We start from the raw sequence: 54317 nt of genomic DNA, 5'->3' as shown, positions 1-54317 counted from the left end.
CTGGACGGTGCTCACCAGCGACCTCGAGAGCGGCGACTACCCATGCGATCTCGCGGACCCCGGTGCGCCGGGAGACCTCATCGAACGCGTCCGGCGTGATCACGGGCCGCTGACGGGCCTGGTCCTCAGCCACGCGCACGATGTGGAGACGGGGATCCTCGACACGACCGCGGAGAGCTTCGACAGACACGTCGCGGTCAACGCCCGGGCGTCTCTCCTGCTCATCGCCGCGTTCGCGCGTCAGACGGATGCCGCGGGCGGCGCGGTCGTCGCGTTCACCAGCGACCACACGACGGGGAACCTGCCCTACGGCGCCTCGAAGGGCGCGCTGGACCGCATCGTCATCTCCGCCGCCCGGGAGCTCGGGCCGAGGTCGATCTCGGCGAACGTCGTCAACCCGGGACCCGTCGACACGGGATGGATGGACGACGACACCCGCCAGACGCTGCTCGCCGCTCAGCCTCTCGGGCGGGCGGGGACGCCCCGCGACATCGCCGGGGTGACGGCGTTCCTCCTCTCCCCTGAGGGTCGCTGGATCAGCGGTCAGCTCCTCCACGCCGACGGCGGGTTCTCCGCCCGCTACTGAGCGGCGGCTGCCTGTGGCGGAATCCTGTCGCCGGAGGGCGATCGGCCAACCTGCGTAGCATGCCGACATGACGACGATCCACGTGCGGGCAATGACCCTCGACGAGTACGAGGAGTGGCAGGAGGCCCTCGCGGCGGACTATGCCGACGAGCAGGTGCGCGCCGGCCGGTGGCGGGCGGAAGGCGCCGTGCCGCGCGCCCGGGAGGAGAATGCGGAGCTCCTCCCCCGCGGGCTCGATACCCCGCGGATGCTCCTGCTCCGCGGTGTCACCGATGCCGGACAGGCCGTCGGCCGCGCCTGGGTCGCCCTCGATCACCCGCGGGGCGCCCCGGACACGGCCTTCCTCTACGACATCGAGGTCGAGGCCCCGCTCCGGGGCGCGGGCTTCGGTCGGGCCCTGCTGGACGCCGTCGAGGCGGCGACCCGGGCGGCCGGAGCGGCGTCACTCGAACTCAATGTCTTCGGGACGAACGGCGCTGCGATCCGGCTCTACGAGACGAACGGGTACACCGTGACCACTCAGCAGATGAGGAAGCGCCTGTGACGGTGTGACGGGTGCCGTTGGTGATGAGCACGGTCACCCTCGCGCGGATTGTGTGCCTGGTGACTGCGAGTCCTGAGGCGAGCGGAGCGCTTGGCGTGAGTGGAAGCTGGTCCGTCGGCACGTTCGCGCCCTAGACTGCGAGCGCGCGGGGTCATGGGGGTCCCGGCACGTTCTGGGGAGAACTCATGCAGACATCTGCATCCATGCGGTCGCGCGTCGGCATCGCGACCGTCGTCGCTGTCGTCGGCCTCAGCCTGATCACAGCGCCCAGCCCGGCTTCGGCTGCCGAGCGGACCGCGATCAGCATCACGAAGATCGCGGCCTCGAGCGGAAAGACCGTCATCGCAGGTGAGACTCTCGTCCTCACGGGAAAGGCGTCGGCCAACCTCAAAGGGAAGAAGCTCACCGTGCAGGCGAAGATCGGGAAAAGCTGGAAGACGCTCGGCGCCACCCCGAAGGTGAGCTCGAAGCGCACCTTCACCGCCAAGGTGAAGACCGTCGGCCTTGGGAAGACGACATACCGTGTCTTGTTCCCGGGGACCACCAAGGGACGGGATCTCGGCAAGTCCAACGACACGAGATCCACGACAGTGTGGAAGTGGTTCCCGCTGGCTGACCAGAGGATCGTTGAGTACAAGGCGTCCTACGGCTGGTACGAGCCCTATCCGACGGCTGCGACAGTGGCCGGTGTCTACTATCCGAATGCGCTGGTGGGTCGGTCCAAGCACGACCGTGTCGCTTGGTCGGATTTCAATCTGTCCTTCCAATGCAAGCAATTCCGATCCCTCGCCGGCACGGATGACACCTCGCCCGCGTCGAGCAGTGGGACCAGCTTCGTCAGCATCGACGGGGTCACGCCCGGAACGGCATCCGTCCCGCTGAAGCTGGGTAAGCCGACACCCCTCACGCTCAACGTCACCGACGCGATGCGCCTCCGGCTGTCTGTTGTCTCGCCGAACAAGGACGTCGTCAAGGCGGTCTGGGCCAACGCGAAGATCCTCTGCAAGCAGAACGTCAACCCGAAGGACTGAGTTCGGCCTCCAGACCACAGAACAGCCCCCGGCCGGCGTCCGAAGACGCCCTTGAGCCACGCGAGCGAGTCTTGACCGCGCAGAACTCGAGGCCGGCTCGGCGCGCCGGTCCGCGATTGTCCAAACGACGACGCGATCGCGTCGCCGCCGGACCAGAACGGACGCCTGCCAGCGGGAGTCGCATACGAAGGCCGCGTCCGGTCCCGGATGGGGAAAAACCCCTTCCGCCCGGATGGTCGCTGCGACCCCAGAAGCCGAAGGAGAAGAGTCGTGCTGGACGTCTGCCATCCTGGGTGGTCGGTTCGAGAGCGCCCGAGCGGGGATCGGGACCTGCCGAAGGACCTTGCCGGGGGCGCTTCGCTGTGCGGCGCAACAACAAACAGCCCCGGCCAGCGTCTGAAGACGCCAGCCGGGGGGCCTGAACCTCGTGCGGTGCGTTCGCGCCGCAACTCAGGTCAGCTCGTCGAAATGCGGCGGCAGACGGCGCGCGTCTAGCGTTGCGGTACCGGGAGTCGATGGCGTCTCGGTTGCGATCGCTACCTGGCTGTTGGGGGTGATCAGGACCCGCACGGAGCGCTCACCAGCCATCGGGAGGGAGACGAAATCTGCGCCGACGCGGTTTGCGGCTACCACCTGGCGAGCGAGCTCTTCGACATCGACATCACCTGCCAGAACGTAGAGCGACCCGTTCACCGAGATCGTCGCGCGCGTCGTTGTCATCCGGGGAGGGTAGGCGCGGAACTTCCGACGAAGAGGGGGCCTTGGCATCCCCGCGACGGGGCGCGCACGCCCAGCTCCTGGCGGTGGTGCCGATCTCCGCGGTCCCCGAAAGGTGGAGACCCCGCCGGTGTCGCACTGGGGGTTACGAGACCTCTGAAAGACGAGGTCCCCACAGCCCCGACACTAGGCTCATCCGCCCCACTTAGCGAGGCCCCCGGAACAGGATCCCCTCACAACCGCTCCCCCCAGAGGAGTCGAGAGAGGACCCACCCATTCCAAGAACGCGATCGAAGATCGTCGGCGCGTGGTGGGGCTCCGGGGCGTAAGCGGTGGGTGCTGATTCCTAGTCCGCCTACATTCGTGAGGATCGCACGGAATCGGGCCGAGCGATAGAGGGACCCCGAAACGCCGAAAGCTCCCCTCCCAGCCGCGAAGGCTGGGAGGGGAGCTTCCTGGGGGGTGTAGCTACGAGCCGCCGATGCACACCGGTCGCCCGCTCACCGGGCGAGGACTCTCGCGGACAGCGGGTCGCAGCTATTGATCGATGAGCGTAGCGGCGTAGGCGGCCGACGCGCCAGGCCAGCCGTCGGGGGACGCGACCGGGGCGTCAAGCTCAATCCGAACTTTGTGTGGGCGAGTGATCAGGGCTTGCCGTCGTCAACCCACCGGGTGTGTGAGCGGAGCGCATGCGACACCGCTGTGCGGATGACTGCGTAGAAGATCAGCAGCGTAACGACAAATGCGAGCAGCCCGCCGACGACGTAAACCAAGCTCCAGAGCGCGAAGGTATCCCCCATGCGGTCACCATACTGGCTTCGGTAGCGCGTCAGCTGTCACGAGCATGCAACACGGGCGGCGTCCTGTCGGCGGATGAGCAGCAAGCACAGGCGCGGGGTCCGGAAGCCAGGAACACTCGCGTGGATCCTCGTCGGCGTTGCCGTTCTCGCGGCCGCAGTGCACATCTATCGGCTGCGCCGGCTCCTCGCCGAGGAGGAGAGCCAAGTCCTCAAAGCCGCTCCGCAAAACGGAGAGTAAACGGCGAATCGCCCCCGCATCTTCGAACAGAGCGGGGGAGATTTCTGCGTCTGACCTCGGGTTGTTGGTGCCGGCTACAGGACTTGAACCTGCAACCCCCGTATTACAAGTACGGTGCGCTACCAATTGCGCCAAGCCGGCAGACCGCCCAGTCTACGGGCAGTCCGGCTCGGTCACCGTTCCGGGGTGGCTGTCGCCGTGGGCGTCGGGCTGACCAGCTCGGCCTGCTCCTTGTAGAACGCGTCGCTCGCGCTCGTCAGCACGAACTGCGAGAACTCCGCGGCATCCGTCAGCGATCCCATGTACGGATTCCCGTTGACGAGGATCATCGGCGTCCCGGTGAGCGTCAGGTCGTCGGTCGCCGGGATGCCGGCGATCGCGCGCTCGGTGGCATCCTTCGCCCAGCCGATGAAGTCGCCGTCCTCGATGCACGCGCGGACCTGCTTCGGATTCTCCGCACCGATGGCCTGCGCGATGTCCGCGAGCTCGACGTCGGAGAAGCCGTCCGAGTCGATCGCCGGCTGCCGGGAGAGCAGTTCGCCGTTGAAGGCGAAGAAGACATCCTCGGCATGCGTCGCGACGCACGCGGATGCCGCTGCTGCGCGCAGGGAGTACTTGGTGCCGTTCGACTTCGCCGTGAGCATCGACACCGGGTGGTACGAGAGCGTCGCCGCGCCGTCCCCGACCCAGGTCATCAGCTGCTGCACGTTGGCGAGGTGCCAGTCGCGGGCGCCCGGGGAGAGGTAGTCGACGTAGACCCGGATGTCGACGGGCGCAGCGGCCACCTCGGACGCGCCGGGCGTCGGCGTGGCCGTCGCGTCGGCCGAGGGAGTCGGGGTCGCATCGACGATCCCCGCCTGGCTCGTCGCGGCACCGGTGATCGATGTGATGGCGAAGCCGTCGGCCGTCACGGTGCGCGGCTCGAGGTCGCTGTCGCCCATCGTGGCGCTGACCGACCACACGACGACGCCGACGACGACGGCGACGACGAGCGCGGCCAGAGCGCTGAGTCCGACGCGGCGCGCGGTGCGGGCGCGCGACTGACGGGCGTGGACGAGCTGAGCCTTCTCACGGACGGCCTCGCGCCGGTCTGGCGCCGCCGGCGTGTTCTCGCCTGAGTCGGTGGACATGGAACCTCGAAGAGAAATCTGTGGTGCGGCCGTCGGGACGGCGGGCCGCCCGGGTATCGGCGACTCTCCCGATGTTAGTCAGAGGTCCTGGGGAAAGGCTGACGAGGGCTCACGCGCAGCGGCGTGCGCGTTCTGCCATACTGAAGACGCACCCGATGAAGGGTGTGCGGGGTGACCCCGCTCGCTTCACAACGGATCGTCCGGCACGTACCTGCCGGTGAAGGAGAAGAAACAATGGCGTCCGTCACATTCGACAACGCGACCCGTCTGTACCCCGGCGGCACTCGCCCCGCGGTCGACAAGCTCAACCTCGAGGTCGCCGACGGCGAATTCCTCGTTCTGGTCGGCCCCTCCGGCTGCGGCAAGTCCACGTCGCTCCGCATGCTCGCCGGCCTCGAAGAGGTCAACTCGGGCAGCATCCGCATCGGCGACCGCGACGTCACCGATGTTCCCCCGAAGGACCGCGACATCGCGATGGTCTTCCAGAACTACGCGCTGTACCCGCACATGACCGTTGCCGAGAACATGGGCTTCGCCCTGAAGATCGCAGGCGTCAACAAGGAGGAGCGCGCCCAGCGCGTCCTCGAGGCGGCGAAGCTCCTCGACCTGGAGGAGTACCTGACCCGCAAGCCGAAGGCGCTCTCGGGCGGTCAGCGTCAGCGCGTCGCCATGGGCCGTGCCATCGTCCGTCAGCCCCAGGTCTTCCTCATGGACGAGCCGCTGTCGAACCTCGACGCCAAGCTCCGCGTTCAGACCCGCACCCAGATCGCGTCGCTCCAGCGCCGCCTGGGCGTCACCACGGTCTACGTCACCCACGACCAGACCGAGGCGCTCACGATGGGCGACCGCATCGCCGTCCTGAAGGACGGTCTCCTGCAGCAGGTCGGCACCCCGCGCGACCTGTACGAGAAGCCGAACAACGTGTTCGTCGCCGGTTTCATCGGCTCGCCCGCCATGAACCTGTTCCCGGCCGACCTGGCCGAGGGCGGCATCCGCTTCGGTTCGGAGGTCGTCCCGCTCGACCGCGACACCGTCGGCCGTGCGCACGGCAGCCAGGTGACGGTCGGCGTCCGCCCCGAGGACATCGAGGTCGGTCCCGCAGACGGCAAGGGCCTGTCGGTCCAGGTCGACCTGGTCGAGGAGCTCGGCGCGGACGGCTACCTGTACGGCCACACCGACATCAACGGCAAGCGCACCGACATCGTCGCGCGCGTCGACGGCCGCAGCCACCCGAACGCGGGCGAGACCGTGACCCTGGCCGCGAAGCCGGGCCACGTCCACGCCTTCGACCTCGAGACGGGCGACCGTCTGAACGACAAGGCGATCGCCTCGATCTGATCGTCATCAGCAGCAGTGTCGCGGCGCGGGCGGGTCTTCGGACCTCCCGCGCCGCGATGCGTTCTCCGGAGGTCCTCGCGTGGTCCATTCGTTGAGCATCACCGCCAGCAGCGTCGATGCCGGGCTCCTCGCCCTGCCCTGGTCGACGCCGCTCGGCGAGTGGCCGAACGAGACGATCGTCTCGCTGCCGAAAGGCCTGTCACGTCACCTCGTCCGCTTCGCGAACCTCTCCGGTCGCGTCGTCGCCGTCAAGGAGACGACCTCGGAGATGGCGCGCCGCGAGTATGAGATGCTCGGCTCCCTCGCCCGCCTGGACGTCCCCTGCGTCGGCCGCGTGGCGGTCATCGACGGGCGCCGCACCCCCAAGGGCGAGGAACTCCCCGCCGCTCTCGTGACGGCGCACCTGCGCTTCTCTCTCCCCTACCGCGCCCTCTTCACGCAGGTGCTCCGCCCCGACACGGCCACGCGTCTGGTCGACGCCCTCGCCGTGCTCCTGGTGCGTCTGCACACGGTCGGCTTCTTCTGGGGCGATGTCTCACTGTCGAACACGCTCTTCCGGCGGGATGCCGGCGCCTTCGCCGCCTACCTCGTCGACGCCGAGACCGGCGAGCTCCACGAGGGCGGTCTCACCCCCGGCCAGCGCGCGCACGACCTCGACGTCGCGCGGACGAACATCGCGGGCGAGATCATGGACCTCGAGGCCGGCGGACGCCTGGAGGGCGGCGTGGACGCCGTCGCCGTCGCCGACGGCATCATGTCGTCCTACCACTCGCTGTGGAGCGCCCTCACCGACACCGAGAGCTTCGCCGCGAACGAGACGTGGCGCATCACCGAGCGGGTCCAGCGGCTCAACGGCCTCGGCTTCGACATCGGCGAGATGTCGATCGACGAGACCGCCGACGGCGCCCGCGTCCTCATCCAGCCGAAGGTGGTGGATGCCGGTCACCACCAGCGTCGTCTGCTGCGGCTCACCGGACTCGACGTCCAGGAGAATCAGGCGCGCCGCCTGCTCAACGACATGGACGAGTTCGCCGCCCGCGTGTCGCGCCTGGGCAGCGACGAGGAGATGGTCGCGCACGAGTGGCTCACCCGCGTCTTCGAACCGATCGTGAAGGCGATCCCGTGGGACCTCCGCAGCAAGCTCGAGCCGGCGGAGGTGTTCCACCAGGTGCTCGAGCACCGGTGGTACATGTCGCAGGCCCGCGGCCGATCCGTCCCGATCGCCGAGGTCCTGTCGTCCTACATCGACGGAGTCCTCCGGCACCGTCGCGACGAGGCGACCGTGATGGGCCCGCCCACCGAGACGACGGCGATCCCCGTCATCACCGGCGCCGTGGTGGCGCCGGGTGACGAGGACGACGACGAGGTCGACTGGCGCGACCTCGTCTAGTAGCCGACGGTGAAGCGCTCGCGGGAGTGCTTGGGCGACTCGATCTCGTCGACGACCGCGACACCGAGGTCGGGACCGGAGATGAAGGACTCGCCGTCCTCGCCCGTCACGAGGACGTCGCCGCCGTCGCGATAGGTGCCGGTGCGCTCCCCCGGCGCCCACACGCCGAACCCGGCGGCGGGATGCACGTAGAACCAGTCCCGGCCGGTGGCGTCGGACTTGAGGTCGCCGAGGATGTCGATGGCTTCGAGCGCCTCGGGCTTGAACTCGTCGGGGAACCCGCTGTCCACCAGTCGGGGGCCTTCCGGTGCGACGAGGCTGCCGCCGGCGCCGCCGATCACCCCGACGCGGACCTCGGCGGGAAGCTGCACGAGGAGTTCGGCGACCGACGGGCGGACCTTGCCGGCCATGTCGCCGCGCGGCGCCACGGAGACGACGACGACCTCCACTCCGTCGAGCTCGGCGGCGAGGGCGGGTGCGTCGAGCAGGGTGCCCTCGACGTAGGTCGCCCCGTCGATCCGATCGGCGGGGAGCGTCCGGGCGACCGACACGACGGTGTGGCCGCGGGTGACGGCTTCTCGGACGATGTGGCTGCCGGCGTAGCCGGTGCCGCCGATCACGGCGATGCGGGTCATGGGGGTCCTCTCGATGGATGCCTGTCAGGATCAAGGCGTCCCGAACGGACCCTATTCCCTCAGCGTCGCCGCGCGGCGACGTGGCTCACTGCTGCGCGGCGCGCAGCGTGGACACCTGGTAGAGCGCGACGGACGCGGCGATGCCGGCGTTCAGCGACTCGGTGGCCGCGTTGATTGGAATGGAAACGATCTGGTCGCACGTCTCGGTCACGAGCCGGGACAGTCCCTTGCCCTCGGAGCCGACCACGATGACGACCGGACGGTCGGCGAGCTCGAGTGCCGGCAGCGAGACGTCGCCGCCGCCGTCGAGTCCCAGGACGAAGACGCCCTGCTTCTTGAACTCCTTGAGCGTCGTCGTGAGGTTCGGCGCGATCGCGACGGGAACGCGGGCCGCGGCGCCGGCACTGGTCTTCCACGCCGCCGAGTTGACGCCCGCGGACCGACGCTGCGGCACGATGACGGCCTGCCCGCCGAAGGCCGCCGTGGAGCGGATGATGGCGCCGAGGTTCCGCGGATCGGTCACGCCGTCGAGTGCCACGAACAGGGGCAGCTCGTCGCGGTCGATGACCTCCTCCAGGAGGTCCTGCGGGTGCGCGTACTCGTACGGCGGCACCTTCAGGGCGACGCCCTGGTGCACGCCGTCGAAGCCGGCCATACGGTCGAGCTCCTGGCGCGTGACCTCGAGCACGGGGATGCCCCGGTGCGTCGTGATCGACAGCATCTCCTTGACGCGGTCGTCCATCTCCACGCGCTGCGCGATGTAGAACGCGGTGGCGGGGATCTTCGCGCGCAGCGCTTCGAGGACGCTGTTGCGGCCCGTGACGGTCTCGGTGTCATCGCCCGCCTTGGACTTCGCCGAGCGGTTGGAGGACTGTCGCTGCTGCGACGTCTTCCCGCCGGCGGCGACATAGCGCTCCTGTGCGGCCTTCCGCTTGCCGGCCGGGTGCCAGGCCCGGTCCTCGGCCTTCGGGGTCGGGCCGCGACCTTCGAGCGAGCGGCGGTTCTTGCCGCCGGTGCCCTTCGTGGGGCCCTTCTTCTTGCCGCGTCCCGCGGACGGGTTTCCGAACTTAGCCATTTTCCAAACTCCAATGGGTCCCTTCGGGACCGTCTTCGAGGACGATGCCGGCCGCCGCGATCGCGTCGCGGATGCGGTCGGCTGCCGCCCAGTCCTTGTTCGCGCGGGCATCCGCGCGCTGATCGATCATGGTGCGCACGAGCGTGTCGAGCGCGTCGCCCGCCGGCGCTCCGGCGCCCTGCTGCCACTGCGCCGCCGTCGGGTCGATGCCGAGCAGTCCCGTCATCTCACGGACCTGCCGGCCGGCCAGCCGGGCGTCGCCTGCGTCGCCGGCGTCGAGTGCGGCATTGCCGCGGCGGACGGTCTCGTGCACCACGGCAAGGGCCTGCGGCACCGCGAGATCGTCGTCGAGCGCAGCGCCGAAGGCGTCCGGCAGCGCGTCGGCGCCCGCGGACTCGTCGTCATCCGCGGGGCGGTCGGCGGGCCACGCGACGGGGCTGTCCATGCGGGAGACGCGGCCGAGGAAGGTGCGGATGCGGTCGAGGGCCGCCGCCGCATCGTCGAACGTGCTCGTGGAGATGTCGAGGTTCGAGCGGTAGTGCGCGGCGGCGAGCGCGTAGCGCACGACCAGCGGGTCGACCTCCGCGAGGACGTCCTCGGCGAGGAGGAAGTTGCCGAGCGACTTCGACATCTTCTGGTCGCCGACGGTGACGAGTCCGTTGTGGACCCAGTAGCGGGCGAAGGCGTCGCCTGCGGCGGTCGACTGCGCGAGCTCGTTCTCGTGGTGCGGGAACCGCAGGTCGAGTCCGCCGCCGTGGATGTCGAACTCGGGCCCGAGGTAGCGGCGGCTCATCGCGGAGCATTCGATGTGCCATCCGGGACGGCCGGTGCCCCACGGCGAGGGCCAGGAGGCATCCGCCGGCTCGCCCCCCTTCGCGCCCTTCCACAGCGCGAAGTCTCGGGGGTCCCGCTTGCCGCGAGGATCGGCGTCGGCGGCCGGCTCCATCGCGTCGAGCGACTGCCGGGTCAGCGAGCCGTAAGAGGCCCACGACCGGACGTCGAAGTAGACGTCGCCGGATGCCGCGTAGGCGTGACCGGCGTCGATGAGGCGGGCGATCAGTTCCTGCATCTGCGGAACGGATGCCGTCGCCCGCGGCTCGTACGTCGGCGGCAGGATCCCCACGGCGCGATAGGCGCCCGTGAACTCCTGCTCCATGCGGTAGGCCAGCGCCCACCAGGTCTCCTCCGACGTCGCGTTCGCGAGGACCTTGTCGTCGATGTCGGTGACGTTCCGGACGAACGTCACGCGACCGAAGCGATGCGCGAGCCAGCGGCGCAGGATGTCGAAGCAGAGCGCGGCGCGCACATGGCCGATGTGGGGGCCGGACTGCACCGTCGGACCGCACACGTACATGGTGACGTTCGACGGGTCCAGGGGCGCGAAATCGCGCAGCGCCTGCGCCTGGGTGTCATAGAGCCGAACCGTCACCGGTCCATGCTACCCGCGGCGGTCTGACGCACCCTCGCCATGACGGTAGAAAGGACGTGTGCTGCACGTTCTCGCCGTCCTCGCCGCGGCTCTGCTGTTCGGGACCACGGGGACCGCGCAGGCCCTCGGGCCGAGCGAGGCGACTCCCCTCGGCATCGGTGTCGGCCGGATGGTCGTCGGCGGCACCGCTCTGGCGATCGTCGCCTTCCTTCTGGCTGCTCGCCATGGCCGCCGCTCGCCGCAGCAGCGTCCCCGGCTGACGCCGAAGCCGCTCGCGCTCATGGCGGCGACCGGCATCGCCCTGGCCGTGTATCAGCCGCTGTTCTTCCTCGGCACCGAGCGCAACGGCGTCGCCGTCAGCACGGTCATCGCGCTGGGATCGGCACCGGTCCTCGCCGGCGTGCTCGAGTGGGCGCTGACGCGGAAGCTCCCCAGCCCGACGTGGGTGGGTGCGACCGCCCTCTCGACCGCCGGCGTCGTCCTCCTCGGCGTCGGCGGCGGCGCGGGAAGCGGTGGGGCGGATGCCGTCGGCGTGCTCGCCGCCGTCGGCGCGGGCGCGTCGTTCGCGGTGATCGCGAACGCGCAGCGGCGGCTGCTCGACGACGGCTGGGACGCGTTCACCGTGGTGGGCTCGATGGGGGCCGGCTCCGCCGTCCTCTGCGCCGCCGCCATCCCGTTCGTCGACCTCGCCTGGATCGGCGATCCCGGCGGGATGGTGCTGACGCTGTGGCTCGGCCTGGCGACGATCGCGGCCGCGTACACGATGTTCACGTGGGGTCTGCAGGGGCTGACCGCGGCGACCGCGGCGACTCTCACGCTCGGCGAGCCGCTCACCGCCGCGCTGCTGGGCGTGACGCTGCTCGGCGAGCAGCTGTCGGTGCTCGCGATCGCCGGTCTGACCGTGCTCGCGGGCGGGCTCGCCGCGCTCGCGTGGGGCTCCCGAGCGGCGCGGGATCCCCAGCCGTTCGCGGTGGAGGGCTGACATGATCCCGCTGGTGATCCGCGCCGACGACGCGACCGGGCCGGCGACCGTCGGCCTCATCCGCACACACCTGGACGGCATGCATGCGCAGACCCCGCCCGAGAGCGTCCATGCCCTCGGCCCGGCCGACCTGCTCGATCCCGAGGTGACGCTCTGGTCGGCGTGGGCCGGCGAGCGGATCGCGGGCATCGCCGCTCTCCGGAGGATCGATCCCCGGTCGGGCGAGGTCAAGTCGATGCGCGTCGACGACGCGTTCCTCGGACTCGGGGTCGGCCGGGCGCTCCTGCGACACGTCGTCGTCGAAGCCCGGCGCGGGGGGTTCTCGCGACTCTGGCTCGAGACGGGATCGAGCGCCGACTTCCTGCCTGCGCGACGCCTGTACGCGAGTGAGGGCTTCGAGGAGTGCGGTCCCTTCGGCTCCTATCGCGCCGATCCGCTCTCGACCTTCATGACCCTCGGACTCTGACCACGGATGCTCACCGCGGGACGATGAGCGCGGTCGCGAACGCCGCGACGCCCTCGCCCCGGCCGGTGAACCCGAGGCCGTCCGTGGTGGTCGCCGACACCGAGACCGGGGCACCGAGCACGGCGCTCAGCACCCGCTCCGCCTCCAGGCGCCGGTCGGCGAATCGTGGCCGGTTGGCCTGCACCTGCACGCTGACGTTCCCGATCGACCAGCCGGCATCCGTCAGCCGCTCGCGGGTGCGCGCGAGGAACACGTCGGCATGGGCGCCCGCCAGGGCCGGGTCGTCGGTGCCGAACAGTCCGCCGATGTCGCCGAGCCCCGCCGCCGCGAGGAGCGCGTCGACGATCGCGTGAGCGACGGCGTCGCCGTCGCTGTGGCCGTGCAGCCCCTGCTCGCCGGGCCACTCCAGGCCGGCGAGCCAGAGCGCACCCTCGCCGCCGAACGCGTGGACGTCGGTCCCCACGCCCACCCGTGGCAGCGCCGGCTGCACCGGGTCGCCCGGCGTCGCTCCGCCGACCGGGGCGATCGGCTCGGCGAGCCCGCGGGCGCGCTCGAGATCCGCGGCAGAGGTGATCTTGAACGCGAGCTCCGCGCCCGCCACCGTGTGAACGGGGATGCCGGCGGCCTGGACGAGGGCCGCATCGTCGGTGTGCTCGGCGGCGGGTCCCCGGTACGCGGCATCCAGCACGGCGCGGCGGAACCCCTGCGGCGTCTGCGCGGCGGCCAGTGCGGACCGATCCACCGCTTCGACGACGGCATCCGCGTCGACCCGCTTGAGGGTGTCGACGACGGGCAGGACGGGGATGACGGCATCCTGCCCCGCCTCCACCGCGTCGATCACCCGCGCGAACACGTCCGCGGGCGTCAGCGCACGAGCGGCGTCGTGGACCAGCACGACCTCGACATCGGGCCACACGGCCTGCAGCCCCGCGGCGACCGAGGCCTGGCGCGTCGCACCGCCCGGCACCACCGAGACCAGATCACGTCGCTCTCCGGCCGCCTCTTCGGCGTCGGTCACGGCGTCGCCCACGCGGCCGGGTGGGGCGACCACGATCACCTGTGCCGGCGGCGCCTCGAACACGCGGCGGAGCGCGTGCCGGAGGATCGTGTGCTCGTCGAGCCCGACGAAGGCCTTGGGCGCTCCCGCACCGAGCCGGGTCCCGGACCCGGCCGCGACGACGATGACGGCGACACGGGGCACAGGGAGAAGGCTCATGGTCTCGAGCGTAGCGACGGGCGACGGAACTTCCGAGCGAGCGCCGACGGCCTGCCCGTCCGAGCCGAAAACGACGAACGGCCGGGGAGACCGGCCGTTCGGGATCTCAGGAGGCGAGGACCTCGTCGAGAACGCTGGACGCCTTCTCTTCGTCGGCCTTCAGCGCCAGGGCGATCTCGGAGGTGAGGATCTGGCGCGCCTTGGCGAGCATCCGCTTCTCTCCCGCCGACAGCCCGCGGTCCTGATCGCGGCGCCACAGGTCGCGCACGACCTCGCTGACCTTGATCACGTCGCCCGACGCCAGCTTCTCGAGGTTCGCCTTGTAGCGACGCGACCAGTTGGTCGGCTCCTCGGTGAACGGTGCGCGGAGGACGTCGAAGACGCGCTCGAGTCCGTCCTTGCCGATCACGTCACGAACGCCCACGAGATCCACGTTCTCCGCCGGGACCTCGATGACGAGGTCTCCCTGCGTGACGTTGAGCTTCAGGTACTTCTTCGTCTCGCCCTTGATGACCCGGTCTTTGACCTCGATGATCGTTGCGGCGCCGTGGTGCGGATAGACGACTGTTTCGCCAACCTCAAAAAGCATGCAGTTGTGTCCTTTCGGCAACCTCCAGAATACCACAGGGCGCATACGCTAAGGTTTGCCGCTCCCCGTCGGCAGCCGCACCCTCTGACGACATAGGATGAGGGGGATGCCGTTCGCTTCACCTGGAGGATCCGTGAAATCGCGTCTTGTCGCGTCCCTTGCCCTGGGCACCGCCGTCGTCCTCGGCGCCACAGGCTGCAACATGATCGCCCCCCAGGCGACGACCATCGAGTACTCCGCCTCGGACGGCCGCAACGTCCCGGAGTCCGGACCGCTCAAGGTGCGCAACGCGATGGTCATCGCGAACGACGACGGAACGCTCGGCAACCTGATCGCCGCCGTGGTGAACCCCACCGACGAGGATCTCACCCTCAATGTCGGCCTCGGCGCGGACCGCCAGGCCCTCCCCGTCCCCGCGCGCAGCACCGTCAGCCTCGGGGTGTCCTCGGCCCCCATGCTGTTCGAGGACCTCGGCGCACAGCCGGGATCCGACGTCGAGATGTCGTTCCAGTCCGGCGAGGGCACCGGCGTCGAGGTGGCCATCCCGGTCCTCGACGGCACCCTCCCCCACTACACGGAGTTCGTCCCGACCCCGGTCGCGACTCCCGCCGGCTGAGCCCACGCTGACGAGAAGGCCCCCCGCGACGATCGCGGGGGGCCTTCTCCGTCCCGGATGCCGCGCGTGGGGCGCGGCATCCGCTCACGCTCCTTCGAAGCGGTAGCCGAGACCGCGCACGGTCAGCAGCATGACGGGGTCGCTCGGGTTCTGCTCGATGCGCGAGCGGATGCGCTTGATGTGGACGTCGAGCGTCTTCGTGTCACCGAAGTAGTCACTCCCCCACACCCGGTCGATGAGCTGACCGCGCGTGAGCACCCGGCCGGAGTTCCGCATGAGCAGCTCCAGCAGCTCGAACTCCTTCAGCGGCATGGCGATCTCCGCGCCGTCGACGGCGACCGTGTGACGGTCCATGTCGATCCTCACGCGGCCACCCTCGATGATCCGCTCGTCGACGTCGACCTCATCGGCCTCGGTCCGCCGGAGCACCGCGCGCATGCGCGCCAGCAGCTCCCGCGACGAGTACGGCTTCGTGATGTAGTCGTCGGCGCCGAGCTCGAGCCCGACCACGATGTCCACCTCGCTGTCCTTCGCCGTCACCATGATGATCGGCACCTTCGACGTCGTCCGGATGATCCGGCAGACTTCCGTGCCCGGCATCCCCGGAAGCATCAGATCCAGCAGGACGATGTCCGCGCCGCGCGCGGTGAACGCGTCGAGCGCGGTGCCGCCGTCCTCGGCGATCTCGACCTCGAAACCCTCGCGGCGGAGCAGGTACGCCAGCGGGTCGGCGAGGTCGGGCTCGTCTTCGACGATCAGGACGCGGGTCATAGGACTCCCCTTCCGCTCGACGCGCGGGCGTCGGCGGTTCTCGGTTTCTTCTTGGGCTTGGGTTTGGGCTTGCGTGGCATCGGGACGACGCCCGCCGGCGGGCTGACCAGCGGCAGCCGGATGGTGAAGGTCGACCCGCGTCCCACCCGCGACCAGAGTTCGACGGAGCCGCCATGGCGCTGGACGGCGTGCTTCACGATCGACAGGCCGAGGCCCGTGCCGCCGGTGCGACGGGAGCGCGCCTGGTCGGCTCGGTAGAACCGCTCGAAGATGCGCTGCTGGTCGTCCTCGGGGATCCCGATCCCGTGGTCGGCGATCGCGATCTCGACGGCGTCCTCGACCTGACGGACGCCCACGCCCACCTGTCCGCCCGGAGGCGAGTAGGCGATGGCGTTGGCGAGCAGGTTGCTGACCGCCTCGGCGAGGATCTGCGGATCCCCCCGCACGTAGCAGTCCCGGTCGCCGCCGCGGGCCACGCTGATCTCCGCGGACTCCGCGGCGATCGCCTGCGATTCGATCGCCGTCGCCACGACCTGGTCCACGGAGACATCACGCATCTCGGCGATCTCGTCGGCGGACTGGAGGCGCGAGAGGTTCATGATCCGCGAGGTCAGCTGGCCGAGACGCCGGGCCTCGCCGCTCAGCCGGCCCGCGAAGTGACGCACCTGATCCGGATCGTCGGACGCCGACTCGATCGCCTCGGCGAGGAGGGTGACCGCGCCGACCGGCGTCTTCAGCTCGTGCGACGTGTTCGCCACGAAGTCGCGGCGCATCTGCTCCACACGCTGCCGCTCGGTGATGTCGCGGATGACGATGAGGGTGAGTCGCGGTGTGATGACGCTCGCGCGTGCGGCGACGTCGCGCGGCTCCACGCCGCGGCTCAGCTGCATGTGCTCGGTGCCGGGAAGGCCCGTCGCCCGGACGCCCCGGACGAGGGTGCGGAGCGCATCGGACTGCAGGGTGTCGCCCACCGTGAGCGAGAAGACCTCGGCCGAGGCGGATGCCGCGAGGACCAGCATCGAGGCGTCTACCACGACCGCCGCGTCGTCCATCCCCTGCAGCACGGCGGCGGTGCCGTCGGGCAGCTCGATCGAGGTGACCCGGCGGGTCTGGTCCCGGGACCGCAGCGCGAAGACGATGAGAGCGACCACGGCGGCACCGATGACTGCTCCCACGATGAGGGCGAGCAACGCGAGCTGCGTCGAGTCCATGCCCCCAGCGTAGAGTGGCCGCTGACCCGTTTCGGGTCGGAACGGGGCCCGCGGGGGCGGCGGCGCCGAGTGTTCACCACCTCAGCACCGACCGTTAACCTTGGCGCGGGAGGATCGCCGGGGCCTCCGCGCACATGCCGCGTTCCCGTCCGCCCGCTCCGCACGATGAAGAAGGTGCCCAGATGCGCGAAGTGTTCCATCAGTCTCTGCAGGAAGTGCAGAACGGTCTCGTCGAGATCTCCGACCTGGTCGCGACCGCGATCGAGCACGCCACCCGTGCGTTCGGCACCGGCGACGTCGCCCTCGCCGAGGACGTCATCGACAAGGACCAAATCATCGATGAGAAGGCGCTCGCCATCGACGAGATGGCCATCGAGATCCTCGCCCGCCAGCAGCCGGTCGCCCGCGATCTGCGGATCGTCGTCGCGGCCATCCGCGTGAGCTCGTCGCTCAAGCGCATGGGCGACATCGCCGAGCACATCGCGCAGCTGACGCGCATGCGGTTCCCCGAGCGCGCCATCCCCAAGGGCCTCAAGGGCACCTTCACCAAGATGGGCGAGATTGACACGGAGGCCGCGCGCACGCTGAGCGAGCTCCTCCGCACCGAGGACCTGTCGCTGGTGGCGCGCCTGCAGGAGCTCGACGACAAGCTCGACGCCCTGCACCTCTCGGTCTTCGAGAAGGTCCTGAGCGACGCCTGGAAGGGCGAGACCGCCGCGACCGTCGATGCGACGCTCGCCTCCCGCTACCACGAGCGCTTCGCCGACCACGCGCTCTCGGTGGCGAAGAAGGTCGCCTACCTGGCCACGGGAAACTGGACCGTCGACACCGAGGACAGCGAGCCCCAGATCTGACGGGCAGGCGCCCCATACGACGAAGAGCGGATGCCGACGGCATCCGCTCTTCGTCGTTCCGGGTCTGCCCGGGCTTACTTCTTGCCCTGCGAGGCGACGGCCGCCGCGCCGGCCGCAGCAGCCTCGGGGTCGAGGTACTTCGCCGGCTCCAGCGGGGTGAGGTCCTCGCCGAGGCGGTAGACGAGCGGGATGCCCGTCGGGATGTTCAGGGCGGCGATGTCGTCGTCGCTGATGCCGTCGAGGTGCTTCACGAGGGCCCGGAGCGAGTTGCCGTGCGCGGCGACGAGGACCGTCTTGCCGGCGGTCAGGTCGGGGACGATCTCGCTCTCCCAGTAGGGCAGCAGCCGGTCGATCACGATCTTCAGCGACTCCGTCTTGGGGACGTCGCCGTCGATGCCGGCGTAGCGGGGGTCGTTCAGCTGCGTGTACGGGTCGTCGTCCGCGATGTTTGGCGGCGGCACGTCGAAGGAGCGGCGCCACAGCATGAACTGCTCCTCGCCGAACTCGTCGAGCGTCTGAGCCTTGTCCTTGCCCTGCAGCGCACCGTAGTGACGCTCGTTCAGGCGCCACGTCCGCTTCACCGGGATCCAGAGCCGGTCGGCGGCGTCGAGGGCGATGTCGGCCGTCTGGATCGCGCGCGACAGCAGCGACGTGTGCAGGATGTCCGGGGTGAGCCCCGACTCCTTGATCAGCTCTCCGCCGCGCTGGGCTTCGGCCTTGCCCTGGTCGGTCAGGCGCACATCCACCCATCCGGTGAACTGGTTGGACTTGTTCCACTCGCTCTGCCCATGGCGGAGGAGGATCAACGTGTACGGGGCTGTCATGGGAGCAATCCTATCGGCGGGCTCGATGGGATCATGGGGACTATGACGCGCGCGGGGAAGGTCGTAGGCCAGATCACCCGCGGCACCACCAACACCAACCGACTCCGCCGCGTCGACCGCTGGATCGCGCGGCATCCGGTCCTGCGCCGCACGCCGGACCCGCTCGTCGTCGACCTGGGCTACGGCGCCAGCGGGGTGACCGCGTTCGAGCTCGAGGCGCGGCTGCGCCGGGCGCGGCCGGACGTCGAGGTGCTCGGGCTCGAGATCGAGCCGGCACGCGTCGCGCGGGCTCAGGAGCAGCTCGAGCGGGTGCGGGCGGGCGGGATGTCCTTCGCGGCCGATGCCCGCGTCTCGTTCGGGCGCGGCGGCTTCGAAGTGCCCGTGCCGGGCGGGCGCTCACCGGCGGTGATCCGCGCGTTCAACGTGCTGCGGCAGTACGACGAGGCCGACGTCGCGGACGCGTGGGCGCGCATGGCCGGCCGGCTGCGTCCCGACGGGATGCTGGTCGAGGGCACCTGCGATGAGCTCGGCCGCGCGTCGACGTGGATCGAGGTGGGGCCGGATGCCGCGCCGCGGTCCCTCACGATCTCCCTCCGGCTCGCCGAGCTCGCGTCCCCCGCGATCGCCGCCGAGCGCCTGCCGAAGGCGCTCATCCACCGGAACGTCCCCGGCGAGCGCGTGCACGACGCCCTGGCTGCGCTCGAGACGGAGTGGACGCGTGCGGCTCCGGCATCCGCCTTCGGACCGCAGCAGCGCTGGCGCGCCGCCCTCGAGGCCATGGGCGCGGCCGGCTGGCCCGTGCAGGGCCGCTCGCGGTGGCGCCTCGGCGAGGTCACGCTCCCCTGGCATGCCGTCGCGCCGCGCTGAGCGGCGGGTGGAGCGGCGGGGACGGGTCGGCGAGTGCGCCGGCTGGTGCCGAGCGCGCCGCTGAGAGCGCAGCAGCTCCCGGCGCACTCGGCGATGACCGGCGCACTCGGCGATGACGGCCGGTCGCGCCGCGCTGACCGACAGAGCGGCAGGTGGAGCGGCGGGGACGGGTCGGCGAGTGCGCCGGCCGGTGCCGAGTGCGCCGGTGGAGGCGGAGCAGCTCCCGGCGCACTCGGCGATGACCGGCGCTCTCGGCGATGATCGGCCGGTCGCACCGCGCTCAGCGCCGGGCGTAGCGGCGGGGACGGGTCGGCGAGTGCGCCGTCCGGTGCCGAGTGCGCCGCTGAGGGCGGAGCAGGTCCCGGCGCACTCGGCGATAACCGGCGCTCTCGGCGGCGGCGCGTCGGGGCGGCGCGGCGCGTCGGCGCGGCGCACCCGGGCGCGGGGCACCCAGGCGGGCGGCGCACCTCGGCGCGGCGGCGGGCGGCCCGCAGGGGTCAGCGGCGGGAGCCGAGCCGCGGAAGGCGGGGGACGGATGCCGCACGGCCGGCATCCGGCGGGACGACGACCTCCTGCGCGGCGGCGATCTCGCCGCCGTCGACCTCGACCGACAAGGCCGCGTCGACCGGGACCGTCCGCTTCACGATCGCGAGGGCGATGGGACCCTCCTCGTGGTGCCGCGCGACGGACGTGATCGTGCCGACGTCGGACCCGGCGTGACGAACCGCCGCCCCGGGGACCGGAAGCTCCGCATCGGAGCCGTCGAGTTGCAGCGAGACCAGGCGCCGCGGCGGATGCCCGAGGTTGTGCACCTTGGCGACGGTCTCCTGGCCGCGGTAGCAGCCCTTCTCGAGGTGGACCGCGGTGCGCAGCCAGTCGACCTCGTGCGGCAGCGTTCGGCCGTCGGCCTCGTTCGCGGCTCTCGGACGCCACGCGGCAATCCGCAGCGCCTCGGCGGCGAGTCCGCCGGCGATGCTCCGCTCGCCGCGCTCCGCAGCGGCTGCGAGCTCCGCGAAGGCGGCGGCGGGCACGACGGCTTCCGCCCAGTCGCGCTCCAGGCCCGGATGCGGGTCGACGGCGGCGTAGCCCCACCCTCCGGCGGAGATGCTCGGCCACGGGTCGCGCCAGACGATCGCGGCGGTCACGGCGGCGACGGCATCCGTCGTCCCGCCGACGACCGCGTACGCGCCCGACACGTCCTGCGGGTCGACCCGCAGGCGGAACCGCATCCGCTGCAGCCAGAGCAGGAGCGCTGCGGCGCGGGAGCGGTCGACGATCAGCCAGGTCCGCTCGCCGTCGTCGACCACGGATGCCGCATGCTCCACGTGCCCCTGCGGGTCCAGGACGAGCAGCTCGGTGCCCTGCGCCGGCGTCAGGCCGGTGAGCGCCTGCGAGGTGATGGAGTCGAGCCACGAGAGCCGGTCCTCGCCGGCGACGGTCAGGACGGCGCGGTCGGCCAGCGGCGCGATCGCGCGCCCGGCGGCCAGGTCGCGCTGCTCGCGGACCGGGTTCCCCAGGTGCGCGAGTCCCCGCTCGTCCAGGACCGCGCCGGGCAGCGCGGCGAACGGCTCGAGGCCGGGCAGCGGCTCGACGGCAGCGATGGGCTCCGGGGCCGAGTCGGTCACGGCATCCTCACGAGGCGCGCCGATGCGTGCGAACCGAGCTGACGGCCGAGGGCGGCGATGTCCCACGCCCAGAGGAGGTCGCCCTCGACGAGGCCGTACATGCGGGTCGCGGCGGCGTAGTGCTTGGCACCGGAGGGCCGGACGATGGCATCCGTCGCGATGTCGATGCGGGGACCTCGCACCTGCCCGAGGTACAGCTCGCTGATGCCGTCGGAGTGCACCACGGCCGCCTCGATCTCGAATCCGCCGCCGTCGGCTCGCAGCGCCTCGACGTCGTCCGCGGTGCGGGGGCTCTGACGGGGACGCGTGGCGGGGAGCAGTGCCGGGCCGGGGTCCTCGTCGGTCGCCGGACGTGCGAGTCGCCAGAAGCCGGTCTCGGCGACGAGGTGGCGACGGGTGCCGTCGCCGTCGTCTACCCACGCGGTGGCGGCGTAGTTCAGGGCGTCGCCGCCGTCATGGCTGAAGCTGACGCGGTGACGGAACTCGGTCTCGAAGGCGGTGTCGCCGGCGTCGTACTCGATGACACCGGTGCCCTCCCAGACGCCGAGCAGCCACGACAGCGGGACGAGATCGGCCGGAAGGTCGGTCGGCAGATCGATCACGGAGGTCAGCGCTGGCCGCGGTAGAGGTTCTTGATCACGACGCCGGAGACGAACACGATCGCCAGCGATGCGAGTCCGAGCAGGCCGACGAAGAACAGCTCGAGTGCGATGAGGTCCATACCGCCACTTTACCGGCCCGCGCGCCCCCTGCGGGGCTCAGGCGGCGAAGAGCTCGGCGAGGGCGAACCCGGCGCCGATGAGTCCCATCACGACCATCGCGCCGAGGACGCTCGCGGCGACCCGCACGATGAACCCCTGCGAGCGGCCGTGGACGAGCTGCACGGCGAAGGAGAGGATGACGCAGACGCCCAGTCCGACCGACAGCCACGCCCCGCGCCAGTCCGGTTCGACGAAGATCCCGATCGAGAGGGCGACCACCAGCGCCGCGACCCAGACCGCGACGACACCGCCGGTGCGGTCTCGGGGCAGGGTGTCGGGGACGCTCATGTCGTCCATTGTTGCGCACCCCTCGCCATGGCGCTCCCGGACGGGGGGACGGATGCCGCGCCGGGCTGGTTCTAGGATGAGAGCGGTTCCGGGTCCACAGCGGAAGGGTCGCCCTTTTGGCACAGCTGCTCGTTCTGAGCTCCGCCCCCAGCGGTGACGTCGTCCTGCCCGCCCTCGAGCTGCTCAGCCACCGGGTCCGGCAGATCCCCGCCCAGGCGTCCCAGCTCGCGCACGCTCCCAGCGCCGACGTCATCTTCGTCGACGCGCGCAACGATCTCGTGGGGGCGAAGTCCCTGTGCAAGATCCTCAGCACGACCGGCATCGAGTCCCCCGTCGTCCTCGTCGTGACGGAGGGCGGCCTGACCGCCGTGTCGCCGGACTGGGGCGTCGACGACGTGATCCTCGTCTCCGCCGGACCCGCCGAGATCGACGCCCGCGTCCGCCTCGCCGTGGGGCGCGCCTCTGCGGAGCCGGCATCGACCCGCGTGCAGACCTCGGGCATCACGATCGACGAGGCCTCGTACTCCGCGAAGGTGCACGGCCGGCCGCTGGACCTCACCTACAAGGAGTTCCAGCTCCTCCACTTCTTCGCGACGCATCCGTCGCGCGTCTTCACCCGCGAACAGCTGCTCAGCGAGGTGTGGGGCTACGACTACTTCGGCGGCACGCGCACCGTCGACGTCCACGTGCGCCGCTTGCGCGCGAAGCTCGGCGACCTCGAGCAGCTGATCGGCACCGTCCGCAACGTCGGGTACCGGTTCAACGTGTACGAGGACGATCAGCTGCCGACGGCATCCGTCTGACCGAGGATCGCCCCGCGCGATCTGGCGCAGTCGACACCGCACCCTGCAATGATGAGGGGATGATCGACACCCAGGTTCACGACTCCGGACTGGGCGACGCGGACGACGACGACTTCGACGGCGTCGTCGAGGCGTACGACTCGCAGCTGCCCGACAACCGCTACCTCGACCGCGAGCTCAGCTGGCTCGCCTTCAACAAGCGGGTCCTGGAGCTGGCGGAGGATCCGAACCTGCCGGTCCTCGAGCGCGCGAACTTCCTCGCGATCTTCGCGAGCAACCTCGACGAGTTCTTCATGGTGCGCGTCGCCGGTCTCAAGCGCCGCATCGTCACCGGGCTCGCCCTGCCGACGAACGTGGGCCGCTCGCCGCAGGACGTCCTCACCGATCTTTCCCGATCCGCCCACGACCTGCAGCGCCGGCATGCGGCCGCCTGGTCGGACGAGGTCAAGCCGGCGCTCGCGGACGCGGGCATCGAGGTCGTCTCGTGGGCGGATCTCTCCGGCGACGAGCGTGGCGCGCTGTACGAGTACTTCCAGACGCAGGTGTTCCCGGTCCTGATGCCGCTCGCGGTCGACCCAGCCCACCCGTTCCCGTACATCTCGGGCCTGTCCCTGAACCTCGCCGTCCGCATCCGCAACGCCCGCACGGGGCGGCAGGAATTCGCCCGTCTCAAGGTGCCGCCGATGCTGCCCCGCCTGGTCGAGGTGTCGAAGGACGGGACGCGCGTCCGGTACCTGCCGCTGGAGGAGCTCATCTCGGAGAACCTCGGCGACCTCTTCCCCGGCATGGAGATCCTCGAGCACCACACGTTCCGCCTCACCAGGAACGAGGACATGGTGATCGAGGAGGACGAGACCGAGAACCTCATCCAGGCGCTCGAGGCCGAGCTTCTCCGCCGGCGGTTCGGTCCGCCCATCCGCCTCGAGATCACCGAGGACATGGACGACGTGACGCTCGACCTGCTGCTCGACGAGCTCGACATCACCGCCAACGACGTCTACCGCCTTCCCGCGCCGCTCGATCTCCGCGGCCTGTTCGCGCTGTCGCAGGCCGACCGGCCGGAGCTCCACTACCCCACGCACGTCCCGAAGACGGCCTCGCCGTTCCAGCCGTCCGAGCAGAACGGCCGCGCGGACTTCTTCGCCGCCATCCGCAAGGAGGACGTGCTCGTCCATCACCCCTACGAGTCGTTCACGACGAGCGTCGTCGCGTTCCTCCAGCAGGCGGCCCGTGATCCGCACGTGCTCGCGATCAAGCAGACGCTGTACCGCACGTCAGGCGACAGCCCCATCATCGAGGCCCTCATCGACGCCGCCGAGAACGGCAAGCAGGTGCTGGCCCTCGTCGAGGTGAAGGCGCGTTTCGACGAGGCCGCCAACATCGGATGGGCGCGCACTCTCGAGAAGGCCGGCGTCCACGTCGTCTACGGCCTCGTCGGGCTGAAGACGCACTGCAAGCTGCTGCACGTCATCCGCGAAGAGGACGGCGTCCTCCGCAGCTACAGCCACATCGGCACGGGCAACTACAACCCCAAGACGAGCCGGCTGTACGAGGACTACGGTCTGTTCACCGCCAACGAGCAGGTCGGTCGCGACCTGACCCGCCTGTTCAACGAGCTGAGCGGCTACGCGATCGAGAAGAAGTTCAAGCGCCTGCTCGTGGCACCGCTGCACCTGCGGAAAGGACTGCTCCGCCAGATCGAGGGCGAGCGCCGCAACGCCGCCGCGGGCAAGCCCGCCCACATCCGCATCAAGGTCAACTCGATGGTGGACGAGCAGATCATCGACGCGCTGTACCGCGCCAGCCAGGCCGGCGTGAAGGTGGACGTGTGGGTCCGCGGGATCTGCTCGCTGCGGACGGATCTGCCGGGCGTCAGCGACAACATCACGGTCCGCTCGATCCTCGGCCGCTATCTGGAGCATTCGCGCATCTTCGCGTTCCACAACGCGGGCGACCCGCAGATCTTCATCGGCAGCGCCGACATGATGCACCGCAACCTCGACCGTCGCGTCGAGGCCCTGGTCCGCGTCATCGCGCCGACGCACCTGACGGAGCTCACCGAGCTGTTCGACCTCGCGATGTCCGACAAGACCAGCTCGTGGCACCTCGGCGAGAACGGCGAGTGGCTCCGTCACAGCGTGGACAAAGACGGCAAGCCGCTCATCGACCTCCACGACAAGACGATGTCGCAGGTCCAGCGGCGACGTCGCGCGCGGGCGGTGCGATGACCGACACCGCCGTCTACGCAGCCGGCGGTGTCGTGTGGCGCCTCGTCGAGGGGAAGCTCCGCGTCCTGGTCATCCACCGGACGGCGTACGCGGACGTCTCGCTTCCGAAGGGCAAGGTCGACCCGGGCGAGACCCTCGCCGAGACGGCCGCGCGCGAGATCTTCGAGGAGACCGGCATCCGCGTCCGCCTCGGCGTGCCGGTCGGGGTGTCGAAGTACCGGATGCCGGGGAAGCGGCAGAAGATCGTCCACTACTGGAGCGCGGAGGCGACCCCCGAGGCGATCCGGGCATCCGCGTTCGTGCCGAACAAAGAGGTGGCCGCTCTCGACTGGCTGAGCCCGAAGAAGGCTCTCGCCCGACTGAGCTATCCCGTCGACGTCGAGATCCTGGAGAACTTCCTCGCGTTCGTGGACGACGGCATCCTGTCGACGTTCCCCATCGTCGTCCTGCGCCATGGCAAGGCGGTCTCCCGTGAGGACTGGGACGGACCGGATGCCGCCCGCCCGCTGGCGGCGCGGGGCAAGCGCCAGGCCAAGGCGATCGTCGGACCGCTGCGGGCGTTCGGCGTCGAGCGCGTCGTCTCGAGCGAGGCGGTGCGGTGCGTCGCCACCGTGAAGCCGCTCGCGAAGGCCATCGGAACGCGTGTCCGCACGACGGAGCTCATCTCGCAGGATGCCTGGGAGGTCGGGACCTCGGATGCCCGGACGATCATCGGCAAGCGCGTCCGCGCCCGCACGCCCGTCGTGCTGTGCTCGCACGGTCCCGTGCTGCCGGAGCTGCTGAGCGAGCTGGCGCTCGCCACCGGGACGCTGCGCGGGTCGTATCTCGGAAGCGCGTCGGCCCTCGAGACCGGCTCGTTCTCCGTCGCGCACCTGTCGGCCACCAATCCCGGCTCGGGGATCGTCGCGATCGAGACGCACGCACCGAAGATCTAGCCCTCCGCACGGATCGGACCGCCTCCGTTCACCTGTCGTTCACCTCGGCAGCGGAGTCTGGTCACCAGCGAACCATAGCGTCGAGCCAGCCCCTGCACCGGGGCGTTCCGATCACCCGAAGGATTCTCCGTGAAGCTCACCCGCATCGCCCGCCTGGGCGCTGTTGCCGCCGTCGCTGCTCTGTCCCTCACCGCGTGCGCGGCGAACGAGGCCGCTCCCAGCGGCAACTCGTCCGGCGGCACGTCCGATCAGACGCTCTCCGGCACCGTGAAGGCCACCGGCGCCTCGTCGCAGGGCGCCGCGCAGCAGGCCTGGACGGCCGCGTTCCAGACCGAGAACACCGACGTCACCATCAACTACCAGCCCACCGGCTCGGGCACCGGTCGTGACAACTTCCTCGCCGGGTCGAGCCAGTTCATCGGCTCCGACCGCGCCTACAACGAGGAGGAGCTCGCCGCCGGCGGCTTCGGCGCATGCGCGACGGACGAGATCGTCGAGGTGCCCGCCTACATCTCCCCCGTCGCCGTGGTCTTCAACCTCGAGGGCGTCGACAGCCTGAACCTCACGCCCGAGCTCGTCGGCGACATCTTCAACGAGCAGATCGAGAAGTGGAACGACCCGGCCATCGCCGCGGTCAACGAGGGCGTCGAGCTCCCCGACCTGGCCATCACGCCGGTCTTCCGCGGCGACGCCTCGGGCACGACCGGAACCTTCACGGCCTACCTCGCCTCGGTCGCTCCCGACGCCTGGCCGTACGAGGACGCGGACGAGTGGCCCGTCGACACGACGCGCTCCGAGTCGGCGCAGCAGACCTCGGGTGTCGAGGCCACCGTCAAGGCGGGCCAGGGCACCGTCGGCTACATCGACGCGTCCCGCGCCGGCGACCTCGGCTCGGCCGCGATCCAGGTCGGCGACGACTTCGTGGAGTTCTCGTCCGACGCCGCCGCGAAGCTGGTGTCGGCGTCGCCGCTCGAAGAGGGCCGCGGCGAGGGCGACCTCGTCTACGCGGTCGACCCCGCCGCAGCCCCGGCCGGTTCGTACCCGATCGCCCTGGTGAGCTACCTCATCGGCTGCGTCGAGTACGAGGACGCCGCGGTCGCGGACGTCGTCCGGGAGTACTTCGCCTACATCGTCAGCGAAGAGGGCCAGAACGCCGCGAGCGAGGCCGCCGGCTCCGCCCCGCTGGCCGCCGAGGTCCGCACGCAGGCCGAGGAAGCGATCGCCCTGATCGGCGCGACCGAGTAAGACCCCGGCTGCGGGTGGCCGCGCTCCGCGCGCGGCCACCCGCAGCACTTCTGTCCACCCGCTTCCAACCCGAGGATCGCGATGCTTCCCACTCCTCCCCCGGTGCTCGACCGAGCCGCTCCGAAGCGAACGGTCCGCCGACGCGGAGACCTCGTCTTCTCCAGCAGCGCGCTGGGTGCGGGGATGATCATCCTGATCGTGCTCGCCGCGGTCACGCTGTTCCTCGTCATCGAAAGCATCCCGGCCTTCACGGGCGACCCCGACGAGACGCAGTTCCTCAACGGACGTTCCTTCTGGGAGTACGTCTGGCCGCTGGTGTTCGGCACCCTGTGGGCCTCGCTCATCGCGCTCGTCGTCGCGACGCCCCTCGCGATCGGCATCGCCCTCTTCATCTCGCACTACGCGCCGCGTCGCATCGCCGCGGTCCTCGGCTACATCATCGACCTCCTCGCCGCGATCCCCTCGGTCGTCTACGGCCTCTGGGGTGCGCTCGTCTTCTCACAGCTGCTGCAGCCGTTCTACGTCTGGCTCAACGAGAACTTCAGCGGCATCCCGCTCTTCGCCGGTGCGGTGTCGCCCACGGGGCGCACCATCCTCACGGCATCCCTCGTCCTCGCGGTCATGATCCTGCCGATCATGACCGCCATCATGCGCGAGGTCTTCCTGCAGACCCCGACGCTCCACGAGGAGGCGGCCCTCGCGCTCGGCGCGACGCGCTGGGAGATGATCCGGATGGCCGTCTTCCCGTTCGCGCGCGGCGGCATGGTCTCCGGCGCGATGCTGGGCCTCGGCCGCGCGCTCGGCGAGACGATGGCGGTCACCATGGTGCTGTCGGCCACCGGCGCCGTGTCGTTCCAGGTGCTCACCTCGAGCAACCCGACGCCGATCCCCGCCAACATCGCCCTGAACTTCGGCGAGGCGTACGGCGACGGCGTCAACGTGCTCATCGCGACCGGCTTGATCCTGTTCATCGTGACCTTCGCGGTCAATGCCCTCGCGCGCTGGGTCGTCAACCGCCGCGCCGAGTTCTCGGGAGCGAACTGATGACCACCACCCTCACCCGCACGCCCGTGAAGGCTCCCGTCGGCAACTCGCTGACCGCAGGGCAGCTTCCGAAATGGATGCCGTGGGCGCTGCTCGCCGCCTGCCTCGTGCTCTCGGGAGCCGTCTTCGCCGTCCTCAACACCGGCGGCGACCTCATCGACTTCAACATCGCCGGCGCCGTCTTCATCGGCATCATCGTGTTCGCCGCGGCCCTGGTCGCGCTGTCCACGGTCGTCGAGACCCGTCGCCGCGCGATCGACCGCCTGGCGACCGTGCTCGTCTCGATCGCGTTCACGATCGCGCTGCTGCCGCTCATCTCGCTGCTGTTCACGGTCATCGCCGAAGGCATCGCACGCTTCGACGGGCAGTTCTTCTCGTTCTCGATGCGCAACATCGTGGGCGAGGGCGGCGGCGCCGTCCACGCGATCTGGGGCACGCTCATCGTCACCGGTTGGGCGGCGCTCATCTCGGTGCCGATCGGCCTGATGACCTCGATCTACCTGGTCGAGTACGGCCGCGGCCGCGTCGCGAAGCTCATCACCTTCTTCGTCGACGTCATGACGGGCATCCCGTCGATCGTCGCGGGTCTGTTCATCGTCGCGGTCGTCGCGCTCATCAACCCCGGCCTGAACACCGGGATGATGGGCTCGCTGGCGCTGTCGGTGCTGATGATCCCGGTGGTCGTCCGCTCCAGCGAGGAGATGCTGCGCCTCGTGCCGAACGAGCTCCGCGAGGCGGCCTACGCCCTCGGCGTGCCGAAGTGGCTCACGATCGTGAAGGTCGTCCTCCCCACGTCGATCGCCGGCATCACGACCGGAATCATGCTGTCGATCTCCCGCGTCATCGGCGAGACCGCTCCGCTGCTGCTGACCGCCGGCTTCACGCAGTCCCTCAACCTCGACGCCTTCGACGGCCCGATGATGACCCTCCCGGTCTTCGTGTTCGACCAGTTCCAGAACCCGGGAACGAACATCCCGGCGTCGCTCGAGCGCGCCTGGGCCGGGGCGCTGACCCTCATCATCATCGTCATGGCCCTGAACCTCATCGCGCGCTTCGTCGCGAAGCGGTTCGCCCCCAAGTTCGGCCGCTGAGCGCGGCATCCGACAGAAAGCACCCGACGTGTCCAAGAGCATCGAAGTCAACGACCTCAACGTCTACTACACCGATTTCCTCGCCGTCGAGGGCGTCTCCCTCGAGATCGAGCCGCGCAGCGTGACGGCGTTCATCGGCCCGTCCGGCTGCGGCAAGTCGACCTTCCTGCGCACGCTGAACCGCATGCACGAGGTCATCCCCGGCGCCCGCGTGGAGGGCGAGGTGCTGCTGGACGGCGAGGACCTGTACGGCCAGGGCGTCGACCCGGTGCTCGTGCGTCGCCAGATCGGCATGGTCTTCCAGCGTCCGAACCCGTTCCCGACGATGTCGATCCGCGAGAACGTGCTGGCCGGCGTGCGGCTGAACAACTCGCGGATGTCGAAGTCCGACGGCGATGCGCTGGTCGAGAAGTCGCTCCGCGGCGCGAACCTGTGGAACGAGGTCAAGGACCGCCTGGACAAGCCGGGCTCGGGTCTGTCGGGCGGTCAGCAGCAGCGTCTGTGCATCGCGCGCGCCATCGCAGTGTCGCCCGACGTCCTCCTCATGGACGAGCCCTGCTCGGCCCTCGACCCGATCTCGACGTTCGCGATCGAGGAGCTCATCCAGGAGCTGAAGAAGGAGTACACGATCGTCATCGTGACCCACAACATGCAGCAGGCCTCGCGCGTCTCGGACAAGACGGCGTTCTTCAACATCGCCGGCACCGGCAAGCCCGGCAAGCTCATCGAGTACGACGAGACCGGCACGATCTTCACGAAGCCGTCCGTGCAGGCCACCGAGGACTACGTCTCGGGCCGCTTCGGCTGAGTCCGGCCCCGGCGCCGGCCGTCCCGCGATGCAAGGGATCTGAGGAGGCGCGCCGCTGGGTGCGTGGCATCCTCGGTACGCCGCCTGCCATCCCTTGCATCGCGGCTGGCGGTTCCTCCCCCGTCGCGCCGTCGGCGGCTGAGTCCACGGATGCCGCTCGGCCCGGCCACCACCTGCGGGTGAGGCGCCAGCCTCGAAAGATGTGCGACAGCGGACGCGGAATCCTCCGAACACGGGAGCTCAGAGCCAGCGGCTGGTCGCGGCGACGCGTCTCCGAAGCGGTCGCGGATGGCCGCCTCGACCGGGTCCGGATCGGGGTCTACGCGACACCGGGATGCTGCGCAGAGCTGCGGAGCGTCGCCCGCCACGGCGGACACGCGGCATGCGTCACCGCTGCTCGGCACCTCGGCATCTGGATCCTCGCCGACGACAGCCGTCCGCATGTGTGGATGCGTGACGGCGAGCGGGCGCATCACGACCGCACGAGCGGATGCCGTTGCGTCGAGCACTGGGACGGCCGCTCCGCCCCTCCGCGCGGGACACCGGCTGCGCCGCGGGTGCTGCGACAGATCCTGTCCTGCTTCGGCGTCGAGGCGTTCTTCGTGTCACTCGAGTCCGCCCTCCGGCTGCGACTCATCGACGCCACCGGAATGGCCTGGCTCGCGCGGACCACGACCGACGCGGCCCGCGAAGCGATCGCCTTCGCTCGCGCCGATGCCGACAGCGGCCTGGAGTCGCTATTCCGGTGGCGGCTTCGTCACCTCGACGTCGAGGTGCGCACGCAGGTGGATGTCGCGGGCGTCGGCCTCGTCGACATCCTCATCGGGGAACGGCTGATCATCGAGACAGATGGCCGCGTCAACCACGACGGAACGTCCCTCCGGCACAAGGATCTGCTGCGGGATGCGCATGCCGCCGAGTGGGGCTACGTGACGCTCCGGTTCGACTACGCTATGGTGATGTACGACTGGCCGCTCGTCGAGGGCGCGGTGCTCGGAGCGCTGGCCGCCGGCCTTCACCTCCGTCGCGGTTGAGGACGGGGCTGCAAGGGATCCTCGCCGACACGCCGCTGCGCGAGCCCTGCCGTCGGAGTGTCGAGTGGATCCCTTGCGTCGCGGCGCGCGCGGCGTCAGTCCCGCGGGCTGAGCAGGTACGCGTTGATGGATGCCGTCAGGTCGGCATCCACGGGCAGGGTGCGGTCGTCGACGGCCGTGATCGGCGCGGCGAGGCGCACGCTGGAGACGAGCCAGGCGCCATCGGCGTCGGCGAGGGCCGAGACGGGCAGCGTCTCGTAGGCGGTCTCGAAGCCGCGCGACGCGAGGTGCTCGAACAGGCTCAGCTGCGTCGTCCCGTGCAGGATGCCGCCGTTGGGTGCCGGCGTCACGAACGTGTCGCCGCGACGGATGATCAGCGACGCGGTCGGCGCCTCGAGCACGAAGCCGTCCGAGGTCACGAACACCGCATCGTCGGCGCCGCGTCGCTTCGCCTCGCGGATCGCCGCCATGTTGACGGCGTACGACAGCGTCTTCGCTCCCAGCAGGAGCCAGGGCGCCCGGCCGGGCAGGTCGATGCTGTAGCCGCGGTCGAGGACCGCAACGCGGATGCCGCGGGTGCGCGGCGCCGAGAAGTCGGCAGCCGGCGCCACCGTGATCCAGGCGGTGGGCGTGGGGCCGTGCTCGACCCCGCGACTGAGGATGAGCTTGATGACGGCCTCGCCGGTGCCGCTCGCGGCCGCCGCGCGGCCGACGGCCTCGCGCCACTGGCCCAGGTGGGGCTCGGGCAGCTCGCAGATCCGGGCGGAGTGCGCGAGCCGCTGCAGATGCGCTTCGACCTCCTGCGCGTGGCCGTCGATGACGCCGATGGATTCGAAGATGCCGTCGCCTCGCTGGGTGCTCAACTCGCCCACCGTCAGTGCGGGTGCCGACGGATCGACCTCGGAGAACGTGGCGGAGAAGTCGGTGCGGGCGTCGTCCGCTCCCGCCGGGTCGATCATGAGAGCGAAGCGCCAAGCCATGCGATGAGCCTACGCGCAGCGACCGCCCGGGTGCGCGCGAGGTGTGCGACACGCCCGGGAGAGAGCGCCGCGGCGCGGCCGTCTCCCGTCATCGCGGGGATGCCGGGAAAAATCCGGCCACCCGGAATACCTCGGGCCGCCGTCCGTTAAACTCTTACAGCCGGGCCGCAGTAACCCCGGGCTCCATCTTCAGCCGCTGCGAGCGGCCACGCGCCGAGAGGCGTTCTGCGGTCCGGCACTTCTCTGCCCGAATGCGGGCGCGGCATCCCGTCGGCACGCTGCCGTGGATGCGGGTGCGGCATCCGTCCGGCACTCCCCTGCCCGGATGCGCGCGCCGTCCGTTCAGCTCAGAGCTTCGCGGCGCCACAGCCCCGCCGCCGTGGTCAGGTCGCCCGCGTAGGTGTCGAGACGCAGCGCGCGCGTCGTGAACTGCGAGGCACGGCCGGGCTCGGTCGCGTCGTAATCGTCGGCGAGGTCCGTCGAGCCGGCGGCGACGACGCGGGAGAAGGATGCCGCCCGGTCCAGGGCGAGGGCGAAGTCGCCCGCGAACACGCCCCGCAGGATCTCGTCGATCAGCGCGACCAGTTCGTCGGGTCCCGCGGGCGCGGGCGCGCCCGCGATGACGGCATCCGCCGATGCCAGGCGGGCGCGCCCCCGCTCGTACAGCAGCGCTGCGGTGCGCGGATCGTCGTGGATCATCAGCTGCAGCAGGTACAGCCGCCACAGCGCCCCCGGGAGCGACCGTGCCGGCGAGCGCGACCACAGCTCCGCGATCGTCTCGATGCCGTGAGCATCGGTGAACTGCACCAGACGGTCGATCACCTCGTCACGCGGGGCTTCCCGCACCCGAGAGAGCAGAGCCGTCGCCGTCGCGTGAGCCACCCGGCTCACCTCGGCGGGGTCGTCGGCTGCGAAGCTGCGGTCGAACGAGTCGGGTGAGCGGCGGACCGGTTTGTGGAAGTCGCGGGGCGCGTCGGTCATCATTCCAGGCTACCCGCGGGCTCGCCGGGGTGGACCGGGCGGCTCAGAGCCGCTCGGTGTCCGTCGGGATCGCGATCACGGGATCGGTCGTCGGCGTGCCTTCGGCCGACCCGCCGTCGGCCTCCACGGTGACGGCGATGACGTCGCCGGCCTCGAGCGAGCCGTCGAGCAGCGCGGTCACCTCGTCGGCGGGCTCGAACGTGCCGGCCGAGATCGCGGTGTCACCGCGGACGTACCAGAGCTCGAACGTGCGGTCCTGCGCGATCTCGGGAGTGTCGGCGGTCGTCAGCACGACTTTGCCCACCTCCGCCGACCAGTGCACGACGGCTTCACCGCCGTCGACGAATTCGCCGGTGACCGTCTGCGCGTCAGGTGCCGCCTCGATCTCCTGCAGGGCCTGGACCGACAGCGGCGTCCGCGCGCGTTCGACGATCGACCCGACGCCCCACCCGAGTCCGATGAGGAGCGCGACGGATGCCACCAGGGCGAACAGCCCGCGGGTCCAGTTGCGCCGCTGGATCGTCTGGATGACGTCGGTGGACGGGGGCGGCGTCGCGGCGTCAGCCGGCTCGTCCGCGTCAGCCGGCTCGTCCACGTCAGCCGGCTCGTCCGCGTCAGCCGGTTCGGCCGCGTCGCCCGGTTCGGCCGCGCGCACCGGCTCGCCGGCAGCATCCGGCTGCTCGTCGGCGCGAGCCGGCGCAGGCTGCATCCAGTCGACCACCGGGCGCTCGGCGGTCTCCGGGGCGTCGTCGTCGTCGATGTCGCTGTCGGCGGTGACGGTTGCGGCGTCGTCGACCTCGGTCGCGTCACCCGCCGGCGCATCCGGCGCATCGGCGGCGATCTCGGTGTCCGGCTCGGCGGGAGCGGGTACGGCCATCAGCTCGGTCGGCGCGTCCGCGACGGGCGGGGCGGGCACGTCCATCAGCTCGGTGGGCGAATCGGCACCGTCATCGATGCGGGGGTCCGCCGCCGCGGTGTCGTCTGCGGTGTCCGCCGCGACATCGGAGGTGTCCGCGGTGTCCGGCGCACCGGCATCCGCCGCGACGGGGATCACCGGAAAGGGCTCGTACACCGAGCGCACCCGGGCCGTCGGGTCGTCGACGAACGGCAGGGTGGGCTTCGGCGGGATGACGAGCCGGGACCAATCGCCGTCTCGCACCTCGCGTGCCGGGTCGGGTCGACCGGTGGGCTCCTCAGATGCGGGCGACGCCGGGGTCTGGGGCGTGCGGGCGATGCGCTCGAGCAGGACGGCGCGGAGGTCCGCGGGCGGGGTCTCTTCGGGGACGCCGTCACCGAGGGTCGCGGCGGTCCGCTCGTCCTCGGCGGCGCCGGCGGCCCACTCGGGGTGGCCCGCGAGTGCGGCGGTATAGGCCCGCTCGTCCTCGGGCGACAGCGCGCCGAGTGCGTGGCCGGCCGATAGCTCGGCGAAGTCCTTGTCGTTCACGATGTCACCCCCATCTCCTGGCGTAGGCGCGTCAAACCGTCGCGCATCCGGGTCTTGACCGTTCCCAGCGGCGCTCCCACCAGCGCCGCGATCTCGCTCTGACTGTAACCCCCGAAGTAGGCGAGGGTCAGGGCTTCGCGCTGCGGATCGGGAAGCGTTCCGAGGGCCCGCACGACGCGGCGTCCTTCGATTCGCGACTCCACCTGCTCCACGACTCCCTCCTGCGGGGTGTGTGCGTCGCGGACTCCCACGCGCACGTCCCGATCTGCGCTCGCCTGCGACGCGCGCACCCGATCCACCGCCCGACGATGGGCGATCGTCAGGACCCAGGATCTTCCCTGCCCTTTGTTCGGAGCGAAGGACGAAGCGGATTGCCAGATCTCGAGAAAGACCTCCTGCAGCACCTCTTCGCTCTGCGAGCGGTCGACGAGCACCCGCAGGATGAGCCCGAAGGCCCGGGAGGACAGCATGTCGTAGAGCTCCGCGAAGGCGCCCTGGTCGCCGGCGGCCACGCGCACGAGGAGGTCGGCCGCATGGTCTGCAGCCGACCCGTCCTCGGGCACGTCGAATCCGTCGATCACCATCTCGACAAGCATGCCCTACTCGCGGGGTGTCAGCCGAAGGTGAACGAGTACACCTGCAGACCGGGCGACACCGAGAGCTCGAGGACGCCCGGTCCGTTCTCGTCCCGATCGACCAGCGCGTACGAGCGCGGCGTACCCGAGACGTCGATGACCTGCTCCTCGCCGTCGTCGAGGCGAACGCGGATCCGGCCCTCCCCCGCGACCACCGTGCGAACTTCCGACGCCGTGAAGTCGAGACGGATGCCACCGTCCTCTGAGGGCTCCGCGTACTGCGTCTCGATGGTCCACTCGCCGTCGAGGGCGAACGAATCGGCCGGCTGGTCCGAGGGGAACGCGAAGTCCTCCGCGCCGGCACCGTAAGCCCCGTCGCCGCCGTAGTTCACGTCCTTCGACGAGCCGAGGAAGGTCTCCCTCGTCGTCGATCCCATCTCGGGCGTCTCGTCCTCCACCTCGGTGGCATCGGGCAGGGTCGCACCGGCATCCGCGTCGGCGAGCAGCTCCCGGATCATCTTCTCGGTCGCGGCATAGTTGCCCTCGCCGAACGAGATGTGGCGGACGGTTCCCTCAGCGTCGATCAGGTAGTGCGCGGGCCAGTAGCGGTTGCGGTAGTTCGTCCAGGTGGCGAGGTTGTTGTCGAGGGCCACCGGGTAGTCGATACCGAAGTCCGCCGCCCCGGCTTCGACGTTGCCGGCATCCTTCTCGAAGGCGTACTCCGGCGAGTGGATGCCGATGACCTGCAGACCGGCGTCGCGGTAGGCCTCGTCCCACGCCACCACGTGCGGGATGGAGCGCTGGCAGTTGATGCAGGAGTAGGCCCAGAAGTCGATGAGCACGACCTGTCCGCGCAGCTCGTCGAGCGACAGCTCCTCGCCGCCGGGGGTGTTGAGCCATTGCTCGATGCCCTTGATGGAGGGCGCGGTGCCACACGATTCGAGCTGCTCGGCCCCGTTCGTGCACTGGTCGAGGTTCTTGTTCTCCTCGGTGACCAGTCCGCCGAGGTTCAGCGCTTCGGCGGCCTGCTCGTTCTCGGTCAGGTCGCGCTGCAGACCGGCGGTGTAGTCGGGGAGCAGACGCTGGAGCGCCTGCGGGACGTTGAAGACGAGCCCGATGGCGAGGGCGATCATGGCGATGCCCGCGGCGATGCGGAAGCCGCGCTCGCGGCTGCGGAAGACGCGAATCCGCTCGACGACGCTGCGCCCGGCGAGCGCGAAGACGAGGAGCGGGATCGCGACGCCGACGGCGAACGCCGTCGTGAGGAGCACCGTGTCGACACCGATCTGACCGGTCGCGCCCGCGACTATGATCGCGGCGAGGACCGGACCGGCACAGGGGACGAACACCGCGCCCAGGGCGAGACCGACGCCGAAGCCGTTGCCGGAGTTCTTGACCTCCTTGCGGGGCACCCACGAGAACGGCTTCTCGAGCAGGCGCTCGACCCCGGGGAAGAGCAGCCCGACACCGATGACGATGAGGACGGCGATCGCGACCCAGCGGATCACGTCCTGCGGCAGGTTCAGGGCGCCGAGGATCAGGGAGCCCGCCAGCGTGACGACGGTGAAGCTGATCACGAGGCCGAGGATCACGAAGTACGGGCGGCTCCGCTTGGCGGGCAGCGCACGGGTGCGCGGTTTCGTCGCGGTGGCGGTCGCGGTGCCGCCGCCGGCGGCGGATGCGGCATCCGCTCGCTCGTACGTCGCGGACTGAGCGCCGCCGGTCAGGAAGATCACCGGGAGCACCGGCAGGATGCACGGCGAGATTCCGGTGATGAGCCCGCCGAGCAGGCCGATGAGGATGAGGTCCATGGGGTGTCCCGTCTGTCATCGGGTCTTCGCGGCGGGCACCGATTCGGATTGATTCTCATGAATGTTCGGATTCGTCCCATCCGATCGGCGCAGGCCTCCGAAGAACCGTCATCACCGCCTCGAAAGGGGCTACGACAACCGGAGGTAATCTCATGCTCAGCACCAAGAAGAAGACGACCGCAGCATTCGCCCTGACGCTGGCCGGAGCCTTCGCGCTCGCGGGCTGTTCGATGGGCTCGACCGGCGAGGCCGAAGAGTCGATGGAGCCGTCCGCCCCCATGGAGTCCACCGCTCCCGAGGCGACCGACGACATGATGGACCCCGCCGCGAACCTCGTCGGCCCCGGCTGCGCCGACTACGCCGAGCAGGTCCCCGACGGCGCCGGCTCGGTGCAGGGCATGTCGCAGGACCCGGTTGCGGTCGCGGCATCCAACAACCCGCTGCTGACCACGCTGGTCTCCGCCGTCAGCGGTGAGCTGAACCCCGATGTGGACCTGGTCGACACGCTCAACGGCGACGAGTTCACCGTGTTCGCGCCGGTCGATGACGCGTTCGGCAAGATCGACGCCGAGACGATCGAGACGCTCAAGACCGACAGCGACATGCTGTCGTCGATCCTGACCTACCACGTCGTTCCCGGCCAGGTGGAGCCCGCCGACATCGCCGGCATGCACACCACCGTCCAGGGCGCAGACCTCGAGGTCACCGGCTCGGGCGACGAGCTCATGGTCAACGACGCCATGGTGATCTGCGGTGGCGTCCAGACCGCCAACGCGACCGTCTACCTCATCGACACGGTGCTGATGCCCCCGATGTGATCGAGGTCCGCAAGACCGGTGACGCCGTCGAAGCTATGGGGCCCTTCGGCGGCGTCGCCCGTTTGCCCAGGACCTCCCCCGCGAGACGGATGCCTCGCGGGGGCGTCCCGGGTAGCGTCGGTCACATGAGCGCGGAAGAGAAGGACCAGGAGGAGAGCAGCGACTCGTCGAGCGGGATCGCGATGGGGATCGCGATCGGCTTACCGCTGGGCGGCGTCGTCGGGATGCTCGTGTTCGACAGCTTCGGGATGGGCATCGCCATCGGCCTGGGCATCGGCATGATGGTCGGCATCATCGTCGACAACAGGGCGAGCGGTGCGGATGCCGCGGACGCGGACCGTTAGGCTGGACCGCTGAGGGCCTCTAGCTCAGTCGGTAGAGCATCGGACTTTTAATCCGCGGGTCGTGGGTTCGAGCCCCACGGGGCCCACCTCTGGGATGGTGTTCGCCTCCGCGGGATTGTGCGGGAGCTGGACGCTGACACGGCCGCTGCTCCGACCTCGCGCGGCGCCGCCGATGCAGGCCTGGACGCGCAGGCCACCCGTACAAGGAAGAAGCCCCGACTGTTACCACACAGCCGGGGCGAGACGAATGAGAAGTTCGCCTATCCCCTCCAGCTTAGCGCGCGTGCCTGGGAGGTGGCCCGGCGTCAGCGATAGCGTCGAACTCATGGAGAACGAGTGGGTGGCGAGGATCATCTTGTCCGTCGCGATGGTCGGCTCGGGCATCCTCCTGATCTGGCTCGCGAACGCCGCGGCGTCGGGACGACTGAAGCGGAACCACCTCGCCGGCATCCGGATCCCGAGCACACTCGCAAGTGATGAAGCTTGGCTTGCCGCGCACGTCCGCGCGCGCCGCTCCACGATCTCGGCCGGAGTCGTCAGTCTCGGGAGCGGAGCACTCGCTCTGCTCCCGCTCCCCATGCCCGTCATCACCGTCGGGGTGCTCGTCGTCGCGGTGATCGCGCTCGGCCTCGTCCTCTACGGGGCGCGCATTGGTGGCGCCGCAGCGAGGGCTGTCTCGGAGCGCTGAGAACTGCGCGCAGCTCGACGGTCGGCTCAACAGGCACCGAAGGCATCGCCTGCAGTCGCGTTGCCGAGGAGCAGCACGGTCTCCGGCTCCGACGGACCTATCCTGTGGGAATGGCCGCACCGACTGTCCTGCGTTACACCGCTTTCAGTCCCCGCCCCGAGGGTGGCAACCCGGCTGGTGTCGTGCTGGACGCACATGGGCTGAGCGATGCGGACATGCAACGCATCGCGGCGGATGTGGACTTCGCCGAGACGGCATTCCTGACGGGCATGACCAGTGAGGGCTCATTCGTCCTCCGCTACTTCTCCCCCATCGCTGAAGTCCCGTTCTGCGGGCACGCCACGGTGGCAAGCGCCGTCGCACTTGCCGATCATGGTCGAATCAGCGTCGACGAGACCGTCGAGTTCTCCACAGCAGCGGGACGGATCGCCATCGCGCTTTCGCGCGACGACCACGGCATCCGCGCAGCCTTCACCAGCACCACTCCGTCCGTCACCGAGTTGCCCGCACACGACCTCGCGGCCATCCTTCAGCTCCTCGGACTCGAGCGGGATGTGCTCCACGCGGAGTTGCCGCCGCGCATCGCGAATGCCGGTAACCCACACCCCGTGATCGCGATCACCGACAGGGAGCTCTTCGACACTTTCCGGTTCGAACCGGCCGATGTCCGCTCGCTCATGGATGAGCGCGGCTGGCCAGCGACGATCACCGTGGTGCACCGCGTCACACCGGACCGATACATCGCCCGCAATCTGTTCCCCGTCGGCCGCATCACCGAGGACCCCGCTACCGGCTCCGCGGCAGCAGCGGTCGGCGCCTATCTACGCGCCCTCGAAGTCCTGCCCGTCCCCGGCCGCATCGTGATCGAACAAGGCGCGCACGTCGGACGCCCCGGCGTGCTCACCGTCGACGTCCCCGCAACCGGGGGGATCGTCGTGTCCGGCCACGCTGTGGCGATCGACTGAGCTGGCTTCACCACCCCTGCGTACGCCGATATCTCCGTGCCCACGGACGTCCCGCTTTCGGGCAAGATGCGAGCCGCCACCGGCTAGTGCACACTCCGGCAAGCGATGATCGTGCTCGGTGAGCATCGGCATCGTGCACTGCATGACCGAACGCGACGTCGGGGCGGATAACCCCTACGATCGCACCATGAATCGGGCGCGCGCATTCGCGGTCATGATCGCGGCAAGTGGTGTCGCGGCGCTCACAGGATGTGCCCCACCAGGTTCAGATCTGGCGTTCGGCCCCTCCGAGGGCACCGTTCACATCTGCCTCGGAGAGTTCGCTGACCCGCTGACGTACGGTGACCCGATCGAGCTGGCTGAGGGAACCAATGCGGTAACCCTTGTGACGGCGGACCTCGTTGGCGCCGAAGGCGTCCGCGTCATGGAGCAGGCCGCGTCGCGAGCTGTATTGCTCGACGATGGCACTCATCTGGGCGTCGGGATGGCTCTCGCGAACGAGGGCGGTGAGGCCTGGGATGCACGGGTTCCTCTCAGAGGGACCGTTGTCGAAGACGATGGCGGGGAGACATGGTTCGTCGCGCTCGCTATCGAGCGGACGAGCGCCACGGCTGGGGGTTTCGAGGCGGTGGACCTCACCTACGAAACGAACGGGCGACGGCAAGTCGTGCGGAGCGCGCAGTCCGTGAGTTTCCCGGCCATCGGCGACGCATGCAGCGACTGACGGCCCGGTGCGGCAAGCGCCCGTCGGCGTGACCTGTGTGCGAAGAACGCCGACCCGCTCTCAACGGGGAGGATCCTGAGACGCCAAGACTTCCGCCCTCGCGAGAGTGACTAGGCGGACGGCAGCGGATGCCGTGAGATGAAGTCGATGATGGCGTCGACCGCCTCGGGTTGACCGAGGTGCGGGGCGTGCCGCCCGCCCGACGGTTCAAGGTATTCGGCCCCGGGGATGGCAGAGGCAAGGGCCCGTCCGTTCTGCGGAGGGGTGATCGTGTCGCCGCTACCGTGCACCACCAGGGACGGTGCACGGATGCCGGCCAGCTCGGACCACGCGTCATGGGTCGAGCTGGCCTCAAACGCTCGACGGCGGGTTGCGATGGAGCCCTCATTTGCGCACAAAGACATCCGCCGCGGAGGGGTGCGCAGCCAGATAGGCCTCATTGAAGAAGCGTGCTGCCAGACGATCCGCATCGCCGCTGGCCAGGTCCGCAGTCGCCTCGGCCGACCTCAGATGACCCGCGGCGTCCCCACCCGTCGTGGATATGAGCACCAGCGTGCCCACGGCATCCGGCTGGTCGATTGCGACCCATTGCGCGACCCGCCCACCCACCGAGTGACCGATCGTGTGGGCACGCCCGATCCCCACAGCGTCTCGCACCACCGCGACGTCGCGGGCGATCGCCCGTGTCGTGCGCGGCGCAACCGCCCCGTCGGCGCTCTCTCCGATCCCGCGCTGATCGAACACAATCACCTCGAAGCGCGCCGCAAGGGCAGGCACGATCGGATCCCACGAACGCATCGTGACCGCCTGACCCGCGATGAGCAGAACCGGCTCGCCCGACCCAGTCGAGATCCACGCGAGGGTGCCACCATCTGGCGTCACTGCGCTTCCGGAACGATCCGCCACTGACGAAGACTACGCCTGGCAATCGACGCGCAAACTGACGCAGGTCGACCGCCCAGGGAAGGGTCCTTGGCAGACCCGGCGCAAAGCGCGGTCGGGGACCGCTAGCCGAGCACCGCTGACCGACACGAACAACGTCAACGGGAGCCTGGGAGGGTGCGGGAGCGTTACGGTTGCCGAATGCTCCGCCTCATCGCCCAGGTCTATTGGACGTTCAGCAGATGGACCCTCGCGACCGAGCCCGCGCCGACCCGGCCCACCGTGGTCCTGGGAGCGCCGCACACCTCCAACTGGGACTTCGTGCTCATGCTGGGGATCGCGTGGCGCCTGAAGATGCGGTTCCGCTGGCTGGGCAAGGAGAGTCTTTTCCGCGGCTGGCGGGGGACGGTCATGCGCGCGATCGGCGGCATCCCCGTCGACAGAGCGAACCCCGCCGGGGTGGTCGACGACCTCGTCCGTCGAATCCGCGGCGGCGAGGTCTTCGGCCTCGTGGTGACGCCGGAAGGCACGCGCGGCGGCGTCGCCCATTGGAAATCGGGCTTCTACCGCATCGCGCGCGAGGCCGGCCTCCCCGTCACGCTCGGGTACGTGGATCGCACCACCATGACCACCGGGCTGGGACCGACGCTCACGCTCACCGGGGACGTCGGCGCGGACATGAACGCCCTTCGCGCGTTCTACTCCGACAAGTCGGGATTGCGTCCCGCTCTGCGCGTCGAGCCGCGCTTGCGCGAGGAGGACGATCCTCGCCCGGCAGCCACGGTCTAGCCGCCCTTCCACCGTCTTGTCTCGTCCTCGTATCCGAGTTCCCACGCGAGCTCCGATGGTTCCTAAGTCGCGATGCCCGACGCCGAGGTGAATCGCGGTCATAGCTGGGCGTCGAGCGACCCCTCGCACGTTCGAGATGGGCCGTCCCTGCCCCTGTCTTCCACCAGGCGTGGCACGCTGGAGCCATGAAGGGTCCCTCTCTCCGTGCGCGACTACTGACGGCGCTTTCGGGCGATCCGGACGGCGTGCCCCGGTGGGTGCGTGAGCTCGCCGAGGGCGACGACGACGGGTACTTTCCCGACGGCGGCGCGGTCTGGACGGTCCACGCCGGCACCGCGACCTTCGTCGCCGGCATCCGGGCGCTGCTCATCCAAGCCCTTCACCCCGGCGCGATGGCCGGCGTTCACGACTTCTCGCGCTACCGAGAGGATCCACTGGGCCGACTGACGGGCACCGTGCGGTGGATCATCTGCGTCACATACGGCTCGACGACGCAGGCGAAGCAGGAGACGGCGCGCGTCGGCCGGCTGCACGAGCGCGTATCGGGAACCTACGCGACGGATGCCGGGGCTCACGCGTACTCGGCGTCGGACGCCCGTCTCCTCGAATGGGTGCACCTCGCCTTCGCAGACGCGTTTCTGGGCGCGCACGAGCGGTGGGGCGGTCCGATTCCCGGAGGTGCCGACGGATACGTGCGCGAGTGGGCGACCGCTGGGCGTCTCATGCGTGTGGAGAATCCGCCCGAGACGGAAGCCGACCTGAGGGAGAGGCTGCGGGGGTTCCTCGACCGTGCAGAGCTCCGCCGCGACGAGCGCGTCGACGAGGTCGTGCGGTTCTTGCGTGACGTGCCCTTCACCGGCTCGATGCGACTTGCCTATCGCGTGCTGTTCGCCGCCGCTGTCGCGAGCCTGCCGCGGCCGTATCGACAGTTGCTCGGGGTGCGTCGCACTGTCCTGCCCGTGCTGACGGCGACTCGTATCGTGCTCGCGGTATCACAGCGCGCGCTCGGCGCGGGCCCCCGCGCACAGGATTTCGCTCGAGAGCGGCATCGCCGCCTCGCACACGATCACACCGGCGTCCATCCCGCAGGGTAGCGCCCCGATAGTACCCGTCTGACAACTCCCGGCCGCCAGAACGATCGATTCTGTCGATCGTGTGATCTCTGCGGATGACGTAGGAGTTGATGAATCAGGCCAGGCTGGCGACGAGCGCTTCCACTCGGCCGCGAATGTCATCGCGAACGTCGCGGACGACGTCGATGGGCTGGCCAGCCGGGTCGGTGAGCTGCCAGTCCTCGTAGCGCTTGCCGGGAAAAATCGGGCAGGCGTCGCCGCATCCCATCGTGATGACGACGTCGGCCTGGCGGACGGCGTCGGTCGTGAGGATCTGCGGGACGGCGCCGGTGAGATCGATGCCTTCCTCGGCCATGACGGCGACCGCGTTGGGATTGATGGCGTTGCCGGGCTCGCTGCCTGCGGAGAAGACGTCGATGCGGTCGCCGGCGATGTCGCGGAGGTAGCCTGCGGCCATCTGCGAGCGCCCGGCGTTGTGGACGCAGACGAAGAGGACAGCGGGCTTGGTGGTGTCAGTCATGGTGGCTCCGGTCAGCGAATGGTTGTGAGAGTGGCGAGGAGGGTGTCCACCCGGCGGGCGATGTCGTCGCGGATGGCGGCGACGCCCGCTGCGGAGGCGAGGGCGGGGTCGCCAACGGTCCAGTCCTCGTAGCGGACCCCGGGAATGATGGGGCACACGTCTCCGCAGCCCATGGTGATGACGACGTCGGCGGCCCGGACGGCGTCGTCGGTCAGCGGCTTGGGGAATCTCAGCTCCTGGTCCCCGGCGGGGATCAGTTCATCGAGGAGAGGCTGCACGTTCGGGTGGATGTCGGCGGCGGGAGCGGACCCGGCGGACCGGGCGATGATCGCCCCACCGGAGCGTTGGGCGACGAGGGCCGCGGCGAGCTGCGACCTGCCCGCGTTCGCGACGCACACGAAGAGAACCTGCCGGAGTCCGCTGTCACGGCTGCGGGTGATGTCGATGAGCCGCTGACGCGCGAACCGCTCGGCGAGTGACAGCAGGTGGGTTCTCACCCGCGCCGTATTCGCGAGGGATGCGTAGGACTCACGGACGATGGTCGCGATCAGCCCTGCGCTGAGGCTCGGGTAGAGCCCGCCGAGGGCTTCTGCGAGGTGGGTGAGGGCGTCGTCGACGTCCTCGAGCCCAGCCTGCTCCGGCCGGACGGTCGGGGTGACGGCCGCGGGCGCGAACGAGTCGAGGAGGGTGGTGACGGCGGGGCGGAGGGCGGGAGCGATCCGGTACCAGACCCACGTTCCGCGTCGTTCGGATGACAAGACGCCGGTGTCTCGCAGCACTTTCAGGTGGTGCGACACGGTCGGCTGTGACACGTCGGCGAGCTCGGCAAGGTCGCACACGCAGGACTCCCCGCGGGGGTCGGTGGCGATCGCGGAGAGCATCCGCAGTCGCAGAGGGTCTGACAGGGCTTTCAACGTGGTGGCGAGGGCGGTGGCTGCGGCATCCCCGATGGCATGGGTCGACGAGGGCGCGCAGATGTCGTCGTTCGCGGCGGGGGTGAGTGTGGAGCTCATCGTCGAGCCCTTTCGGTGACTGCTTCTTCGGGGAGTGCGTAGGGGTCGGTGCGGAACCAGGTGCGCGCAGTCCACAGGGAGACGTAGACCAGCCCGACGAGCACCGGTACCTCGATGAGTGGTCCGACGACGCCGGCCAGGGCCTGGCCTGAAGCGGCACCGAACGTGCCGATCGCGACGGCGATGGCCAACTCGAAGTTGTTCCCTGCGGCGGTGAAAGCAAGCGTCGAGGACCGGGCGTAGCCCAGCCCGAGCGTCTTCCCGGTGAGCAGCCCAACGAACCACATCACGGCGAAGTACACGAGCAGCGGGACGGCGATGCGGACCACGTCCCACGGTCGCGACGTGATCTGCTCACCCTGCAGGGCGAACAGCAGCACGATTGTGAACAGCAACCCGTACAGCGCCCACGGCCCGATCTTGGGCAGGAACGTTCCCTCATACCAGGCGCGCCCCATGCGGCGTTCGCCGATGAAACGTGAGGCGAACCCGGCGACGAGGGGCACACCGAGGAACACGAGGACGTTCACCGCGATCTGCCAGATGGAGATATCGAGACCCTGGCTGTCGAACCCGAGCCAGCCGGGCAGGACGGTGAGGTAGAACCATCCCAGGATGGAGAACGCGACGACCTGGAACACGGAGTTGATCGCGACGAGGACAGCAGCGGCCTCCCGGTCGCCGCAGGCGAGGTCGTTCCAGATGACGACCATGGCGATGCATCGGGCCAGACCGACGATGATCAGTCCCGTCCGATACTCCGGGAGGTCGGGCAGGAACATCCAGGCGAGAGCGAACATGAGCGCGGGGCCGGCGATCCAGTTGAGCGCGAGCGACGAGATCAGCAGCTTCGTGTCCCCCGTGACCGCGGCGACTTTGTCGTAGCGGACCTTCGCGAGAACCGGGTACATCATGATCAGCAGCCCGAGCGCGATCGGCACGGAGATGCCCCCCACCTCGAGATGGGACAGGAGCTCCGACAAACCAGGGATGAATCGACCGAGGAGGATGCCCCCGACCATCGCGAGACCGATCCAGAGGGGCAGCCACCGGTCGAGTGTCGACAGTCGGCGGGCCGCGGGCGCAGCGACGCTCACGCCAACTCCGCCTGACGTGCGAGCCAGCTGGGTTCCCGGGCGGCGAGGTACTGCTTCGCGTCCTGCGCCACGGCGGCGAGCTCGATCTGTTGAATCGACATGTGTCTATATTGACAGATGCCTATACACGACGCAACGGGAGCGCGGAGCAGTCCACGGTCGACGTCGGCGCGACCGCGGTGGCATCCTGCCTCCACCCGCGGCGTTCGGTCTGGTTGCCGCGCGCCTACGCCGGCAGCCGACGCGGGCGTACCATGCTGACCATGCGGTCAGCCGGGGAGGCCAACCTCGCACCAGCGCCCGTCTGGGGCGCTGATGCAGGGTGCGTGGCCGCGGGAGTCGAGCTGCTCGGTCGCGGCACAGATCGCGACGCCTTGCTCCGCCGCGCGACGGATGAAGCGTGCGGCCGCGGAATGGGGCCGCGCAGCGACAAGGGCGACGGCGACCCGAATCAGGATCCGGATCCTCCGATGGCGATCATGCCATCCGATCCCGCAACCTGATTCGGAAGGAACCACGCCATGACATTGGCGATCCAGACCCGTGCGCTCGCGAAGCGCTACGGGTCGCACACCGCGCTGGACGGACTCGACCTGCGGGTCGAGCGGGGCAGCGTGTTCGGGCTCATCGGCCCCAATGGGGCGGGCAAGACGACCACCCTGCGCCTGCTGTTGGACATCATCCGCCCGACTGCCGGCGAGATCACGGTACTGGGCGAGAATCCGCAAGCTGCGGGAGCGAGCCTGCGCCGCCGGATCGGCTACGTCCCCGGGGAGCTCCGCCTGGAAGGCCGCATCAAAGGGGGCGCTCTGCTGAAGCACCTCGCTGAGATCAGCGGCCCGGTCCGGTCCGGATCAGTCGAGCATCTGGCCGCACGACTGGACCTGGACCTCACACGTCCCGTGCGCATGCTCTCGAAGGGGAACAGGCAGAAGCTCGGCCTCGTGCAGGCCTTCATGCATGAGCCGGAACTACTGGTGCTCGACGAGCCTACGAGCGGCCTCGACCCGCTGGTGCAGCGCGAGTTCCTCGTGATGCTGCGCGAAGCACGCCATGCCGGTCAGACCGTGCTGCTGAGCTCACATGTGCTCAGCGAGATCCAGCAGGCAGCCGACGATGTCGTCGTCCTCGCGGGCGGCCGGGTCGTCGCGGAGGGCGCGGTGGCGGCGCTTCGGCTCGCCGGCGTCCGCCGCATCCGTGCCACGCTCGCCGCAACGACAGCCGATGCGGTGCGGTCCCAGCTGGAGGCGCTGCCCGGCCTCGAAGACGTCGACGTCACGGCCGCGCCAGGCGACCTCGTGCGAGTGTCGGCGACCGCCCGCGGGGATATCGATCCCGTCATCCGCGCCTTCGCGACAGCCACGATCCGAGACCTCACCGTTGAGGAACCGGATCTGGAGGAGTCGGTGCTCGATCTGTATGCCCGGACGGAGGCGCCGTCATGACTGTCGTCGCTACCTCAACCGGCCGCACGATGCGCGCGGCCTTGCCTGTCTTCCGAGGTTGGCTCACCGAGGGGTGGCGTGGTCTGATCGGCTGGGGGGTCGGACTGACCGCTGTGGCGCTCGTCTACCTGCCTCTGTTCCCGACGATGCAGTCACCCGAGCTGTCGGGGCTGATCGAGACACTGCCCCAGGAGCTCGTCCGCACGCTCGGGTACGAGAACATCACTTCCGGAGCGGGTTACGCCCAAGCGACGTTCTTCGGTCTCATCGGATTCGTGCTGATGACGATCGCCGCGATCGGCTGGGGCACGTCCTTCATCGCCGGGGCGGAGGAGTCGGGGCGCTTGGAGCTGACCTTGGCGCACGGCGTCGGACGGGTGCAGTTCGCGCTCGAAAGCGCCGCCGCACTGGTGGTGAAGCTGCTCACGCTCGGACTGGTCGCCCTGCTGGTGGTGGGGGCGGTGAACGGACCCGCAGAGCTCGAGTTGGTCCCAGTGAACCTGCTCGCCGTGACCAAGGCGCTCGTCGGCGTGGCGCTGCTCGCCGGCACCGCCGCGCTCGCCGGCGGAGCACTCACCGGACGCCGCATCTGGGGAATCGGGGCCGGATCGGCGGTCGCCGTGGGCGGGTATGTGCTGCAGGCGATCGCGAACAACAGTGACGACCTCGACTGGCTCCGGGTGCTCTCACCCTTCGATTGGGCATTCGGTGAGGCACCCCTCGCCACCGGGATGGACTGGACCGGGCTCGCCCTCCTGTGGGGCGGATCGGGGGTGCTGATCGCGGTCGCCTCCATCGGGCTCGCCCGCCGAGACGTCCTCGGCTGACCGACCGCTGGCGGGCGCTCAGGTGGAATGAGCGCGCGGCCGGGATCCGACGCGCGCCGTCACGCTCGGCGCGGGGCGGGCGCTTCGTCTTGCGCGCCTTACTGCCGCGTGTCGATCGGGCGACCGCTCGTTCGTCATCCTGGTGTCGATTCACCACGAACAGAAGGATACGAACATGCGCTACTCACTTCTCCTCCACTATCCCGAGATGACTGCCGAGCAGCTCGGACCCGAGGCCCTCTCCGAGGGCATGCGGGCTTTCGACGCCTACGTCACAGCGCTCGACGCGGCGGGCGTGCTGGTCGGAGCCGGTGTGCTGCGGCCGGTTTCAGCCACGACCACCCTCACCCTCACCGGCGGCGAGCTCGTGGTCCAGGACGGGCCCTTCGCAGACACGCACGAGAAGCTGGGCGGCGTCTTCGACATCGATGTCGCCGACCTCGACGCCGCGATCCATTGGGCTCAGCAGGCGCCGCCCGCGGCCTACGGCCACGTCGAGATCCGTCCCGTCGCGACCTGGGTCGTAGACGGCCACTGGACGTCGTACGACCATCACTGATGCCCGACACGGACCGAGCGATCGAGCAGGTCGTACGCAGGTCGTACGGCCGGCTCGTCGCGCTCCTGTCCGCGGGCACACGCGACATCGCACTCGCCGAGGACGCCCTCGCGGACGCGCTCGAGCGAGGTCTCACACGGTGGCCGGTCGATGGGATTCCCGACAATCCCGAGGGGTCGCTCCTCGCTGTGGCGCGCAACCGCCTGCGCGACCTGCTCGGCGCCGCCGCCCGCAGGACCTCAGTTGCACTCCAAGAGGGGGTGGATGCCGTGGACGAACGCGATGTCGACGCGTGGGTCACCCGCGCAGACAGCATCCCGGATCGGCGGCTCGAGCTGCTGTTCGTGTGCGCGCATCCCGCGATCGATGCGGGCATTCGCACCCCGCTCATGCTGCAAGCCGTGTTCGGGTTCGACGCAGCCCGGATCGGAGCCGCCTTCGACGTCGGAGCCGACGCGATGGCGCAGCGACTCGTTCGCGCCAAGCGGCGCATTCGCGACGCCGGCATCGCGTTCCGGATCCCGACGCGCGGCGAGATGCCCGGCCGGCTCCGCGCCGTGCTCGAGGCGATCTACGGCGCATACACGATCGAGTGGCTCGACCAGGGCGACGCGTACCGCGACTCGCTCGCCGACGAGGCGCGGTGGCTCGCCGTCCTGTTGGCGACGCTGCTCGAGAGAGGGTCGGCCTGATGCCGAGGCGTGGGGGCTCGCCGCACTGCTCACGCTCGCGCAATCACGCGCCCCCGCCCGCGTCGGCAGCCCCTGGCCGGGGATCGACGCGCAGGACATCACCCTGTGGGACACCGCGCTGATCGCCGAAGGGGAGGCCCTTCTCCGCCGAGCCGCGTCACTCGACGCGCCCCTCGGTCGCTTCCAACTGGAGGCGGCGATCCAATCCGTGCACTGCGACCGGGCGCGCACCGGAGAAGTCGACCGGAAGTCGCTCGTCGCCCTGCACCGTGGGCTCGCCGGCGTCGCACCGACCCGCGGCGGCCTCGAAGCGCTCGAGGCAGTACTCCGAGAGAGCTGACTCCGTGAGGCGAGTACGTGCCGCTGTCGAGCGGTGCCTGGGAGAGAGATCGGCATACGCTGTCGGTGATACCGACCGAAGGATCCGCCGTGTCCCACGAGAACACTCCTGACCACCACATCCCGGCCGCCGATGAGCCGAGCGTTCCTGAACTCGAAGATGACGCGACTGTCGCGCCCCGGCCGGAGGAGGAGATCGCCGACGTGCTGCGCGCCGAGCCCGATCTCGAGGACCACCGTCGGCATCCAGAGCCCTGATCCGTGTCAGGTAGCGGTCGGCTCGACCAGCGTCGACGCCACCTCCGTAGGCTGACGGGATGAAGGCGCGCGCAACGGACCCGCGAACGTGTCCGACGTGCGGCGACCCTCTCGCCTTCGAGATTCTCGACGACGAACGATTCCTCGTCGCATGGTCCTGCGTGAATTGCGGTCTGATCCGGACCACCGAACCGGTTTGAGCCGATCAGCCGACCTCATCGAAGCTCGCACGACGAGTCACACCGACTTTGCGCGTGGACTGTTGTTCTCATTCGCGACGGCCTGTCGCAGCCGCACCCTTCGCTCGGCCCCTTGTGAGCCCGGATTGCGGGGCCGGAAACCTGTCAGCCCCCGCCGTCGGCCGGAGCGCTCCAGACGACGACCGCGTACCCTCGCGTGACATGAGCGACAACAACCGCGACTATGACATCGTCCTGCTCGGAGCGTCGGGGTTCGTGGGTCGATTCACGGCCCGGCATCTGGCGGAGTCGGCACCGGACGGCGCGCGGATCGCGATCGCGGGACGATCCCGCTCCCGGTTGCAGGACGTCAATCGAGACCTCGGCGTCGACTGGCCGATCCTCGAGGTCGATACCGGCGACGAAGCCGCCGTCGCCCGACTCGCGGCATCCACCACGGTGGTCGCGACGACCGTCGGCCCCTACCTGCGCCACGGCATGGGCGTCGCCGCCGCGTGCGCCCGCGCCGGCACTTCCTACGCCGACCTGGCCGGTGAGAGCGTCTTCGTCGCGCGCAGCGTCGAACGCAACCACGACGCCGCAGCCGACAGCGGTGCTCGGATCGTCCACTCGTGCGGCTTCGACTCGATCCCCTCCGACCTGGGGCTGGGCCTCGCACACGCAGCCGCCGGCGGGGTGCCGATCGTCGCCGCGACCCTGCGGATCGGGTCTCTGCGCGGAGGCGTCAGTGGCGGCACCATCGACTCCCTGCGTCAGCAGATGCAAGAAGCGAGAACGGATGCCGCGGCCCGCCGACTCGTCGGCGACCCCTATGCGCTGACGCCCGGACCGTCTGTCCGCCTCCCCGGGCACCATGCCACCCGTTGGGGCAAGGAGCGTGGTGCCTGGCAGGCACCGTTCGTGATGGGTGCCTACAACCAGCAGATCGTCCAGCGCAGCAATTACCTGACCGGATGGAGCTACGGGCAGCTCATGCAGTACCGCGAGGTCGTCGCCACCGGCCGCGGGCCCGCCGGCTTCGCGCGTGCCGCGGGAATCGCCGCGGGGACCGCGGCCCTCGTCGCCGGGCTGTCGTTCCCGCCGACGCGTGCACTGCTCGACCGAGTACTTCCCGCTCCGGGGAGCGGACCGAGCTCGGACGCGATCGAGCGCGGTCGCTTCGCGCTCGACGTCGACGTCTATCCCGTCGACGGTCCGCCCGTCCGCACGCGGGTGGCCGCGCCCTTCGACCCCGGCTACGGAGGCACCGGCGTCATGCTCGGCGAGTCAGCGCTCAGCCTCGCGTTCGACGACCTTCCCGAGCACGCCGGCGTGCTGACGCCGATGGTCGCGATGGGCCAGTCGTTGGCGTCGCGGCTCCGCTCGCAGGGCTTCACCCTGGACGTCGGCGCCGTCCGCTGACCGGCGCACGCTGGGCGGCGGGCCCGCCTCATACCGGATGGCGCCGCCGGACCGCATTGCTCAGCCGCGTCGCCGCCGCGGCGCCTTGTCATGACACCTCCGAAGTACTTTGATTGGTGTCATGACACGACCGACGATCCAGCCATCCGGGTCCGCCGTGCTCCTGCGTGACTTCGTGAACAGCGTGGAGTGGCAAGAGGACGAGGACGCATGGGTGACGCCGGCTGATCTATCGGACTGGCTGCGCCGGCACACCGATCGGCATCCGTCGTCCGTCACGGCCGATGACCTTGCACTAGCTCGTCGAATCAGAGAGGGCCTGCGCGAGGTCTTTCTGACGCATGCCGGCCACGCCGCCCTCCCGACGTCGATCGACGACCTGAACCACGCGTTGACGTCCATCCCGCTGCGGCTGAATTTCACCGCCGACGGGACCCCTCGGATATCCGCCCACGCGAGCAGCGAACCGGTGACGCCGCTGATCGTCATCCTCGAAGCACTCGCCACCGCTCGAACCGACGGTGGCTGGAACAGACTGAAGGCATGCTCACGGGATTCCTGCCGATGGGCGTACTGGGACTCCTCCCGCAACGCATCCGGCCGGTGGTGCTCGATGGCCGGCTGCGGCAACTACATCAAGATGCGCCGCCGGAACGACGCCGAAGGACGGTCAGCCGACACGATCCCGGCGGCCGAGTGCGGCACCAGGACGCCCAGGCTGATCGACGTCGCCGGACGTGCGGGGGTCTCGATCAAGACGGTCTCGAACGTGGTCAATGGCGCGAGCACGGTTGCCGATTCGACCCGCCTTCGGGTGCAGGCGATCGTCGACGAGTTGGGCTACCGGCCGAACCTGGCTGCACGGGAGCTCGCGACCAGCCGCGGGCGGGGCGCGGCGGATCCACCGAGCTCGCACGAGTCCGCTGACGCTGGCTAGCGAGCCAAGTACGTGCCCGACCGAGGAGCAGCTTGCCTACTCGGCCCCGCCTAACGCGTCGTGCCCGCCGGGGCAACCCGGTCCTGCGCCGCGCACGGGCCTCGTAGCCTGCCGGCATGTGGTTCGACACTTGGTCTGATGTGGTCCGCGTGGTGCTGGTCGGAGGGGCGTCGTACGTCTCCCTCGTGATCATGATCCGGCTGGCCGGCAAACGCACCCTCGCACAGCTGAACGCCTTCGACCTCGTGGTCACGGTGGCGATCGGATCCGTCCTCGCCACCGTCCTCCTCACGGCGGACGTCTCGTTCACCGAGGGCCTGACGGCGATCATCCTGCTGCTCGCCCTGCAGGTCATCGTCGCGGCCGCCATCACGGTCTCTCGTCGCTTCCGGCGGGCGGCGACCGCGTCCGCGACCTTCCTCCTCCGCGATGGCGTCATCGATCACGCCGCAGCCCGGCGTCACCGCATCACCTCCGCCGCGATCCTGCAGGCCATCAGGTCGAGCGGGCAGGGGGACGTCTCCTCGGTGGCGGCCGTCGTGCTCGAGAGCAATGGAACACTGAGCGTCATCCCGAAGAGCGACATCGGCGACGCGTCGAGCCTGGCCGACGTGGGAACGCCCGACCGCAGCGTCTCGGACGCCGGCCGCGGTGGCGCGGCGCGGAAGGGGTAGCTTCGCCGCGCCCCCGGCGGACGGTCCAGCCGGACCGCGCCCGTGGGTCCCGCGATGAGCGGGCGGACGATTCAGTCGCCCGGCCACTCCCCTGTCGCACGCTCGAAGGCGCGTGCTCCGCCGCGGTCGACCAGGGCCTTGACCAGGGCGAACAGCGCCCCCTGCAGCGCGGCCGCGATGAGGACCTGGCCGAGCCCGAACTCCGACTCGAGCGCCTTCGGACTGTCCTCGCGGTGCCCGGGACTCGCGCGCTTCCAGATCTGTTTGAACACGACCCCGGCGAGCGCACCGCTCACCATGCCGCTGACCAGGCCGATCGGTCGGTACAGGAGCTTCGCCGACGTGCTCGACTTCTTTCCCGCAGACGCCTTCTTCTTCGCCATGAGATGCCTTTCGCAGAGGTGGACGGGTGGGCGGAGTCAGGCTCGACCGCGACGGACGACACCGAACAGGACGAGCCCGATCACGGCGGCCGCGACGCCGACCGTGATCCAGCCCGTCCGGTTGGGCTTCCCCGACGGGTCGGTGAGGGCGTCCTTCGCCTGGTGCGCGTACGTCACCGCCTGGTCTCGCGCGTCATCGACACGGGCGGCCACATCGGTCTTGACCTTGTCGACCTGATGCTTCGCCCGGGCTTTCACGTCGAGCCTCTCGGCGAGGTTCTCGACGGTGGCGCCCAATTCGTTCCGGGTGCGCTCGATGTCGGCTTCGATCTCCTGGATCGACGCGCCCTTCTCGGGTTCGGGGACGGATGCGGCGACGGATGCCGTCGTCGGCACCCCCGCACGCTGCGAGTCAGGGGTTGTCATGATGGCTGCGCTCCTTCACCGTGTTGATGTCCTGCTTCACGTTGTCGATGGTCCGATCGGGCGCCGGCGAGAGATCGGACACCTTCTTCTTCCCCGCCAGCGCCGCGACGCCGGCCGCGATGAAGAGGACCAGGGTCACGATAAGGGCCGCCACCCACGCCGGGACGACGAGCGACAGCGCGAGGATGCCGGTCGCGATCAGCGACCCCAGTCCGAACAGCGCCAGGATGCCTCCCGCGCCGAGGAAGCCGACGCCCATCCCGCCCTGCTTGGCTTTCGCGGCGAGCTCGGCCTGAGCCAG

61 protein-coding genes and 2 tRNA genes (2 of these 63 cut by a window edge) are annotated in these 54317 nt (G+C 69.9%); 35 read left to right on the top strand and 28 right to left on the bottom strand.

Going from position 1 to position 54317, the window contains the following annotated elements:
* The 3 genes from AB3M83_RS05670 to AB3M83_RS05660 form a co-directional block, all read left to right on the top strand.
* On the top strand, nt 1–586 hold the 3' portion of the coding sequence (locus tag AB3M83_RS05670; protein ID WP_412945800.1) for an SDR family oxidoreductase. Its footprint begins 80 nt before the window's first position; the window shows 586 of its 666 coding nt (coding positions 81–666); its start codon lies off the left edge, out of view; it ends in the stop codon at nt 584–586.
* A 67-nt stretch (nt 587–653) separates the two neighbouring features.
* Nucleotides 654–1130 (top strand): GNAT family N-acetyltransferase, encoded by a 477-nt coding sequence (locus tag AB3M83_RS05665; RefSeq protein ID WP_412945799.1) that lies wholly within the window; start codon nt 654–656, stop codon nt 1128–1130.
* 185 nt (nt 1131–1315) lie between these two features.
* Nucleotides 1316–2161: an NPCBM/NEW2 domain-containing protein gene (locus AB3M83_RS05660; RefSeq protein WP_412945797.1), complete on the top strand. Its 846-nt coding sequence runs from the start codon at nt 1316–1318 to the stop codon at nt 2159–2161.
* Nucleotides 2162–2611: 450 nt separating this feature from the next.
* On the opposite strand, the gene AB3M83_RS05655 is transcribed toward AB3M83_RS05660, so the two are convergent.
* The 4 genes from AB3M83_RS05655 to AB3M83_RS05640 form a co-directional block, all read right to left on the bottom strand.
* Entirely contained in the window at nt 2612–2881 is a 270-nt protein-coding gene (locus AB3M83_RS05655; RefSeq protein ID WP_412945796.1) for a hypothetical protein, read from the bottom strand.
* A gap of 641 nt (nt 2882–3522) precedes the next feature.
* Nucleotides 3523–3678 (bottom strand): hypothetical protein, encoded by a 156-nt coding sequence (locus AB3M83_RS05650; RefSeq protein ID WP_412945795.1) that lies wholly within the window; start codon nt 3676–3678, stop codon nt 3523–3525.
* A gap of 303 nt (nt 3679–3981) precedes the next feature.
* Nucleotides 3982–4057: transfer RNA gene (locus tag AB3M83_RS05645), tRNA-Thr, on the bottom strand.
* A 32-nt stretch (nt 4058–4089) separates the two neighbouring features.
* Nucleotides 4090–5046 carry a DsbA family protein gene (locus AB3M83_RS05640; RefSeq protein WP_412945794.1) on the bottom strand — a complete coding sequence of 319 codons (957 nt, stop codon included), beginning with the start codon at nt 5044–5046 and terminating at the stop codon, nt 4090–4092.
* A 234-nt stretch (nt 5047–5280) separates the two neighbouring features.
* On the opposite strand from AB3M83_RS05640, the gene AB3M83_RS05635 reads away from it, so the two are divergent.
* Together AB3M83_RS05635 and AB3M83_RS05630 are read left to right on the top strand one after the other, a co-directional pair.
* Nucleotides 5281–6384 (top strand): ABC transporter ATP-binding protein, encoded by a 1104-nt coding sequence (locus AB3M83_RS05635; protein ID WP_412945793.1) that lies wholly within the window; start codon nt 5281–5283, stop codon nt 6382–6384.
* A gap of 79 nt (nt 6385–6463) precedes the next feature.
* Nucleotides 6464–7774: a DUF4032 domain-containing protein gene (locus AB3M83_RS05630; protein ID WP_412945791.1), complete on the top strand. Its 1311-nt coding sequence runs from the start codon at nt 6464–6466 to the stop codon at nt 7772–7774.
* Here the strand turns inward: AB3M83_RS05630 and AB3M83_RS05625 are convergent.
* The 3 genes from AB3M83_RS05625 to cysS all read right to left on the bottom strand — a co-directional run bounded on the left by AB3M83_RS05625 (nt 7771) and on the right by cysS (nt 10913).
* Nucleotides 7771–8409, bottom strand: coding sequence for an NAD(P)-dependent oxidoreductase (locus AB3M83_RS05625; protein ID WP_412945789.1), 639 nt, complete (start codon nt 8407–8409; stop codon nt 7771–7773). The two genes, AB3M83_RS05630 and AB3M83_RS05625, sit on opposite strands and share 4 nt — an antisense overlap.
* Nucleotides 8410–8494: 85 nt before the next feature.
* On the bottom strand, nt 8495–9484 hold the full coding sequence (rlmB, locus tag AB3M83_RS05620; protein WP_412945787.1) for a 23S rRNA (guanosine(2251)-2'-O)-methyltransferase RlmB: 990 nt from the start codon (nt 9482–9484) through the stop codon (nt 8495–8497).
* Complete coding sequence (gene cysS / locus AB3M83_RS05615) at nt 9477–10913, bottom strand: cysteine--tRNA ligase (RefSeq protein WP_412945786.1); 1437 nt, start codon at nt 10911–10913, stop codon at nt 9477–9479. Before cysS ends, rlmB begins: the two co-directional genes overlap by 8 nt.
* A 58-nt stretch (nt 10914–10971) precedes the next feature.
* Here cysS and AB3M83_RS05610 point away from each other — a divergent pair, with 58 nt between their 5' ends.
* The gene (locus tag AB3M83_RS05610) at nt 10972–11895 is read left to right on the top strand and encodes a DMT family transporter (RefSeq protein WP_412945785.1); all 924 of its coding nucleotides are present in this window, start codon (nt 10972–10974) and stop codon (nt 11893–11895) included.
* A 1-nt stretch (nt 11896) separates the two neighbouring features.
* On the top strand, nt 11897–12361 hold the full coding sequence (locus tag AB3M83_RS05605; RefSeq protein ID WP_412945783.1) for a GNAT family N-acetyltransferase: 465 nt from the start codon (nt 11897–11899) through the stop codon (nt 12359–12361).
* A gap of 10 nt (nt 12362–12371) precedes the next feature.
* On the opposite strand, the gene ispD is transcribed toward AB3M83_RS05605, so the two are convergent.
* Together ispD and AB3M83_RS05595 are read right to left on the bottom strand one after the other, a co-directional pair.
* Nucleotides 12372–13577, bottom strand: a complete 1206-nt coding sequence (ispD, locus tag AB3M83_RS05600; protein ID WP_412945781.1) for a 2-C-methyl-D-erythritol 4-phosphate cytidylyltransferase — start codon at nt 13575–13577, stop codon at nt 12372–12374.
* 106 nt (nt 13578–13683) lie between these two features.
* On the bottom strand, nt 13684–14166 hold the full coding sequence (locus AB3M83_RS05595) for a CarD family transcriptional regulator (protein ID WP_412945779.1): 483 nt from the start codon (nt 14164–14166) through the stop codon (nt 13684–13686).
* 133 nt (nt 14167–14299) lie between these two features.
* Between AB3M83_RS05595 and AB3M83_RS05590 the strand changes: the two genes are divergently transcribed.
* On the top strand, nt 14300–14782 hold the full coding sequence (locus AB3M83_RS05590) for a DNA modification methylase (protein WP_412945777.1): 483 nt from the start codon (nt 14300–14302) through the stop codon (nt 14780–14782).
* 84 nt (nt 14783–14866) lie between these two features.
* Here the strand turns inward: AB3M83_RS05590 and AB3M83_RS05585 are convergent, their stop codons facing one another.
* Together AB3M83_RS05585 and AB3M83_RS05580 are read right to left on the bottom strand one after the other, a co-directional pair.
* Nucleotides 14867–15553, bottom strand: a complete 687-nt coding sequence (locus AB3M83_RS05585) for a response regulator (protein WP_412945776.1) — start codon at nt 15551–15553, stop codon at nt 14867–14869.
* Nucleotides 15550–16764: a sensor histidine kinase gene (locus tag AB3M83_RS05580; RefSeq protein WP_412945774.1), complete on the bottom strand. Its 1215-nt coding sequence runs from the start codon at nt 16762–16764 to the stop codon at nt 15550–15552. Before AB3M83_RS05580 ends, AB3M83_RS05585 begins: the two co-directional genes overlap by 4 nt.
* Nucleotides 16765–16946: 182 nt before the next feature.
* Here AB3M83_RS05580 and phoU point away from each other — a divergent pair, with 182 nt between their 5' ends.
* Entirely contained in the window at nt 16947–17618 is a 672-nt protein-coding gene (phoU, locus tag AB3M83_RS05575; protein WP_412945772.1) for a phosphate signaling complex protein PhoU, read from the top strand.
* A gap of 74 nt (nt 17619–17692) precedes the next feature.
* Here phoU and AB3M83_RS05570 read toward each other — a convergent pair whose 3' ends face one another.
* Nucleotides 17693–18442: a phosphoglyceromutase gene (locus AB3M83_RS05570; protein WP_412945770.1), complete on the bottom strand. Its 750-nt coding sequence runs from the start codon at nt 18440–18442 to the stop codon at nt 17693–17695.
* A gap of 42 nt (nt 18443–18484) precedes the next feature.
* Here AB3M83_RS05570 and AB3M83_RS05565 point away from each other — a divergent pair, with 42 nt between their 5' ends.
* Complete coding sequence (locus tag AB3M83_RS05565) at nt 18485–19309, top strand: class I SAM-dependent methyltransferase (RefSeq protein WP_412945768.1); 825 nt, start codon at nt 18485–18487, stop codon at nt 19307–19309.
* A 497-nt stretch (nt 19310–19806) separates the two neighbouring features.
* Here the strand turns inward: AB3M83_RS05565 and ygfZ are convergent, their stop codons facing one another.
* The 3 genes from ygfZ to AB3M83_RS05550 form a co-directional block, all read right to left on the bottom strand.
* The gene (gene ygfZ / locus AB3M83_RS05560) at nt 19807–20934 is read right to left on the bottom strand and encodes a CAF17-like 4Fe-4S cluster assembly/insertion protein YgfZ (protein WP_412945767.1); all 1128 of its coding nucleotides are present in this window, start codon (nt 20932–20934) and stop codon (nt 19807–19809) included.
* Nucleotides 20931–21536, bottom strand: a complete 606-nt coding sequence (locus AB3M83_RS05555) for a nitrobindin family protein (protein WP_412945765.1) — start codon at nt 21534–21536, stop codon at nt 20931–20933. The genes ygfZ and AB3M83_RS05555 overlap by 4 nt, the downstream gene beginning before the upstream one ends.
* Nucleotides 21537–21692: 156 nt before the next feature.
* A complete protein-coding gene (locus AB3M83_RS05550; protein ID WP_412945763.1) occupies nt 21693–21983 on the bottom strand; it encodes a hypothetical protein in 291 nt (96 codons plus the stop codon).
* Between the two features lie 116 nt (nt 21984–22099).
* Between AB3M83_RS05550 and AB3M83_RS05545 the strand changes: the two genes are divergently transcribed.
* The 8 genes from AB3M83_RS05545 (at nt 22100) to AB3M83_RS05510 (ending at nt 31171) form a co-directional block, all read left to right on the top strand.
* The gene (locus AB3M83_RS05545; protein ID WP_412945761.1) at nt 22100–22786 is read left to right on the top strand and encodes a winged helix-turn-helix transcriptional regulator; all 687 of its coding nucleotides are present in this window, start codon (nt 22100–22102) and stop codon (nt 22784–22786) included.
* A gap of 59 nt (nt 22787–22845) precedes the next feature.
* Nucleotides 22846–25014 carry an RNA degradosome polyphosphate kinase gene (locus AB3M83_RS05540; protein ID WP_412945759.1) on the top strand — a complete coding sequence of 723 codons (2169 nt, stop codon included), beginning with the start codon at nt 22846–22848 and terminating at the stop codon, nt 25012–25014.
* Nucleotides 25011–25949, top strand: a complete 939-nt coding sequence (locus AB3M83_RS05535) for an NUDIX hydrolase (protein ID WP_412945757.1) — start codon at nt 25011–25013, stop codon at nt 25947–25949. Before AB3M83_RS05540 ends, AB3M83_RS05535 begins: the two co-directional genes overlap by 4 nt.
* 129 nt (nt 25950–26078) lie before the next feature.
* Nucleotides 26079–27194 carry a phosphate ABC transporter substrate-binding protein PstS gene (locus tag AB3M83_RS05530; protein ID WP_412945755.1) on the top strand — a complete coding sequence of 372 codons (1116 nt, stop codon included), beginning with the start codon at nt 26079–26081 and terminating at the stop codon, nt 27192–27194.
* Nucleotides 27195–27275: 81 nt separating this feature from the next.
* On the top strand, nt 27276–28238 hold the full coding sequence (gene pstC, locus AB3M83_RS05525; RefSeq protein WP_412945753.1) for a phosphate ABC transporter permease subunit PstC: 963 nt from the start codon (nt 27276–27278) through the stop codon (nt 28236–28238).
* A complete protein-coding gene (gene pstA, locus AB3M83_RS05520) occupies nt 28238–29329 on the top strand; it encodes a phosphate ABC transporter permease PstA (RefSeq protein WP_412945751.1) in 1092 nt (363 codons plus the stop codon). Before pstC ends, pstA begins: the two co-directional genes overlap by 1 nt.
* 28 nt (nt 29330–29357) lie before the next feature.
* Nucleotides 29358–30137 (top strand): phosphate ABC transporter ATP-binding protein PstB, encoded by a 780-nt coding sequence (gene pstB, locus AB3M83_RS05515; RefSeq protein ID WP_412945749.1) that lies wholly within the window; start codon nt 29358–29360, stop codon nt 30135–30137.
* A gap of 200 nt (nt 30138–30337) precedes the next feature.
* Nucleotides 30338–31171 carry a type IV toxin-antitoxin system AbiEi family antitoxin domain-containing protein gene (locus AB3M83_RS05510; protein ID WP_412945747.1) on the top strand — a complete coding sequence of 278 codons (834 nt, stop codon included), beginning with the start codon at nt 30338–30340 and terminating at the stop codon, nt 31169–31171.
* Between the two features lie 95 nt (nt 31172–31266).
* Here AB3M83_RS05510 and AB3M83_RS05505 read toward each other — a convergent pair whose 3' ends face one another.
* The 5 genes from AB3M83_RS05505 to AB3M83_RS05485 all read right to left on the bottom strand — a co-directional run bounded on the left by AB3M83_RS05505 (nt 31267) and on the right by AB3M83_RS05485 (nt 36962).
* A complete protein-coding gene (locus tag AB3M83_RS05505) occupies nt 31267–32151 on the bottom strand; it encodes an aminodeoxychorismate lyase (RefSeq protein ID WP_412945745.1) in 885 nt (294 codons plus the stop codon).
* A 342-nt stretch (nt 32152–32493) separates the two neighbouring features.
* The gene (locus AB3M83_RS05500) at nt 32494–33132 is read right to left on the bottom strand and encodes a DNA-directed RNA polymerase subunit beta (RefSeq protein ID WP_412945743.1); all 639 of its coding nucleotides are present in this window, start codon (nt 33130–33132) and stop codon (nt 32494–32496) included.
* Nucleotides 33133–33175: 43 nt separating this feature from the next.
* Nucleotides 33176–34576 (bottom strand): anti-sigma factor domain-containing protein, encoded by a 1401-nt coding sequence (locus AB3M83_RS05495; RefSeq protein WP_412945741.1) that lies wholly within the window; start codon nt 34574–34576, stop codon nt 33176–33178.
* Nucleotides 34573–35160 (bottom strand): ECF RNA polymerase sigma factor SigK, encoded by a 588-nt coding sequence (gene sigK, locus AB3M83_RS05490; protein ID WP_412945739.1) that lies wholly within the window; start codon nt 35158–35160, stop codon nt 34573–34575. Before sigK ends, AB3M83_RS05495 begins: the two co-directional genes overlap by 4 nt.
* A 29-nt stretch (nt 35161–35189) precedes the next feature.
* Nucleotides 35190–36962, bottom strand: a complete 1773-nt coding sequence (locus AB3M83_RS05485; RefSeq protein WP_412945738.1) for a cytochrome c biogenesis protein DipZ — start codon at nt 36960–36962, stop codon at nt 35190–35192.
* A 152-nt stretch (nt 36963–37114) separates the two neighbouring features.
* Here AB3M83_RS05485 and AB3M83_RS05480 point away from each other — a divergent pair, with 152 nt between their 5' ends.
* The 6 genes from AB3M83_RS05480 to AB3M83_RS05455 all read left to right on the top strand — a co-directional run bounded on the left by AB3M83_RS05480 (nt 37115) and on the right by AB3M83_RS05455 (nt 40501).
* Nucleotides 37115–37780: a fasciclin domain-containing protein gene (locus AB3M83_RS05480; RefSeq protein ID WP_412945737.1), complete on the top strand. Its 666-nt coding sequence runs from the start codon at nt 37115–37117 to the stop codon at nt 37778–37780.
* 125 nt (nt 37781–37905) lie between these two features.
* Nucleotides 37906–38124 carry a glycine zipper domain-containing protein gene (locus AB3M83_RS05475; RefSeq protein ID WP_412945736.1) on the top strand — a complete coding sequence of 73 codons (219 nt, stop codon included), beginning with the start codon at nt 37906–37908 and terminating at the stop codon, nt 38122–38124.
* Between the two features lie 13 nt (nt 38125–38137).
* Nucleotides 38138–38210 (top strand) — tRNA-Lys (locus AB3M83_RS05470).
* 239 nt (nt 38211–38449) lie between these two features.
* A complete protein-coding gene (locus tag AB3M83_RS05465; RefSeq protein ID WP_412945734.1) occupies nt 38450–38812 on the top strand; it encodes an SdpI family protein in 363 nt (120 codons plus the stop codon).
* Between the two features lie 110 nt (nt 38813–38922).
* Nucleotides 38923–39777 carry a PhzF family phenazine biosynthesis protein gene (locus tag AB3M83_RS05460; RefSeq protein ID WP_412945733.1) on the top strand — a complete coding sequence of 285 codons (855 nt, stop codon included), beginning with the start codon at nt 38923–38925 and terminating at the stop codon, nt 39775–39777.
* A gap of 118 nt (nt 39778–39895) precedes the next feature.
* Nucleotides 39896–40501 carry a hypothetical protein gene (locus AB3M83_RS05455; protein ID WP_412945731.1) on the top strand — a complete coding sequence of 202 codons (606 nt, stop codon included), beginning with the start codon at nt 39896–39898 and terminating at the stop codon, nt 40499–40501.
* Nucleotides 40502–40611: 110 nt separating this feature from the next.
* Here AB3M83_RS05455 and AB3M83_RS05450 read toward each other — a convergent pair whose 3' ends face one another.
* Together AB3M83_RS05450 and AB3M83_RS05445 are read right to left on the bottom strand one after the other, a co-directional pair.
* Nucleotides 40612–40905 carry an alpha/beta fold hydrolase gene (locus tag AB3M83_RS05450; protein WP_412945729.1) on the bottom strand — a complete coding sequence of 98 codons (294 nt, stop codon included), beginning with the start codon at nt 40903–40905 and terminating at the stop codon, nt 40612–40614.
* Entirely contained in the window at nt 40886–41407 is a 522-nt protein-coding gene (locus tag AB3M83_RS05445) for an alpha/beta fold hydrolase (protein ID WP_412945727.1), read from the bottom strand. Before AB3M83_RS05445 ends, AB3M83_RS05450 begins: the two co-directional genes overlap by 20 nt.
* A 177-nt stretch (nt 41408–41584) precedes the next feature.
* On the opposite strand from AB3M83_RS05445, the gene AB3M83_RS05440 reads away from it, so the two are divergent.
* Nucleotides 41585–42172: a 1-acyl-sn-glycerol-3-phosphate acyltransferase gene (locus tag AB3M83_RS05440; protein ID WP_412945725.1), complete on the top strand. Its 588-nt coding sequence runs from the start codon at nt 41585–41587 to the stop codon at nt 42170–42172.
* A 185-nt stretch (nt 42173–42357) separates the two neighbouring features.
* Nucleotides 42358–43266 (top strand): oxygenase MpaB family protein, encoded by a 909-nt coding sequence (locus AB3M83_RS05435; protein ID WP_412945724.1) that lies wholly within the window; start codon nt 42358–42360, stop codon nt 43264–43266.
* 94 nt (nt 43267–43360) lie between these two features.
* Here the strand turns inward: AB3M83_RS05435 and AB3M83_RS05430 are convergent, their stop codons facing one another.
* The 3 genes from AB3M83_RS05430 to arsB are packed head-to-tail and all read right to left on the bottom strand — an operon-like array spanning nt 43361 to nt 45875.
* A complete protein-coding gene (locus tag AB3M83_RS05430) occupies nt 43361–43765 on the bottom strand; it encodes an arsenate reductase ArsC (protein WP_412945723.1) in 405 nt (134 codons plus the stop codon).
* Nucleotides 43766–43776: 11 nt separating this feature from the next.
* Entirely contained in the window at nt 43777–44778 is a 1002-nt protein-coding gene (locus AB3M83_RS05425; protein ID WP_412945722.1) for a metalloregulator ArsR/SmtB family transcription factor, read from the bottom strand.
* A complete protein-coding gene (arsB, locus tag AB3M83_RS05420; protein WP_412945721.1) occupies nt 44775–45875 on the bottom strand; it encodes an ACR3 family arsenite efflux transporter in 1101 nt (366 codons plus the stop codon). The genes AB3M83_RS05425 and arsB overlap by 4 nt, the downstream gene beginning before the upstream one ends.
* A 521-nt stretch (nt 45876–46396) precedes the next feature.
* Here arsB and AB3M83_RS05415 point away from each other — a divergent pair.
* The 9 genes from AB3M83_RS05415 to AB3M83_RS05375 all read left to right on the top strand — a co-directional run bounded on the left by AB3M83_RS05415 (nt 46397) and on the right by AB3M83_RS05375 (nt 53207).
* On the top strand, nt 46397–47320 hold the full coding sequence (locus AB3M83_RS05415; protein ID WP_412945719.1) for an ABC transporter ATP-binding protein: 924 nt from the start codon (nt 46397–46399) through the stop codon (nt 47318–47320).
* Nucleotides 47317–48147, top strand: coding sequence for an ABC transporter permease (locus tag AB3M83_RS05410; protein WP_412945718.1), 831 nt, complete (start codon nt 47317–47319; stop codon nt 48145–48147). The genes AB3M83_RS05415 and AB3M83_RS05410 overlap by 4 nt, the downstream gene beginning before the upstream one ends.
* Nucleotides 48148–48322: 175 nt before the next feature.
* Nucleotides 48323–48706: a YciI family protein gene (locus AB3M83_RS05405; RefSeq protein WP_412945717.1), complete on the top strand. Its 384-nt coding sequence runs from the start codon at nt 48323–48325 to the stop codon at nt 48704–48706.
* The gene (locus AB3M83_RS05400) at nt 48706–49398 is read left to right on the top strand and encodes an RNA polymerase sigma factor (protein WP_412945991.1); all 693 of its coding nucleotides are present in this window, start codon (nt 48706–48708) and stop codon (nt 49396–49398) included. The genes AB3M83_RS05405 and AB3M83_RS05400 overlap by 1 nt, the downstream gene beginning before the upstream one ends.
* A gap of 25 nt (nt 49399–49423) precedes the next feature.
* Nucleotides 49424–49738 carry a DUF6596 domain-containing protein gene (locus AB3M83_RS05395; protein WP_412945986.1) on the top strand — a complete coding sequence of 105 codons (315 nt, stop codon included), beginning with the start codon at nt 49424–49426 and terminating at the stop codon, nt 49736–49738.
* 89 nt (nt 49739–49827) lie between these two features.
* Nucleotides 49828–49995, top strand: a complete 168-nt coding sequence (locus AB3M83_RS05390) for a hypothetical protein (protein ID WP_412945716.1) — start codon at nt 49828–49830, stop codon at nt 49993–49995.
* Nucleotides 49996–50396: 401 nt separating this feature from the next.
* Complete coding sequence (locus AB3M83_RS05385; RefSeq protein WP_412945714.1) at nt 50397–51596, top strand: saccharopine dehydrogenase family protein; 1200 nt, start codon at nt 50397–50399, stop codon at nt 51594–51596.
* A gap of 175 nt (nt 51597–51771) precedes the next feature.
* Nucleotides 51772–52533 (top strand): CGNR zinc finger domain-containing protein, encoded by a 762-nt coding sequence (locus AB3M83_RS05380; RefSeq protein WP_412945712.1) that lies wholly within the window; start codon nt 51772–51774, stop codon nt 52531–52533.
* A gap of 116 nt (nt 52534–52649) precedes the next feature.
* Nucleotides 52650–53207 (top strand): DUF421 domain-containing protein, encoded by a 558-nt coding sequence (locus AB3M83_RS05375; RefSeq protein ID WP_412945710.1) that lies wholly within the window; start codon nt 52650–52652, stop codon nt 53205–53207.
* 71 nt (nt 53208–53278) lie between these two features.
* Here AB3M83_RS05375 and AB3M83_RS05370 read toward each other — a convergent pair whose 3' ends face one another.
* The 3 genes in view from AB3M83_RS05370 to AB3M83_RS05360 are tightly spaced (at most 36 nt apart) and all read right to left on the bottom strand, a layout consistent with a single transcriptional unit that may run on beyond the window.
* Nucleotides 53279–53590, bottom strand: coding sequence for a DUF4235 domain-containing protein (locus AB3M83_RS05370; RefSeq protein ID WP_412945708.1), 312 nt, complete (start codon nt 53588–53590; stop codon nt 53279–53281).
* A 36-nt stretch (nt 53591–53626) separates the two neighbouring features.
* Nucleotides 53627–54016: a DUF3618 domain-containing protein gene (locus tag AB3M83_RS05365; protein ID WP_412945707.1), complete on the bottom strand. Its 390-nt coding sequence runs from the start codon at nt 54014–54016 to the stop codon at nt 53627–53629.
* Nucleotides 54003–54317, bottom strand: partial view of a phage holin family protein gene (locus AB3M83_RS05360; protein WP_412945706.1) — the 3' portion only. It continues 96 nt past the right edge of the window; the window shows 315 of its 411 coding nt (coding positions 97–411); its start codon lies off the right edge, out of view; the stop codon is at nt 54003–54005. The genes AB3M83_RS05365 and AB3M83_RS05360 overlap by 14 nt, the downstream gene beginning before the upstream one ends.

The sequence above is a fragment of the Microbacterium pasadenense genome, assembly GCF_047246565.1.
Taxonomy (GTDB): Bacteria; Actinomycetota; Actinomycetes; order Actinomycetales; family Microbacteriaceae; genus Microbacterium.
This window is presented reverse-complemented; position numbering and strand designations above follow the sequence as displayed.

Bases quoted from the DNA above. Each gene is read 5' to 3' on its own strand.
- AB3M83_RS05665 (WP_412945799.1), top strand. From the start codon at position 654: ATGACGACGATCCACGTGCGGGCAATGACCCTCGACGAGTACGAGGAG.
- AB3M83_RS05660 (WP_412945797.1), top strand. From the start codon at position 1,316: ATGCAGACATCTGCATCCATGCGGTCGCGCGTCGGCATCGCGACCGTC.
- AB3M83_RS05655 (WP_412945796.1), bottom strand. From the start codon at position 2,881: ATGACAACGACGCGCGCGACGATCTCGGTGAACGGGTCGCTCTACGTT.
- AB3M83_RS05650 (WP_412945795.1), bottom strand. From the start codon at position 3,678: ATGGGGGATACCTTCGCGCTCTGGAGCTTGGTTTACGTCGTCGGCGGG.
- AB3M83_RS05640 (WP_412945794.1), bottom strand. From the start codon at position 5,046: ATGTCCACCGACTCAGGCGAGAACACGCCGGCGGCGCCAGACCGGCGC.
- AB3M83_RS05635 (WP_412945793.1), top strand. From the start codon at position 5,281: ATGGCGTCCGTCACATTCGACAACGCGACCCGTCTGTACCCCGGCGGC.
- AB3M83_RS05625 (WP_412945789.1), bottom strand. From the start codon at position 8,409: ATGACCCGCATCGCCGTGATCGGCGGCACCGGCTACGCCGGCAGCCAC.
- rlmB (WP_412945787.1), bottom strand. From the start codon at position 9,484: ATGGCTAAGTTCGGAAACCCGTCCGCGGGACGCGGCAAGAAGAAGGGC.
- AB3M83_RS05605 (WP_412945783.1), top strand. From the start codon at position 11,897: ATGATCCCGCTGGTGATCCGCGCCGACGACGCGACCGGGCCGGCGACC.
- ispD (WP_412945781.1), bottom strand. From the start codon at position 13,577: ATGAGCCTTCTCCCTGTGCCCCGTGTCGCCGTCATCGTCGTCGCGGCC.
- AB3M83_RS05595 (WP_412945779.1), bottom strand. From the start codon at position 14,166: ATGCTTTTTGAGGTTGGCGAAACAGTCGTCTATCCGCACCACGGCGCC.
- AB3M83_RS05585 (WP_412945776.1), bottom strand. From the start codon at position 15,553: ATGACCCGCGTCCTGATCGTCGAAGACGAGCCCGACCTCGCCGACCCG.
- AB3M83_RS05580 (WP_412945774.1), bottom strand. From the start codon at position 16,764: ATGGACTCGACGCAGCTCGCGTTGCTCGCCCTCATCGTGGGAGCAGTC.
- phoU (WP_412945772.1), top strand. From the start codon at position 16,947: ATGCGCGAAGTGTTCCATCAGTCTCTGCAGGAAGTGCAGAACGGTCTC.
- AB3M83_RS05570 (WP_412945770.1), bottom strand. From the start codon at position 18,442: ATGACAGCCCCGTACACGTTGATCCTCCTCCGCCATGGGCAGAGCGAG.
- AB3M83_RS05565 (WP_412945768.1), top strand. From the start codon at position 18,485: ATGACGCGCGCGGGGAAGGTCGTAGGCCAGATCACCCGCGGCACCACC.
- AB3M83_RS05550 (WP_412945763.1), bottom strand. From the start codon at position 21,983: ATGAGCGTCCCCGACACCCTGCCCCGAGACCGCACCGGCGGTGTCGTC.
- AB3M83_RS05540 (WP_412945759.1), top strand. From the start codon at position 22,846: ATGATCGACACCCAGGTTCACGACTCCGGACTGGGCGACGCGGACGAC.
- AB3M83_RS05535 (WP_412945757.1), top strand. From the start codon at position 25,011: ATGACCGACACCGCCGTCTACGCAGCCGGCGGTGTCGTGTGGCGCCTC.
- pstC (WP_412945753.1), top strand. From the start codon at position 27,276: ATGCTTCCCACTCCTCCCCCGGTGCTCGACCGAGCCGCTCCGAAGCGA.
- pstA (WP_412945751.1), top strand. From the start codon at position 28,238: ATGACCACCACCCTCACCCGCACGCCCGTGAAGGCTCCCGTCGGCAAC.
- AB3M83_RS05510 (WP_412945747.1), top strand. From the start codon at position 30,338: ATGTGCGACAGCGGACGCGGAATCCTCCGAACACGGGAGCTCAGAGCC.
- AB3M83_RS05505 (WP_412945745.1), bottom strand. From the start codon at position 32,151: ATGGCTTGGCGCTTCGCTCTCATGATCGACCCGGCGGGAGCGGACGAC.
- AB3M83_RS05500 (WP_412945743.1), bottom strand. From the start codon at position 33,132: ATGACCGACGCGCCCCGCGACTTCCACAAACCGGTCCGCCGCTCACCC.
- sigK (WP_412945739.1), bottom strand. From the start codon at position 35,160: ATGGTGATCGACGGATTCGACGTGCCCGAGGACGGGTCGGCTGCAGAC.
- AB3M83_RS05485 (WP_412945738.1), bottom strand. From the start codon at position 36,962: ATGGACCTCATCCTCATCGGCCTGCTCGGCGGGCTCATCACCGGAATC.
- AB3M83_RS05480 (WP_412945737.1), top strand. From the start codon at position 37,115: ATGCTCAGCACCAAGAAGAAGACGACCGCAGCATTCGCCCTGACGCTG.
- AB3M83_RS05475 (WP_412945736.1), top strand. From the start codon at position 37,906: ATGAGCGCGGAAGAGAAGGACCAGGAGGAGAGCAGCGACTCGTCGAGC.
- AB3M83_RS05465 (WP_412945734.1), top strand. From the start codon at position 38,450: ATGGAGAACGAGTGGGTGGCGAGGATCATCTTGTCCGTCGCGATGGTC.
- AB3M83_RS05460 (WP_412945733.1), top strand. From the start codon at position 38,923: ATGGCCGCACCGACTGTCCTGCGTTACACCGCTTTCAGTCCCCGCCCC.
- AB3M83_RS05450 (WP_412945729.1), bottom strand. From the start codon at position 40,905: ATGTCTTTGTGCGCAAATGAGGGCTCCATCGCAACCCGCCGTCGAGCG.
- AB3M83_RS05440 (WP_412945725.1), top strand. From the start codon at position 41,585: ATGCTCCGCCTCATCGCCCAGGTCTATTGGACGTTCAGCAGATGGACC.
- AB3M83_RS05435 (WP_412945724.1), top strand. From the start codon at position 42,358: ATGAAGGGTCCCTCTCTCCGTGCGCGACTACTGACGGCGCTTTCGGGC.
- AB3M83_RS05430 (WP_412945723.1), bottom strand. From the start codon at position 43,765: ATGACTGACACCACCAAGCCCGCTGTCCTCTTCGTCTGCGTCCACAAC.
- AB3M83_RS05425 (WP_412945722.1), bottom strand. From the start codon at position 44,778: ATGAGCTCCACACTCACCCCCGCCGCGAACGACGACATCTGCGCGCCC.
- AB3M83_RS05415 (WP_412945719.1), top strand. From the start codon at position 46,397: ATGACATTGGCGATCCAGACCCGTGCGCTCGCGAAGCGCTACGGGTCG.
- AB3M83_RS05410 (WP_412945718.1), top strand. From the start codon at position 47,317: ATGACTGTCGTCGCTACCTCAACCGGCCGCACGATGCGCGCGGCCTTG.
- AB3M83_RS05405 (WP_412945717.1), top strand. From the start codon at position 48,323: ATGCGCTACTCACTTCTCCTCCACTATCCCGAGATGACTGCCGAGCAG.
- AB3M83_RS05400 (WP_412945991.1), top strand. From the start codon at position 48,706: ATGCCCGACACGGACCGAGCGATCGAGCAGGTCGTACGCAGGTCGTAC.
- AB3M83_RS05385 (WP_412945714.1), top strand. From the start codon at position 50,397: ATGAGCGACAACAACCGCGACTATGACATCGTCCTGCTCGGAGCGTCG.
- AB3M83_RS05375 (WP_412945710.1), top strand. From the start codon at position 52,650: ATGTGGTTCGACACTTGGTCTGATGTGGTCCGCGTGGTGCTGGTCGGA.
- AB3M83_RS05370 (WP_412945708.1), bottom strand. From the start codon at position 53,590: ATGGCGAAGAAGAAGGCGTCTGCGGGAAAGAAGTCGAGCACGTCGGCG.
- AB3M83_RS05365 (WP_412945707.1), bottom strand. From the start codon at position 54,016: ATGACAACCCCTGACTCGCAGCGTGCGGGGGTGCCGACGACGGCATCC.